The 48403-nt window shown below is 73.0% G+C and carries 51 protein-coding genes, 1 other RNA gene and 1 pseudogene; 24 read left to right on the forward strand and 29 right to left on the reverse strand.

The genetic code is table 11. The annotated features are described in order from the left end of the window. The first annotated feature begins 149 nt into the window (after window positions 1-149). A complete protein-coding gene (locus tag ACTHLI_RS12685) occupies window positions 150-527 on the forward strand; it encodes a L,D-transpeptidase (RefSeq protein WP_440184207.1) in 378 nt (125 codons plus the stop codon). 30 nt (window positions 528-557) lie between these two features. Here ACTHLI_RS12685 and ACTHLI_RS12690 read toward each other — a convergent pair whose 3' ends face one another. From ACTHLI_RS12690 to ACTHLI_RS12705, 4 genes are all read right to left on the reverse strand, one after another. After that, window positions 558-1058 carry an RDD family protein gene (locus ACTHLI_RS12690; RefSeq protein ID WP_440184210.1) on the reverse strand — a complete coding sequence of 167 codons (501 nt, stop codon included), beginning with the start codon at window positions 1056-1058 and terminating at the stop codon, window positions 558-560. Continuing rightward, the gene (locus ACTHLI_RS12695; protein WP_440184213.1) at window positions 1055-1507 is read right to left on the reverse strand and encodes a hypothetical protein; all 453 of its coding nucleotides are present in this window, start codon (window positions 1505-1507) and stop codon (window positions 1055-1057) included. The genes ACTHLI_RS12690 and ACTHLI_RS12695 overlap by 4 nt, the downstream gene beginning before the upstream one ends. 105 nt (window positions 1508-1612) lie before the next feature. Next, window positions 1613-1999: a hypothetical protein gene (locus tag ACTHLI_RS12700; RefSeq protein WP_440184216.1), complete on the reverse strand. Its 387-nt coding sequence runs from the start codon at window positions 1997-1999 to the stop codon at window positions 1613-1615. A gap of 260 nt (window positions 2000-2259) precedes the next feature. Next, the gene (locus tag ACTHLI_RS12705) at window positions 2260-2427 is read right to left on the reverse strand and encodes a hypothetical protein (RefSeq protein WP_440184219.1); all 168 of its coding nucleotides are present in this window, start codon (window positions 2425-2427) and stop codon (window positions 2260-2262) included. 56 nt (window positions 2428-2483) lie between these two features. Between ACTHLI_RS12705 and ACTHLI_RS12710 the strand changes: the two genes are divergently transcribed. Further along, window positions 2484-5282 (forward strand): DNA methyltransferase, encoded by a 2799-nt coding sequence (locus ACTHLI_RS12710; RefSeq protein ID WP_440184221.1) that lies wholly within the window; start codon window positions 2484-2486, stop codon window positions 5280-5282. Here the strand turns inward: ACTHLI_RS12710 and ACTHLI_RS12715 are convergent. The 6 genes from ACTHLI_RS12715 to ACTHLI_RS12740 all read right to left on the reverse strand — a co-directional run bounded on the left by ACTHLI_RS12715 (window position 5269) and on the right by ACTHLI_RS12740 (window position 8753). Next, on the reverse strand, window positions 5269-5505 hold the full coding sequence (locus ACTHLI_RS12715) for a hypothetical protein (protein WP_440184224.1): 237 nt from the start codon (window positions 5503-5505) through the stop codon (window positions 5269-5271). The genes ACTHLI_RS12710 and ACTHLI_RS12715 overlap by 14 nt on opposite strands. 47 nt (window positions 5506-5552) lie before the next feature. Next, the gene (locus ACTHLI_RS12720) at window positions 5553-6647 is read right to left on the reverse strand and encodes a hypothetical protein (protein WP_440184227.1); all 1095 of its coding nucleotides are present in this window, start codon (window positions 6645-6647) and stop codon (window positions 5553-5555) included. Between the two features lie 10 nt (window positions 6648-6657). Continuing rightward, entirely contained in the window at window positions 6658-7047 is a 390-nt protein-coding gene (locus ACTHLI_RS12725) for a hypothetical protein (RefSeq protein WP_440184229.1), read from the reverse strand. Between the two features lie 38 nt (window positions 7048-7085). Beyond that, a complete protein-coding gene (locus tag ACTHLI_RS12730) occupies window positions 7086-7397 on the reverse strand; it encodes a hypothetical protein (protein WP_440184232.1) in 312 nt (103 codons plus the stop codon). A gap of 349 nt (window positions 7398-7746) precedes the next feature. Beyond that, entirely contained in the window at window positions 7747-8118 is a 372-nt protein-coding gene (locus ACTHLI_RS12735) for a P27 family phage terminase small subunit (protein WP_440184234.1), read from the reverse strand. A gap of 248 nt (window positions 8119-8366) precedes the next feature. Then, window positions 8367-8753: a hypothetical protein gene (locus tag ACTHLI_RS12740; protein ID WP_440184237.1), complete on the reverse strand. Its 387-nt coding sequence runs from the start codon at window positions 8751-8753 to the stop codon at window positions 8367-8369. Window positions 8754-8914: 161 nt separating this feature from the next. Here ACTHLI_RS12740 and ACTHLI_RS12745 point away from each other — a divergent pair, with 161 nt between their 5' ends. After that, entirely contained in the window at window positions 8915-9217 is a 303-nt protein-coding gene (locus ACTHLI_RS12745) for a hypothetical protein (RefSeq protein ID WP_440184240.1), read from the forward strand. Between the two features lie 34 nt (window positions 9218-9251). Here the strand turns inward: ACTHLI_RS12745 and ACTHLI_RS12750 are convergent, their stop codons facing one another. The 4 genes from ACTHLI_RS12750 to ACTHLI_RS12765 all read right to left on the reverse strand — a co-directional run bounded on the left by ACTHLI_RS12750 (window position 9252) and on the right by ACTHLI_RS12765 (window position 13441). Further along, the gene (locus ACTHLI_RS12750) at window positions 9252-9485 is read right to left on the reverse strand and encodes a hypothetical protein (RefSeq protein WP_440184243.1); all 234 of its coding nucleotides are present in this window, start codon (window positions 9483-9485) and stop codon (window positions 9252-9254) included. Further along, window positions 9482-10186, reverse strand: coding sequence for a hypothetical protein (locus ACTHLI_RS12755; RefSeq protein ID WP_440184246.1), 705 nt, complete (start codon window positions 10184-10186; stop codon window positions 9482-9484). The genes ACTHLI_RS12750 and ACTHLI_RS12755 overlap by 4 nt, the downstream gene beginning before the upstream one ends. A gap of 60 nt (window positions 10187-10246) precedes the next feature. Then, a complete protein-coding gene (locus ACTHLI_RS12760) occupies window positions 10247-11086 on the reverse strand; it encodes a hypothetical protein (RefSeq protein ID WP_440184248.1) in 840 nt (279 codons plus the stop codon). 912 nt (window positions 11087-11998) lie between these two features. After that, window positions 11999-13441, reverse strand: coding sequence for a recombinase family protein (locus ACTHLI_RS12765; RefSeq protein WP_440184251.1), 1443 nt, complete (start codon window positions 13439-13441; stop codon window positions 11999-12001). Between the two features lie 20 nt (window positions 13442-13461). On the opposite strand from ACTHLI_RS12765, the gene ACTHLI_RS12770 reads away from it, so the two are divergent. Genes ACTHLI_RS12770 through ACTHLI_RS12785 form a run of 4 tightly spaced genes read left to right on the forward strand, consistent with a single transcriptional unit; the run spans window position 13462 to window position 14852 of the window. Beyond that, a complete protein-coding gene (locus ACTHLI_RS12770) occupies window positions 13462-13584 on the forward strand; it encodes a hypothetical protein (protein ID WP_440184254.1) in 123 nt (40 codons plus the stop codon). Then, window positions 13581-13964, forward strand: a complete 384-nt coding sequence (locus ACTHLI_RS12775; RefSeq protein ID WP_440184257.1) for a TadE/TadG family type IV pilus assembly protein — start codon at window positions 13581-13583, stop codon at window positions 13962-13964. Before ACTHLI_RS12770 ends, ACTHLI_RS12775 begins: the two co-directional genes overlap by 4 nt. Then, complete coding sequence (locus ACTHLI_RS12780; RefSeq protein WP_440184259.1) at window positions 13939-14391, forward strand: hypothetical protein; 453 nt, start codon at window positions 13939-13941, stop codon at window positions 14389-14391. The genes ACTHLI_RS12775 and ACTHLI_RS12780 overlap by 26 nt, the downstream gene beginning before the upstream one ends. Further along, window positions 14388-14852, forward strand: a complete 465-nt coding sequence (locus tag ACTHLI_RS12785; RefSeq protein ID WP_440184261.1) for a hypothetical protein — start codon at window positions 14388-14390, stop codon at window positions 14850-14852. The genes ACTHLI_RS12780 and ACTHLI_RS12785 overlap by 4 nt, the downstream gene beginning before the upstream one ends. On the opposite strand, the gene ACTHLI_RS12790 is transcribed toward ACTHLI_RS12785, so the two are convergent. After that, entirely contained in the window at window positions 14827-16098 is a 1272-nt protein-coding gene (locus ACTHLI_RS12790; protein WP_440184262.1) for an MFS transporter, read from the reverse strand. The genes ACTHLI_RS12785 and ACTHLI_RS12790 overlap by 26 nt on opposite strands. 57 nt (window positions 16099-16155) lie before the next feature. Here ACTHLI_RS12790 and prfB point away from each other — a divergent pair, with 57 nt between their 5' ends. The 6 genes from prfB (at window position 16156) to ssrA (ending at window position 20983) form a co-directional block, all read left to right on the forward strand. Further along, window positions 16156-17274: a peptide chain release factor 2 gene (prfB, locus tag ACTHLI_RS12795; RefSeq protein WP_440184264.1), complete on the forward strand. Its 1119-nt coding sequence runs from the start codon at window positions 16156-16158 to the stop codon at window positions 17272-17274. Between the two features lie 84 nt (window positions 17275-17358). Beyond that, complete coding sequence (gene ftsE / locus ACTHLI_RS12800; protein ID WP_440184267.1) at window positions 17359-18603, forward strand: cell division ATP-binding protein FtsE; 1245 nt, start codon at window positions 17359-17361, stop codon at window positions 18601-18603. Then, window positions 18600-19514, forward strand: a complete 915-nt coding sequence (gene ftsX / locus ACTHLI_RS12805; RefSeq protein WP_440184270.1) for a permease-like cell division protein FtsX — start codon at window positions 18600-18602, stop codon at window positions 19512-19514. Before ftsE ends, ftsX begins: the two co-directional genes overlap by 4 nt. Before the next feature lie 58 nt (window positions 19515-19572). Then, complete coding sequence (smpB, locus tag ACTHLI_RS12810; protein WP_440184272.1) at window positions 19573-20049, forward strand: SsrA-binding protein SmpB; 477 nt, start codon at window positions 19573-19575, stop codon at window positions 20047-20049. Continuing rightward, window positions 20046-20504, forward strand: coding sequence for a GNAT family N-acetyltransferase (locus ACTHLI_RS12815; RefSeq protein WP_440184274.1), 459 nt, complete (start codon window positions 20046-20048; stop codon window positions 20502-20504). Before smpB ends, ACTHLI_RS12815 begins: the two co-directional genes overlap by 4 nt. Window positions 20505-20610: 106 nt before the next feature. Then, window positions 20611-20983: a transfer-messenger RNA gene (gene ssrA / locus ACTHLI_RS12820) on the forward strand. Between the two features lie 46 nt (window positions 20984-21029). Here the strand turns inward: ssrA and ACTHLI_RS12825 are convergent. The 6 genes from ACTHLI_RS12825 to aroA all read right to left on the reverse strand — a co-directional run bounded on the left by ACTHLI_RS12825 (window position 21030) and on the right by aroA (window position 26592). Beyond that, window positions 21030-22205: an alcohol dehydrogenase catalytic domain-containing protein gene (locus ACTHLI_RS12825; RefSeq protein WP_440184277.1), complete on the reverse strand. Its 1176-nt coding sequence runs from the start codon at window positions 22203-22205 to the stop codon at window positions 21030-21032. Between the two features lie 80 nt (window positions 22206-22285). Then, the gene (locus tag ACTHLI_RS12830) at window positions 22286-22888 is read right to left on the reverse strand and encodes a methylated-DNA--[protein]-cysteine S-methyltransferase (protein WP_440184279.1); all 603 of its coding nucleotides are present in this window, start codon (window positions 22886-22888) and stop codon (window positions 22286-22288) included. Then, window positions 22885-23349 carry an RNA polymerase sigma factor gene (locus ACTHLI_RS12835; RefSeq protein ID WP_440184282.1) on the reverse strand — a complete coding sequence of 155 codons (465 nt, stop codon included), beginning with the start codon at window positions 23347-23349 and terminating at the stop codon, window positions 22885-22887. The genes ACTHLI_RS12830 and ACTHLI_RS12835 overlap by 4 nt, the downstream gene beginning before the upstream one ends. Window positions 23350-23355: 6 nt before the next feature. Next, window positions 23356-24162 (reverse strand): inositol monophosphatase family protein, encoded by an 807-nt coding sequence (locus tag ACTHLI_RS12840; protein ID WP_440184284.1) that lies wholly within the window; start codon window positions 24160-24162, stop codon window positions 23356-23358. Between the two features lie 46 nt (window positions 24163-24208). After that, window positions 24209-25285 (reverse strand): ribosome small subunit-dependent GTPase A, encoded by a 1077-nt coding sequence (rsgA, locus tag ACTHLI_RS12845; protein WP_440184287.1) that lies wholly within the window; start codon window positions 25283-25285, stop codon window positions 24209-24211. Next, complete coding sequence (gene aroA, locus ACTHLI_RS12850; protein ID WP_440184289.1) at window positions 25282-26592, reverse strand: 3-phosphoshikimate 1-carboxyvinyltransferase; 1311 nt, start codon at window positions 26590-26592, stop codon at window positions 25282-25284. Before aroA ends, rsgA begins: the two co-directional genes overlap by 4 nt. A 170-nt stretch (window positions 26593-26762) precedes the next feature. On the opposite strand from aroA, the gene ACTHLI_RS12855 reads away from it, so the two are divergent. Further along, window positions 26763-27539, forward strand: a complete 777-nt coding sequence (locus ACTHLI_RS12855; protein WP_440184334.1) for a sigma-70 family RNA polymerase sigma factor — start codon at window positions 26763-26765, stop codon at window positions 27537-27539. 5 nt (window positions 27540-27544) lie between these two features. After that, on the forward strand, window positions 27545-27784 hold the full coding sequence (locus ACTHLI_RS12860; protein WP_440184291.1) for a zf-HC2 domain-containing protein: 240 nt from the start codon (window positions 27545-27547) through the stop codon (window positions 27782-27784). Window positions 27785-27857: 73 nt separating this feature from the next. Here the strand turns inward: ACTHLI_RS12860 and ACTHLI_RS12865 are convergent, their stop codons facing one another. Further along, on the reverse strand, window positions 27858-31619 hold the full coding sequence (locus ACTHLI_RS12865) for a multifunctional oxoglutarate decarboxylase/oxoglutarate dehydrogenase thiamine pyrophosphate-binding subunit/dihydrolipoyllysine-residue succinyltransferase subunit (protein WP_440184293.1): 3762 nt from the start codon (window positions 31617-31619) through the stop codon (window positions 27858-27860). A gap of 97 nt (window positions 31620-31716) precedes the next feature. On the opposite strand from ACTHLI_RS12865, the gene ACTHLI_RS12870 reads away from it, so the two are divergent. Further along, window positions 31717-33150, forward strand: a complete 1434-nt coding sequence (locus tag ACTHLI_RS12870) for a GuaB1 family IMP dehydrogenase-related protein (protein ID WP_440184296.1) — start codon at window positions 31717-31719, stop codon at window positions 33148-33150. Window positions 33151-33216: 66 nt separating this feature from the next. Here ACTHLI_RS12870 and ACTHLI_RS12875 read toward each other — a convergent pair whose 3' ends face one another. After that, window positions 33217-34134, reverse strand: coding sequence for a ketopantoate reductase family protein (locus tag ACTHLI_RS12875; protein WP_440184299.1), 918 nt, complete (start codon window positions 34132-34134; stop codon window positions 33217-33219). A 93-nt stretch (window positions 34135-34227) separates the two neighbouring features. Here ACTHLI_RS12875 and ACTHLI_RS12880 point away from each other — a divergent pair, with 93 nt between their 5' ends. Together ACTHLI_RS12880 and ACTHLI_RS12885 are read left to right on the forward strand one after the other, a co-directional pair. Then, window positions 34228-35571 (forward strand): hemolysin family protein, encoded by a 1344-nt coding sequence (locus ACTHLI_RS12880; protein ID WP_440184302.1) that lies wholly within the window; start codon window positions 34228-34230, stop codon window positions 35569-35571. Then, window positions 35568-36605: a hemolysin family protein gene (locus tag ACTHLI_RS12885; protein WP_440184305.1), complete on the forward strand. Its 1038-nt coding sequence runs from the start codon at window positions 35568-35570 to the stop codon at window positions 36603-36605. Before ACTHLI_RS12880 ends, ACTHLI_RS12885 begins: the two co-directional genes overlap by 4 nt. A 9-nt stretch (window positions 36606-36614) precedes the next feature. On the opposite strand, the gene ACTHLI_RS12890 is transcribed toward ACTHLI_RS12885, so the two are convergent. Next, window positions 36615-37229, reverse strand: a complete 615-nt coding sequence (locus ACTHLI_RS12890) for an HAD family hydrolase (RefSeq protein ID WP_440184308.1) — start codon at window positions 37227-37229, stop codon at window positions 36615-36617. A 39-nt stretch (window positions 37230-37268) separates the two neighbouring features. On the opposite strand from ACTHLI_RS12890, the gene ACTHLI_RS12895 reads away from it, so the two are divergent. From ACTHLI_RS12895 to ACTHLI_RS12920, 6 genes are all read left to right on the forward strand, one after another. After that, the gene (locus tag ACTHLI_RS12895) at window positions 37269-38096 is read left to right on the forward strand and encodes an ADP-dependent NAD(P)H-hydrate dehydratase (RefSeq protein WP_440184311.1); all 828 of its coding nucleotides are present in this window, start codon (window positions 37269-37271) and stop codon (window positions 38094-38096) included. Window positions 38097-38189: 93 nt separating this feature from the next. Beyond that, window positions 38190-38615 carry an FMN-binding protein gene (locus ACTHLI_RS12900; RefSeq protein WP_440184313.1) on the forward strand — a complete coding sequence of 142 codons (426 nt, stop codon included), beginning with the start codon at window positions 38190-38192 and terminating at the stop codon, window positions 38613-38615. Further along, window positions 38599-39492: an FAD:protein FMN transferase gene (locus ACTHLI_RS12905; protein WP_440184316.1), complete on the forward strand. Its 894-nt coding sequence runs from the start codon at window positions 38599-38601 to the stop codon at window positions 39490-39492. Before ACTHLI_RS12900 ends, ACTHLI_RS12905 begins: the two co-directional genes overlap by 17 nt. Then, window positions 39489-41030, forward strand: coding sequence for an FAD-dependent oxidoreductase (locus tag ACTHLI_RS12910; RefSeq protein WP_440184319.1), 1542 nt, complete (start codon window positions 39489-39491; stop codon window positions 41028-41030). Before ACTHLI_RS12905 ends, ACTHLI_RS12910 begins: the two co-directional genes overlap by 4 nt. 42 nt (window positions 41031-41072) lie before the next feature. Beyond that, a complete protein-coding gene (locus ACTHLI_RS12915; RefSeq protein WP_440184322.1) occupies window positions 41073-42326 on the forward strand; it encodes a glycosyltransferase 87 family protein in 1254 nt (417 codons plus the stop codon). Window positions 42327-42336: 10 nt separating this feature from the next. After that, window positions 42337-43593, forward strand: coding sequence for an MFS transporter (locus ACTHLI_RS12920; protein ID WP_440184325.1), 1257 nt, complete (start codon window positions 42337-42339; stop codon window positions 43591-43593). 142 nt (window positions 43594-43735) lie between these two features. Here ACTHLI_RS12920 and ACTHLI_RS12925 read toward each other — a convergent pair whose 3' ends face one another. From ACTHLI_RS12925 to ACTHLI_RS12945, 5 genes and pseudogenes are all read right to left on the reverse strand, one after another. Next, the gene (locus tag ACTHLI_RS12925) at window positions 43736-44356 is read right to left on the reverse strand and encodes a response regulator (protein WP_199706488.1); all 621 of its coding nucleotides are present in this window, start codon (window positions 44354-44356) and stop codon (window positions 43736-43738) included. Window positions 44357-44441: 85 nt separating this feature from the next. Beyond that, window positions 44442-45752 carry a hypothetical protein gene (locus ACTHLI_RS12930; RefSeq protein WP_440184328.1) on the reverse strand — a complete coding sequence of 437 codons (1311 nt, stop codon included), beginning with the start codon at window positions 45750-45752 and terminating at the stop codon, window positions 44442-44444. After that, window positions 45749-46942: a sensor histidine kinase gene (locus tag ACTHLI_RS12935; RefSeq protein WP_440184330.1), complete on the reverse strand. Its 1194-nt coding sequence runs from the start codon at window positions 46940-46942 to the stop codon at window positions 45749-45751. The genes ACTHLI_RS12930 and ACTHLI_RS12935 overlap by 4 nt, the downstream gene beginning before the upstream one ends. Window positions 46943-47085: 143 nt before the next feature. Continuing rightward, window positions 47086-47754, reverse strand: a complete 669-nt coding sequence (locus tag ACTHLI_RS12940; protein WP_440184332.1) for a response regulator transcription factor — start codon at window positions 47752-47754, stop codon at window positions 47086-47088. A 53-nt stretch (window positions 47755-47807) separates the two neighbouring features. Then, a pseudogene (locus ACTHLI_RS12945) lies at window positions 47808-48403 on the reverse strand (homoserine O-acetyltransferase MetX); the annotation flags it as partial.

A 48403-nucleotide genomic window follows, 5' to 3' on the forward strand; every position in this document is an offset into this window, starting at 1 on the left:
GCACGCCCTCGGCGGGGAGCGCCACCCCGGCCGCCGCGCACACGAGCGCACCGGTCGCCACGATCACGCCGTCGGCGACGCCGACCCCGAAGCCCACGCCTGTGGCGACGGTCTGCACCCACAGCGCGCCCGGGGTCAAGCACATCTACGTGAGCATCAAGCAGCAGCACCTGTGGGCGTGCTCCGGTCACACGCTCTTCCTTGCGGGCGCGGTGACGACCGGTGCGTCGGCGCTCACGAACGTCAACGACGCGACGCCCGTCGGCACGACCCGCATCACCGCGAAGATGCGGAACACCGTGCTGTCCGGGTCCGATGTCAACGGGTCGTGGAACGACCCCGTGAAGTACTGGATGCCGTTCAACGGCGGCGACGGGTTCCACAACGCTCCGTGGCAGCACTTCCCCCTCGGCAGCCCGCTCTACAAGACCCAGGGCTCGCACGGCTGCGTGCACATGTCGCTGAAGGACGTCGCCGCGCTCTACGGCTGGGCGCCGATCGGCACCCTCGTCACCGTGCAGGCCTGATCGCCCGAGGAGGCCGCGCTGCCGCCCGCATCACGTGTAGACGACCGCGGAGCGGAGCAGGAGATCCTGGACCGACCGGTTCCGCCTGCTCACGAGCACCCACGCGAGACCGAGCGGGAAGGCGGTGCAGAGGACCGCGCGGACGACGCTGCGGCCCCATCGCAGTCGGCGGCCGCGATCGTCGGTGACGGCGAGGCCGAGCACCCGGTCGCCGTAGGTGGCGCCGAGCGCGGCCCACGCCAGGGCGAAGTAGAGCACCTGGGCGGCGAGCAGGACGGCGACCGCGCCCGCGGAGCTCGGGACGGGGAGCGCGAAGGTGATGGGCGAGAGCACGAACCGGACCCCGACGACGGCGAGGTAGCCGGCCACCACCAGGAGCACGACGACCACGCCGTCGATGCCGTTCGCCAGCACCCGGCTGACGATCCCGGCTGAGGCGCCCCGGAGGGCGGCGCGGTGGCCCAAGGCGATGACGGCGGGAGGCGCGGCGTCGTGCCACGGCCGCGCCTCCGGCCGGCGCGTGTCGCTCACCTCGCGGGCCCGTGGGCTCGGTCGCCCGGCTGCCGCTCCGCCCGATGCAGGAAGCGGTCGATCGCCTCGGCGACCACGAGATCGGCCTGCGCGCTCCGGTCGCGCACCCCGTGGGTGAGCTCCGACGACGCGGTCCCGGCGGTCGCCCGGAGGAGGTCGGGCAGGTCGATCTCGGCTGAGATGTAGCGGGCGAGCCCGGCCACGTCGGTCCGGGCGAGCACGCGGTCGATGTCCACCCGGTCCACCAGCGCGTCGACGTCGATCCGCGCGGCGACGGCGTCGAGGTCGAGCCGGGAGAGCACCGCCGACGCCAGCACCGGGACCAGGCGGTCGGCTGCGGCGGAGGCCGCACGGCGAAGGCCGACCGCGGGGAGGGCGACGACCGTCACCGCGGGTACCAGGAGGGCCCTGGCGATGCCGCCGCCGAACGCGCTGCGCCTCCGCGCCATCCGCTGCGCCTCCTCACCGATGTGCTCGCCGGGCTACGCCCACCGCGCCGCACTCGAGAGAGTCCTTCGTCCACCCCGCGGGCTGAGCGCCCCCGAGACCCGCGGTCAGTGCGAGACCGGCGCGAGCAGGATCGCGAGGCCGGCGAGGGTCATGCCGCTGAGGTTCAGCACGATGCCCACCCGGATCGAGACGACCTTCTGCCGGTAGGCCTGCGCGAGCCGGAAGCCGAGCACGGGGCACCCCGCCCACACCAGCAGCGCGAGGCCCGCGGCCGCGACGAGGGCACCGAGCCACCACGCGGCGGCGAACACGATCGGCATCGCGCCCGGCCGCCAGCCGCCGGCGAGCAGCGGGCCCAGCCCGAGCGCCGGCGCGAGCATCGCCGCGGCCGTCCAGACCGTGCCGGTGCGGATGATCCGTGCCGTCTCGACCGGCATCGACTCCATCTCGGCCGCTCCGGCGTCCACCTCCGTCGTCCGCTGCTCGCTCATGGGCATCAGCCTCGCGCGGCTCGGTCGGAAGCGGACTGTGACCCGGGGCGGCCGGATCGTGCGCACCTGTGGAGAACTTCCGACGCGGTGTGCGCCGACTCGGCACACTGGCGCACACCCCGATACCCAGGAGGTCCGGATGGCGAGCGTCCGAACGACGGCCGTGCTCACCCGCGCGCAGACCGCGCCCCTCGACGACGATGCGCCCGATCGCGGCGACGTACCAGGTTGTCGCTAGACCCTGCACACGCGCGACGTGGTCACCCGAGGCGAGCGAGACCGCAGAGGGGGCACCGCCAGTAGGCCGTACCCTCGACGACCGCAACCCCGTCCGTAGCGATCTCGCGGACGTCGCCGCTTGCCTCCATCGGGACGAGGTCGTCGGGGCACGTTGGCGTCGCCAGCGGGTCGAAGGCGACGTCGGTCATGCGGAGACCGTAGCGTCGAGGCGATCATGCGAGGGCGGCCGTGCTACACGTTGGTCATGCCGTCGACGTCGTCGAAGCCCAAGCCGCTGAGCACGACCGAGATGGTTCGCCGCGCTCAGCGGTTCGTCGCGGCCTGGCGGGACGCCGAGCGCGAGAACGCCGACGCCCAGAGTTGGTGGAACGACCTGTTCGACGTGTTCGGCGTCGACCGGAGGAGCGTCGCCGTGTTCGAGCGGCGGGCCCGCCGCGCGAGCACGGGTGAGGTCGGCCGGATCGACGTATTCATGCCGGGCGTCATGATCGCCGAGCACAAGAGCCGTGGGCGCGATCTGAACGCCGCGGGATCTCAGGCGGAGGACTACCTCGCCAGCGGCGACATCTCCGCCGCGGAGATGCCTCGCTACATCGTGAGTACGGACTTCGATCGCGTCGTCGTCACGGATCTGGAGTCGCCAGCGGACGAACCCGTGAGCTTCCGCGTCGTGGACCTCGCCCGCAACGTGCGCCAGTTCGCGTTCCTCTCCGGCTATCGGGCGCCGCGACGCGTGACCGAGGCACAGGAGGCCGTGACGGTCAAGGCGGCGCGCGCCATGGGCGCGCTCTATGACGCGCTGCTCGGCGACCTCGACGCCGCCGCCGAGGGGCACGACTCGCACGACGCCGCGATCTTCATGACGCGGCTCCTGTTCCTGCTCTACGGCGACGACGCTGAGGGGCTCTGGGAGGACGGCGCCTTCGAGCGGTTCGTCCGCGAGTCCACGGCCGAGGACGGCTCCGACGCGGGCGCGCTCATCACCCAGTTGTTCCAGGTCCTCGACACTCCGCTCCCGCGGCGATCCGCGCACCTCGACGACCGCCTCAAGGTGTTCCCCTACGTGAACGGCGGCCTGTTCCGCGAGCGGGTCGATATTCCGACCTTCGACCGCGGGATGCGCGACGCGCTCCTCGCGGCGTGCGCCGAGTCGTGGGACGGGGTCTCCCCGGCGATCTTCGGCGCCCTGTTCCAGGGGCTCTCCAGCCGCCGCGCACGGCACGGGCTCGGCGAGCACTACACGACCGAGGGGAACATCCTCAAGACGCTCCGGCCGCTGCTGCTCGACGAGATGGAGGAGGCGCTGAAGGCCGCGTGGCCGTCCGAGCAAGCCCTCGAACGACTCCACGAGTCGCGCGGCGGGATCCGCTACCTCGACCCGGCCTGCGGATGCGGAAACTTCCTGATCGTCGCCTACCGGGAGATGCGCGACCTTGAGCTTCGACTCCTGGAGCGGCTCCGCGAGCTTCGTGGCGAGACGACGTCCTACATGCTCGACGCGACGTGGACGCTCCGCGTCACGCCCGACCAGTTCGCAGGGATCGAGATCAATTGGTGGCCCGCGAGGATCGCCGAGACCGCCATGTTCCTTGTCGACCACCAGGCGAACCGGCGCATGGCCGAGACCCTTGGGCACGCGCCAGAGCGCCTCCCGATCACGGTCGCCGCGAGCATCGTCCACGCCGACGCGCTCACGCTCGACTGGGCCGCGACGTTCCCGACCGAGGGCGTCACGACGTACGTGTTCGGGAACCCGCCCTTCCTCGGCAAGGCCCAGCGCACGGGCGCCCAAACGGACGAGATGGCCGCCGCGTGGGGTGCCGCCTACTCGGGCGAGATGGACTTCGTCACGGCGTGGTTCATCCTTGCCGCGCGCTACCTCGACGGCGCCGAGGGGCGGTTCGCCTTCGTCGCCACGAATTCGGTTGCGCAGGGCGTCGTCGTGCCCAGCCTCTTCGGGCCCCTGTTCGGCCTCGGGTGGCGCATCCGGTTCGCCCACCGGACCTTCGCCTGGACTACCGAGGCAACCGACTCCGCCGCGGTTCACTGCATCGTCGTCGGCTTCGACCGCGGGGGAGCGGCGCCGCGCCTGTTCGAGTACGCGACCCCGAGCGCCGAGCCCGTCGAGGTGCCCGCGGTCGGGTCGATCAACGGCTACCTCGTGAACGGGCCCGTCGTGTTCGCCAGCGAGCGCCGTACGCCGCTCGCGCCCGCTCTGGCCAGCCGGATCACGTTCGGTTCCATGGCCGCGGACGGCGGGCACCTGTTCCTCGAACTCGACGAGGTCGCCGAGGCGCTCGCCGACGAGGTCGCCCGGCCGTATATCCGGCGGTTCGTCGGCGCGCGAGAACTCATCCGCGTGACCGAGCGGTGGTGCATCTGGATGCCCGAGCCCGACGCCCGCGCGATCTCTGCGAGCCCGCTCCTCAGACGGCACGTCGAGGCCGTCCGGGCGTGGCGGTCCGTCGCGACCGACGACAACGTCCGCCGCGACGCGGGCACGCCCTACCGGTTCCACCGAGTGAACCAGCCCGAGGCGCCGTACCTCTGCATCCCACGTCACTTCAGCGAGGCACGTACCTACGCGACCGTCGCCTACCTCGATCCCGACGTCGTCGCGGGAGACGCGACCTTCGTGACGCCGGACCCGGACGGGCTCCGGTTCGCCGTGATCTCCTCGACGATGTTCCTCACGTGGCAGCTCACGGTCGGCGGTCGGCTGAAGAGCGACTACCGGTTCGGGTCCACCTCGGTCTGGAACACGTTCCCGCTCCCCGCTCTCTCCGACGCCGAGCGCGGGCGCGTCATCGAGGCGGGGCGCCGCGTGCTCGACGCCCGTGCGGCGCACGAGGGCGCGAGCCTCGCGGACCTCTACTCGCCGCTCGCCATGCCGACCGACCTCCTCGCGGCGCACGCCGAACTCGACCGGCTCATCGACCGGGCGTTCGGGTTCGCCAAGCCGCCCGTGCTGGAGGCACGGCAAGAGCGCCTGTTCACGAGGTATGCCGAGGCGACCTCCGCCCCAGAACTCACCGGGGCGTAGAGCCCGCGCGCTCGCGGATCGCCGCCGCGACGGCGGCCTGCGCCTCCGCAAGCCTCGACCGCGCCTCGTCGAGCGACGCCCACGCCGCGTCGGACTCGGGGGAGCCGTGGCCGTATCGGCCCTCGATCCCCTCGGCGCGGTCGAAGTCAGAGACGACCTCGTCACGCCACTCCGCCGCGATCGCTCGAAGGCGGCGGAGATGATCTGCCGTCGAGCCGTCCACGCCGCTCAGGCTAGATCAAGCGCGCATCCTCGACTTGGGCGGGGACGCTACTCGCGTTGTTCGATCCTGTTCATCAGGTCGATCATCGAGACGAAGTTCCAGAAGACCCAGTCGAGGAACGGCTCTCCGACGTCCGTGCGCTGATCCGCGTTGCGGTGTCGGATGGCGTAGTTGTTGGCGATCTCGAACAGGTGCGACTCATCCTTCTTGAGGACCACGGCGGAGATCGCCTTGCGTCGCGGTTCGAGCGCTCCCGCGAGGAGATGGAGCGCCGCGCGCTTCTGCGCGACCGAGGCGCCGCGCTCACGGTACATGCGGACGCCCTCGGCGACCTCGTTCGCGGGCTCTCCTGCGGGCGCGTCGACAAGCGACTCGGCGAGCGAGTCGAGGCCGAGCCCGAAGTGCTGGATCAGGCGACCGCGCTCCTCGCCCTTGCTCCCAAGCCTCAGCGCGATCTCGTGACGCTTCAGGACCTCGTTCATGCGCCAGCGGTACACGACCCCGCCCGCCTGGCGGTTCGGCGCCGAGTAGTGCGGACCGCAGCCCGAGAACGTGTGCATCGAGCGCGTCCTCGGGCGCTGAGCCTGGTCGTGGAAGAACTCGATGATCGAGTAGAGCGCGGCCTCGGGTAGCCACTCGCGCTCGACGCCCTCGATCGGCCACGAGACGCTGATATGCGTTGCGTCCTGGATCGCGCGTGAGGCGAATTCGTAGTCCGTCGGGTCATCCACACATTCCCGAGGTAACACGCTCGGGAAGTACCCGCGATCCTGAAGTTCGTCGATGAGGGCGAGGACGTCGTTGGCGAGGGGCCGCCTCTCGGTGTACTCGCCGAGCTCCGTCTGGTGGTTGCGCTCGGCGTAGTACTTCGGAGGCGTGTAGGGCCGGAGCTTCCTCTCGTCTGCGAGGACGGACGAGAGCCATGCGCGAACCCGGTCGGGGTCGCCGACTCTGATCCACGGAGGTTCCGTGGGGCCGATCTCCTGGACGAGCGCGAGCGAGACCCCCGGGTCGTGGAAGGCCTCCTCCAGGAGGAGAACGGCGGCGCTAGGCACGTCGTCGTCTTCAAGGGCGACGACTCGCCGCGCCTCCCAGTCGAATAGCGGGCGCGGCCATACGAGCGCGTACTCCGGGTCCACCACGGCCGACAGGTTAGACGCCGTGCGCAGGGCCGAGGAGATCCGCGGCCCACCCGTAGCCGTTCGCGCGCAGCCACGGGACGAACACGTGCATCGGCGGGGTATTGGAGCGGTACGGGTTCGAGTCCGCGCCCGTGTAGAGCCCGCCGCCCGGTCCGGTCGACAGGCCACCACCGGGTCCGGTCGAGAGGCCGCCGCCCGGTCCGGTCGACAACCCGCCGCCCGGCCCGGTGTAGAGACCGCCCCCCGGGCCGATGTACATCCCGCCATCGGGCCCGATGTAGAGGCCGCCGCCCGGCCCGATGTAGGCGCCCCCATCGGGGCCGATGTAGAGGCCGCCTCCCGGGCCCGTGTAGAGACCCCCTCCGGGGCCGGTGTAGCGGTTGCGCGGCCATGTCGTCATGCATCCAGTGTGGACACGGGGACCGACAGGGCGCCGTCTCAGGCCAGGAGAGTTCGCGCCGGGTGCTGGGCCGCATGGCGGACCGCAATCACGTCACGGCGCGAGGGCGGCGCCTCGGGTGCATGGAGGAGCCGCGCGGCGTAGCCGCGGATGATCCGCTCCACGCCGAGGGGGCGGCGGCGCGCCCAGACGGCCGCGATCGGGAGCGGCACGAGGCCGAGGATCTCGGCCAGGGCGCGGCGGTACGGGTCCGCCTCGTCGAGCGCGTCGAGCGCCTCCGTGACGACCGCACGGGCGCGCTGGAGGCGCTCCTCCCGTGCCGGGAGCGGGCCGGCAGGGTCGCCGCTCACGAGGCCGTCTCAGCGCGCTCAGGGCGGCCGGGGGAGGCCAGTCGTGACCGGTCCGGGAAGGCGCGGCGCCAGACGTCCGTCCCCGTGAGGCGTTCCCGGGCGTAGAGGCGCGAGAGCCCTGGCGTCGCGCCGATCAGCGCGCGGAACGCGATCGAGGCGAGTCGACGGCGATCGCCGAGATCCGGGCGGTGAGCGAGGCTCTCCGCGTAGGCGATCGCAGCGTCAAGCGCGGCGGTGGTGGTCCAGCCGTCAGGCGGTGGCGGCGGCGCGAAGCTCGGGAGGGTGCGTCCTACGTCATGCGGCGCGATCTCCGGAGCAGACGACCGCGACGCGGCCGAAACGGGGCGCCTCACGTCGTCGTGCCGTGACGGGTGCGCGCCGCACGGCGCGCGCGCTCCGTGAAGCGGGCCGCGCGGGATGGCGCGAGCCGGGCGAGGATCGTCGCGGCCGCCGTCCGGGCTAGGCGCGCCTCGATCTGCGCCGGGTGAACGACGGTCTGACCCGTCGAGCCGGTCGAGACGTATCCCGCCGCGCGTGCGACCGCGGCGAGGGCCTCGGCCGACGAGGCGAGTTCGCAGACCTGCTCCAGCGCGGCGAGGTCGGCGCCGGAGAGGTTGGGGTTCTCGGTGAGCACCTCTGCGAAGAGGTCCCGGGCCGAGTCGGTCCAGTGGTCGGGTATAGCCCAGTCGTCGATGTCGAACGGGGCTTCGGTGTCGGTCATGCGGTTCTCCTACGGGAGGGACGGGGCGTGTAAACGGGGTGATCGGGGGCCTGGAGGGGCGAGAGCGCGGCCGTGAAGACCAGAGCGATCGAGCACGCGGACCCTGAGGTGCTCTGCCGTCTCGGGCTTGCTGCTGAGCCCTTGTGGGTCCCCTCCCAGGGGCTATGGCCCTGGGAGAAGGTGCCGAGGGTGGCGTCGGCGAGTGCAGCGCGGAGCGGTGTCCCACCGATGGGCTGGCGCGTGCGTCGCTAGGCGCGAGATCCGACGGCGTGCTCGGCGGCGCCGATAGAGCACCAACGGACGATCGGCCTCGGACCCGACGTCGGCAGCATCGCGCCGCAACCGTGCGCGCATGAGACCAGCCAGCGGGTCGGCGCGGCGGATGCGTGAGGCGCCGGGCGCCGCGTCGCGGTCTCGTCGTTGGCTCTCGCTTGGCGTTCCGCCTCCGCGACTCGTCGCTCCGCCTTCGCCTCCGCGTTACGCGCCGCGATCGCGCGCTGCTCGGCTCGGAGCCGCTCGCCTTCCTCGAACCTCGCGCGATGTTCCGCGCTCACGTTCTCGGCGATCAGCGCACGGCGCGCGTCCTCGTCCATGGCGAGCCACGCCGAGCGCGAGACCGGCGCGATCAGGCGCACAGGCGCGCGATGGGCCTCCGCCGCGGTTGCGAACCGGGCGAGCGTGCGGATCGCCGAGTCGAGCGCGGCGAGGTAGCGAGCTTCGCGGTCGCGGGCTCGGCGGGAGGGCGTAGAGGTGGGCATCGGGGCTCCAGGTCTGAGGTCGGGGCTATGAGTACGGGGTGGGGTTCGACTGGCGGGGGCGCATGACGGCGACCACGGTGGAGTGGCAGCTGCTCGTCCCAGGGCGACCGGAGCCGGTCGGGGTGATCCGGCGCGTGAGGTGCCGGGACGAGCGCACGCGGTTCCGGCTCGTGACCTGGGCGGAGACCAGCGAGGGGCGCACGCTCGTGGGCCGGTACGAGACCGGCGACAAGGCCGCCGAGGTGGCATGGCGTCGGTACTGCGACGAGATGGCCGGTCGGCACGAGATCGTGTCGAGGATGCACGGAGGGCGCGAGCGGGGTGGACTGCGCGAGGCGTAGCCGAGGGGCGCCCGGTTCGGACGCCCCTCGGGGTCTAGCGGCGGATCCTCTCCGCGATGCGCCGGGCCTCGTCGGCGGTCTCAGCGCTCGCTGCGGCCGCCGAGCGGCTCGCCGCCCAGAAGGTCGCGGGACTCACTCCCGCCGCTTCGGCGCCGCGCTCGACCGCACGGCGGGTCTGGGCGTCGAGGTCCTCGACGCGCTCTGGCGCCGGGGCGGCCTCGACGGCCTCAGCGGCGAGGCGGGCGATCGTCGCGGCGTCGAGGCTCATCGGGTCGCCCGCTGGGCCGAGTACGTGTCCGCGTGCCACTGCATCGCGGCGCCCTTCGCGGCCATCTCAGCCGACACGCCACCGAGATCCGGGTCGCCGTACGTGTGCTCCTCGCCCGCCGCGGCCAGCGCGGTCGCGCGCGTATCGAAGCCGCGGACCACGCCCTCGATCGTCTGCTGCGCGAGCATGAGGGCGCCGCGCGGGTTGTGGCCCGTCTTGCGCTGCCACGAGACCCCCGGCGAGCCCGCGACGGACCAGGCGCGGTCGCGCTCAGCGAGGCGAGCGAACAGGACTCGGGCGGCCTCCTCGACGTCCGTCTGGGCGGCGAGCGCCTCTCGCGCCGCGAGGCGCTTGAGCGAGTCGTCGGCCGTGCGGGCCTCGTGGACGACGTCCAGGAACGCCCGGAGCGCGGCGCCGGAGACGCCGGTCTGGCGCCGGATGCGCGCCTCCAGGTCGCGGGCCTCCGCCTCGACGGCCTCGACCTCCGCGGCCGGTGCGTGCTCCCGCCGCATGTCGCGGAGCCGGAGGCCCAGCGCGCGGCTCTCAGCGGTCAAGCGAACTCCCTCGGCGTTCGCGTCCTGCCACGCGGCCCGCGCCTCGACGGCGCCGGGCACGGCCTGGACGATGAACTCCGCGGGCTCGTCGAACGCAGAGACGAGGCGGGTGGTGCCCTCGCCGGACGAGATCTTCGGATAACTCATGGGGTGTTCCTCTCTGGTGGGGTGCGCCCGGAGGCGCGGGGACGGCGCAACGGCGCCGGGCTAGGAGGCCGCCGCGGTCGCGGGGCGGTGCAAGAAGTGGCCGCGGGTCTTCACGGCCGGACCCCAGCGGTCCTCCGCGAGCGTGCGAAGGCGCGCGGGCGGAACGGCGCCAGGGCGGCCTGCCTCCGCGTAGAGCGCCGAGATCTCTGAGCGGCGGATGACCGGGCGGCCGTCGAAGCTGGCGAGCCAGGCGATCGTCGCGGCGTCGTCCTCGACGGCCTCGGCGTGCTGCTCGGCCAGGTGGGGGCGGATCGCGTCCATGAGACGGCGCCGCGCTGCCGCCGACGTGCGGAGGTCCTGGGCCGTGAACCGGAGCGCGGATGCGTCGGCGCGGTTCCTGGCGTCGTTCGCGCGGTGCTCGGGGAGGAGGCGCATCTGGCGCTCGTCCTCGGCGCGCATCCAGTCGCCGAGGACCATGTCGTGGACGCCCTCGATATAGCCGTCCGGGAGCCCGTCGAGGCCGCTCGCCTCCGCGGCCCAGTCCGCGAAGCCGTCCTCGATCTGGGGGAGGACCTCGCCGAGGAACCGCTCCCAGTCGGCCGCGCTCGTCGTCGGGAGGGTGTCCGCGACGTCGTCGAGGAGGTCGGGAAGCATCCGGGCGATCTGGTCCGGCTCGCGATAGGCGCCGTGCTGGGCGTACCCGACCCCGCGGCGGAACGTGACGCCCCGAGCCAGGAGGTCCTCCGCGAGCGCCGCGGCCGGGAGCAGATCGACGGGCCATGAGGTCGCGGACGTGACGCCGTAGTCGCGGGAGGCGCGGCGCGCGTGCTGGCCCGGGAGCGGGGACGGCGGTGCCGGGATCCGGTGCGCGTTGGCGGCGTAGTCGAGGAGCGAGGACATGGGATCTCCAGACGGGGAGGCGGCGGAGCCGCGCGTATACGGCAAGCCGAGAGCGGCTTGAGGGGCGAAGATCGGCCTCTGGCCGAGGACATGGGGCAGAGCCCCCTCGGCGTCGTGCCAGCGCGCTTGAAGTAGGGGGCACGGGGGGCGAGTCGGGGGCACGTACGGGGCGTAGGTCGTCGACCGCGGAGATGGTCTTGATCAGCCCTTCCTCACCAGAAGGGGCAAGGGGACACGGCCTCTCTACGAGAGAGCGCCGTTGAAGATCAACTAGAAGTGACGAACTAAACGCCATCTCGTCATCCGCGGAGGACCGCCGAGAGGCCGAGCGCGAGTGCAGAGGCGTCCCCGTTGAGCCCCGCGCTGATAGCGGCACGTGCAGCCGCCTCTCGCTCGCGCTTGCGGCGGCGGTACTCCGATGCTCGGCACGCGTTCGAGCACGTGGCCGCAGGCCGGGTGGCGCTTGACGTTTCGCCGCAAGCGCGGCACGTGAACGTATGCAGGACGATCGGCATCGGGACTCCTATGCGAGACGTAACGGCAACAGGCGCCGCGGATGGCGAGAAACGCTCCGCCTCGGAGGCGCGTGAAGTCGAGGTGAGGCTCTGCTCGACGCGCGACCAGAACTCCGAGGCGGAGCGAACCGCGGCGAGAGGGGGCGCCGCGGGAGATCCACTAACGGGATCTGAAGGGAGAGAGGGCCAGGGCGTCCCTGCTGCTCACGACACGCCGGAGAAATATCGACGAGCCGGCCTCAAGGGCGAGCGGGATGACGGAATGGCGGAATGAACGTCACTTCTAGTTACTGCTCAAGAGAGAGCGCTTCTTGAGGGAGAAGTGAGAATGACGTTTCTTCCCCTAGTCCGACACGACTGGCGAACGGAGCCTCGATCGCCCTCTCGTCGGCGATGCCTAGGAGTTCCAGAACACGCGCACCCGTGCCGGATCGATCCCGTGCCGTCCAGGGCGCCCAGGCCCGATCTCGATCCGCCCGATCGCCTCGCCGAGGAGTGCACGCCGTTCGTCGAGTGACGACGAGCCCCAGGCGTCGCGGAGCGTGCGCCCGGTGCGGCGCCGCTCGGTCGTCATCACGCGAGGCGTCGCCTCGATCTCGTCGCGCTGGGCCACGAGCGCCTCGATCCGACCGAGTAGCGCCGGGCGGTCCGCCCCCTTCTCGATCATGGCCGCCGTCGCCTCGCGGAGCGCGCCAGCAACCTCCGCGAGGTCGGCATCGCGGGTGTCGTCGAGGGCCGTCACGACCTCCCACTCGGGAGCGTCGCCAACGATGCCGAGGTAGAGCCCCTCGACATACGCGTCGAGGGCGTCGGCCGCTACCTGGGGCGCCGGACCTCGCTCGGCGCTCTTGCCATGGGCGCACCCGTAGTGGACCTGGCGCGCGGCGTTCACGTACATGGTTCGGCCGCACGCTCGACACGCCAAGAAGCCGGACAGGAGGCGCGCCGCTCGGCGCCGCTGGGGACGTTGCGACTGGGGCGCGAGGCGCGCTTCCAGAGCGTCGAACGTGCGCCGGTCGACTAGCGCCTCCCACGGCTTGCGGGGGAGATGGTCGTCGCCGAGGAGGACACGGCCCTTGTGCGTCGCCTGGCCGAGTAGATGCGGCGAGCGCCAGGTAGTCGAGACCGTCGAGACCCACCACGTGCCGCGGTCGAGACCGGTCGGGTCCTCGCCGATCTGCACCGCCCGCCGGTACGCCGAGCGGGCGGTTGGAATCCCGCGATCACCCAGATCGCGGGCGATCGCCGTGAGGGACTCATCCGCCAGGATGCGCGCGGCGACCTCCTCCACGATGGCGACCTCATCCGGAGCAGGCACCAGGACTTGACCAGGGGCTCCCTCCGTCGCGCGCACCGAGCGGAAGCCGAAGGGGACGGTCGAACCCGCGAAACGACCTACGGTGCGCCGATAGGCGTGCGCCGAGCGAGCACGCGCCGCGGTGTTCTCGGCCTCGGTACGCGCGATCTCGGCAAGGATCACGGTCCTGAGCCTGAAGGTCGGATCACCGGAGTCGCCCTCCTTCAGGGAGACGAACCGCGCTTCAGGCCGAGCCTCCAGCACGTCGAGGAGCGCACCGAGCTTCGTTGCTCCTTGCCGAGAGAAGCGGTCGAGCGCGGCGACGGCAAGCACGTCCGCCTCGTCTTCCGCGAGCATGCGAACCGCCGCGTCGGCGTTCTCCCTCGCCTTGCGACCCGAGACTCCGTCGTCCACGAACTCGCCGACTTGGACGAGGCCCTCCCGGCTGGCGTAGGCGGCAAGGTCGGCGCGCTGGCGAGCGATGGAGGAGGAGGCGTCCGTCGCGTTCGAGAGCCGAAGGTACGTGACGAGGCGCCGGGACATGGGAATGACGATAGAGCGACGTGCCCGGCTGGGTGCTCGTCACGATGATGACCGCCGGCCTGGTCGTGCTGCTCTGGGGCGTCGCGGGGCCGGCGCTCATCGCGCTGTTCAACCAGGCGATCGCCAGCGTCTCCGGGCTGTGAAGCACGCGGCGGAGCGCGGCAGCGCCCCCGCCGAGTTCGTGCTCACCGCCGTGCTCCTCCTCGCCCTCGTGCTCGGGGTGCTGCAGGTCGGTGCCGTGCTGCTCGTGCGGAACACCGCGCTGGCCGCGGTGGCGGAGGGCGCGAGGTGGTCCGCGATCGTCGGGAACACCGACGAGGACGGCGCGGTCCGCGCTCGGCGGCTCCTCACCGACAGCCTGGGGCCCACGTACGCCGCGGCGATCACGGCCTCCAGGACCGAGCGACGCGCCATCGGGACGACCGAGGTGCGCGCGCGCATCCCGCTGCCCGTCATCGGCCTCTTCGGGCCCCCCGGCGTGATCGAGGTGACCGGGCATGCCGCGCTCGAGCCCGAGCCGTGAGCAGGGGTCGGCGGCGGTCGAGGTGCTCGTGCTCGGCGTGCTGCTGCTCGTGCCCCTCGTCTACCTGGTGCTGACGGTCGGCGCACTGCAGGGTGCGGCCTTCGCCGCGGAGGGAGCCGCGCGGCAGGCGGCCCGCAGCCTCGCGCTCGCCTTGAGCGACGAGGAAGGGCGGAGGTCGGCAGGGAACGCGGTCGCGGTCGCGCTCGCCGACTGGCGCATCGACCCGGCGGCCGTGCAGCTCACCGTGCGCTGCGCACCGGATCCGCAGCACTGCACCGCACCCCGCGGCAGCGTCGAGGTGCGGGTCCGCGTCGCGGCCGCGCTGCCGCTCCTGCCACCCGCGCTCGTGCCGGACGGGCCGGGCACCGTGCCCGTCGAGGCCCGAGCGGTGCAGCGGGTCTCGATGTTCGCGGCGAGCCGGCGGTGAGGGAGCAGGAGGACGGCGCGGCCGTGCCGCTCGTCGTCGGCCTGTTCGCGGTCGCCGCCGCGTTCGTCGTCGTCGCGGCCGCGGCGACGAGCCTGCATCTCGAACGGCTCCGGCTCCTCACCGTCGCCGACGGCGCCGCACTCGCCGGCGCGGAGTCGTTCCGGGTCGCGGACGTCGCGGTGCGGGGGGACGAGGTGGTGCCGGCGCTGACGCCCTCCGCGGTCCGAACGGCGGTCGACGGCTACGTGGACGACGCGGCCGACGGGGGCCTCGCGGGGGTGACCGTGGTCCGCGCGACGACCGTCGACGGGCGGAGCGCGACGGTCGAACTGCGCGCGACCTGGCGGCCGCCGATCGTGAGCCCGCTCCTCCCGGACGGCCTGCCGGTGACGGTCGGCTCGACGGCCGCCGCCCGCTTCCGCTCGGCGGCGGCGATCAGCGGGGGCGGACGCGCGGGATGAAGCGCGGGACCCATCGGGCGATCAGGCCCGCGCCGACGAGCCCGACGACCCCGATGGTCGCGGCGGCGACCGGGAGGGACGCGACCGCCGTCATCCCGGACAGCGCGAGCGGGGCGGCCGCGTTGCCCGCGTCGCCGGTGAAGCGGTAGGCGCCGAGGAACGGCGCCGGATCGTGCCGCGGCGCGAGATCCGCGCCGAAGGTCATGAGGATGCCGCTGCCCACCCCGTTCGCGAGCGACATCCCGATCGCGATCACCACGAACCAGGCCACGGACGTCGCCGAAGCGGCCGCGAGGGAGAGGCCGACGACGACCGCGAGCGCGATGTGCCCCAACCCGAGCCCGATCATCGACGGCATCGCGCTCCAGAGCCGTCCGAAGCGGTCCATGATCTGCCCGCTGGTGAAGAACAGTGCGAGGTCGACCGCTCCCGCGATCCCGACGACGAGCGCGATGCTGCTCTCGGGCATCCCGAGGCTCACCCCGGCGAGCGGCAGGATCACCTGCCGGCTCGACCGCAGGCCGCCGATCAGCGCGGCGGTCAGCCCCATCCGCGCGAGCACCGTCCGATGCCGCGAGATGGTGCGGAACAGGCCCTCCCGGACGGCGCCGGCCTCGGCGACCCGGATCGCCCCCGTCGCGGTGAGCAGCGCCTGCCGCCGCTCGGCCAGCACCGCCGAGGGGTCCGGCAGCACGAGCAGCACGATCGCGACCACGACGCACGCCACGGCGTCGATGACGAACACCCCGCGGGTCGTCCCGGTCAGGCCGATCACCAGCGCGGCGAGGAACGGGCCGACGAAGTACCCGGCGCGGAACATGCCGCCGAGGAGGGAGAGGGCGCGCGCCCGATGGGTGAGCGGCACGAAGGTGGTCATGAACGCCTGACGGGCGAGGGCGAACGACGCCGTCGCGATGCCGACGAGGAGCACACCGACCGCGAGCAGCGCGGGCGTCGTGGCGAGGACGCAGAGCACGAGGCCGATCACCGCGGCCACGGCGGAGCCGAGCATCGCGTTGCGCTCGCCGACCTTCGCGACGATCCAGCCGCTCGGCACGTCCCCGATGAGCGTGCCCACCATGATCAGCGCGGACACGAAGCCGGCGAGCGCGAGCGAGGCGCCGAGCGCCGACGCGTACACGGGGATGATCGGGATGATCGCGCCCTCGCCGATCGCGAACAGCAGGCTGGGCAGGTAGACCGGGAGCGCCGCCGACCCGAGTCGGAAGGGTGCGGCGGTCGTCATGTCCCGGCAACGCTACGCCCGACGCGGCTGCGGATCGGCCGACTACGCTTTCGGCCCGTGCAGCTCGACCTCGGCCCTCGCATCGCGGCGCTCCGCTCCACCCTCGGCGACGTCATCGCGGTGGTGGACGTCGACACCCTCCGCGCGCGCATCGCGGACCTCGAGCAGCGGGCGTCCGCGCCCGATCTCTGGGACGACCCGGACGCCGCGCAGAAGGTGACGAGCGAGCTCAGCCACGCGCAGGCCCAGCTCTCCAGGGTGACGGGCGTCGAGTCGCGGCTCGACGACCTCGAGGTGCTGATCGAGCTGGTGAACGCCGAGTCGGACGAGGCGCAGGCGGCGGAGTCGGCGGCGGAGGCGGAGGCGGAGCTCGCCGCCGTCGAGGCGACCGTCGGCGAGCTCGAGGTGCAGACGCTGCTGAACGGCGAGTACGACCCGCGGCCCGCGGTCGTGACGATCCGCGCGGGTGCCGGCGGCGTGGACGCGGCGGACTTCGCCGAGATGCTGCTGCGGATGTACCTGCGCTGGGCCGAGCAGCACAAGTACACGGCGACGGTCATGGACACCTCCTACGCGGAGGAGGCGGGCATCAAGTCCGCGACGTTCGAGGTCGACGCGCCGTACGCGTTCGGCACGCTCTCCGTCGAGGCCGGCACGCACCGCCTGGTCAGGATGAGCCCGTTCAACTCCGCGGGCAAGCGGCAGACGAGCTTCGCGGCCGTCGAGGTCATCCCGCTGCTCGAGGAGTCCGGCGAGATCGAGGTGCCCGAGTCCGACATCCGGGTCGACGTCTTCCGGTCGTCGGGACCCGGCGGCCAGAGCGTCAACACGACCGACTCGGCGGTGCGCATCACCCACATCCCGACCGGGATCGTCGTCTCGATGCAGAACGAGAAGAGCCAGATCCAGAACCGCGCCGCGGCGATGCGGGTCCTCCAGTCCCGGCTGCTGATCCAGCGCCGGGAGGAGGAGGCGGCGAAGAAGAAGGAGCTCGCCGGCACCATCACCGCCAGCTGGGGCGACCAGATCCGCTCCTACGTGCTCGCCCCGTACCAGATGGTGAAGGACCTCAGGAGCGAGTACGAGGTCAACAACCCGTCGAGCGTGTTCGACGGCGACCTCGACGGCTTCCTGTCGGCCGGCATCCGGTGGCGCAAGCGCGATCCGGAGGCGTAGCCGCAGGCCGAGGTGAACGACAGTGATGGAGTTCGCCTGTCGGACCCGCCGGTCGGCGCATCGGCACCTATGGTGGCTGCCGACATGATCCGCTTCGACTCCGTGACCAAGCGCTACCGCGGCGCCCCGCGCCCGGCGCTGGACGACGTGACGCTCGAGATCGGCGCCGGCGAGTTCATCTTCCTGGTGGGCGCGTCCGGCAGCGGCAAGTCCAGCCTGCTCCGCCTGATGCTGCGCGAGGAGAAGCCCACCTCGGGCGAGATCCACGTGCTCGGGCAGCGGCTGACCTCGATCTCGACGCGCAAGGTGCCCTACTTCCGCCGCAGCCTCGGGGTGGTGTTCCAGGACTTCCGGCTCCTGCCGAACAAGACCGTCTACGACAACGTCGCGTTCACGCTGCAGGTCATCGGCAAGTCCCGCGGCTTCATCCAGACGACCGTGCCGGACGTGCTCGAGACCGTCGGGCTCGCGGAGAAGGCGCAGAACTTCCCGAACGAGCTCTCCGGCGGCGAGCAGCAGCGCGTCGCGATCGCGCGAGCGGTCGTGAACAAGCCCTCCGTGCTCCTCGCCGACGAGCCCACCGGCAACCTCGACCCGCGCACCAGCGAGGGCATCATGCAGGTGCTCGACCGGATCAACCAGCAGGGCACGACCGTCGTCATGGCCACCCACGACGTCACGATCGTCGACCGGATGCAGAAGCGCGTCGTGGAGCTGGTGCAGGGCAAGATCATCCGCGACGAGCTCGAGGCCACCTACGTGACGAGCTCGATCAAGCTGCCGAAGCCCCCGGTGACGGAGTCGACTCCGGTGCAGAACGCTGCAGGCGGCGTGCCGCTCTGGGCGCGCCGCGGCCAGCAGCAGGTGCAGCCCTCCACGGGCGCCCAGCCGATCGTGCGGCCGGCCACCGGCCCGCAGCCGGTGCAGCAGACCGAGACCGTGGCCGAGCCCACCGCGCCGCCGGCCACCGGCTCGCAGACGCCGATCTGGGTGCGGTCCGAGACCGGACCCGTCCTCCTCCCCGGTGAGCACGCGCCGTGGCGTGCGCAGCCGGTCGCGCCGCCGAAGGAGGAGGAGCATCCGGACGGCCGGTCGCTCTTCTTCGCCGCACCCGTGCCGGCGCCGCGGACGGAGTCCGGGCCCGTGCCCGTCGCGCAGACCGACCCCGGACTCGACGGGATGCCTGACGTCTCCGACACGGGCGACTCGGACCTCCGTGGCGTCGCCCGGCACCGTGACCAGCTGCCCGACCACCTCGACTTCATCACGGGCCTCGGCCTGCGCGGTCGGAAGGGCGACGACGACGACGAGGTGGGACCGTCCTCATGAGATTCGGACTCGTGCTCGGAGAGGCCGCGAGCGGCCTCCGCCGCAACTTCTCGATGGTCGTCTCGATCGTGCTCGTCACCTTCGTGTCGCTCACGTTCGTGGGCACCGCGGCGCTCATGCAGCTGCAGATCGGCCAGATGAAGAACTTCTGGTACGACAAGGCCCAGGTCGCGATCTACCTCTGCAACGACGCCGTGAAGAGCGCGAACTGCGCGGACGGCGGCGTCACCAAGGACCAGATCGCGGCGGTGCGGACCGCGCTGTCGACCGCGCCCGTGAAGAGCTTCGTGCAGAAGTTCTACTTCGAGGACCACCAGCAGGCCTTCGCGAACTTCCAGAAGCAGTTCAAGGGCAACCCGGTCGCCGACTACGTCACGCCCGACCTGCTCAACGAGGCGTTCTGGGTCAACCTCAAGGACCCGAACCAGTCCGCGGTCATCGGCGAGGCGATCAGCGGCATGCCGGGCGTCGACGCGGTCACGGACCAGCGCAAGCTGCTCGACCAGATCTTCGCCGTGCTGAACACCGCCTCCATCACCGCAGCGGGCATCGCCGCGCTGATGCTCGTCGCGGCGGCCCTCCTGATCTCGACGACGATCCGGCTCTCCGCGTTCTCCCGACGCCGGGAGCTCGGCATCATGCGGCTCGTCGGCGCCTCGAACCGCTTCATCCAGACGCCGTTCATCCTGGAGGGGGTGCTCGCGTCCCTCATCGGATCGGTGCTCGCCGCGGCGACGACCGTCGGGATCGTGCAGTTCTTCATCCAGGGCTACCTGGCGAAGGCGCAGCGGGACATCGCGTTCGTGACCGTCCCGGACGCCCTGGTCGTCGTCCCGATCCTGATCGGTGCCGGTGTGGTGCTGGCCGCGGTCAGCGCGAACGTCGCGATCTCCCGGTACCTCCGCGTCTGACCGCCGGTAGGATGGCGGGCTGCGTTCCGCAGCACGGTCGTCCAGGAGGAGGTGTCGCATGCCCAGGGAGCAGGGCCGCAAGGTCGTGGCCACGAACCGCCGAGCGCGGCACGACTACACGATCGAGGACACGGTCGAGGCCGGTCTCGTCCTCACCGGCACGGAGGTGAAGTCCCTCCGGCAGGGCCGCGCGTCGCTCGTCGACGGCTACGCGTACATCGACGGCGGGCAGGCGTACCTCGACGCCGTGCACATCCCGGAGTACAACCAGGGCACCTGGACGAACCACCCGCCGCGGCGCACCCGCAAGCTGCTCCTCCACAAGCAGCAGATCCTCAAGCTGTACGCGCAGGTGCGGGAGGGCGGGTACACCCTCGTTCCGCTGTCCCTCTACTTCTCGGACGGCCGGGCGAAGGTCGAGCTCGCGGTCGCGAAGGGCAAGCGCGAGTACGACAAGCGGCAGGCGCTCCGCGAGCGCCAGGACAACCGCGAGGCGCAGCGCGCCATGGCGACGCGCCGGCACCTCGGCGAGTGAGGATCGCGGAGGACGACCCGCTCGCGCCGGACGTCCGGGCGCTCCTCGAGGAGCACCTCGCCGACATGCGGCGGACCTCGCCGCCGGAGAGCGTCCACGCGCTCGACCCCGGCGCCCTCGCCGTGCCGGGCGTCCTGTTCCTCACCGCGCGCGACGACGAGGGCGCGCTGCTCGGCTGCGGCGCGCTGACGTCGCAGGGGGAGGCGGAGGGGGAGCTGAAGTCGATGCGGACGGCGACCGTCGCCCGAGGGCGCGGCGTCGCGACCGCCGTGCTCGGTGCGGTCCTCGATGCGGCACGGCGGCGGGGCATGACCCGGGTGAGCCTCGAGACCGGCACGGAGCCCTTCTTCGACGCCCCTGTGCGGCTGTACCTCCGGAACGGCTTCGCGCCGTGCGGTCCGTTCGGGTCCTACACGGACGACCCCCACAGCCGGTACTTGAGCCGCACGCTCTGAGGTGCGGCACCGGAGGGGAACACGGCGGGCGACGCAGTGGTTACACTCGTCGAGCCCCGCGAGGGGTGACAACTCCACAGTGCGACAGTGGCTCGCGCTTCCGCCAGGGGATGATCGGTTTCGACATTGCCTGTTCAACGACGGGAAGCGGGCCGAGGAGGCGTGCTTATCTCGATAACGATGCACGCAAACAATAGGTGCCAGTAAGTCTCGCACCGCGTTCGCTCTCGCTGCTTAAGCCAGAGTGACGCCGTCGGCCCGGGTGTCGTCCTCGACCCGGTAGCCGGCGTCAGCGAGAGGACTCGCTACGGACGTTCCGCCTTGGGGCGCCGTAGGACATCAACCAGGGCTGGGCTCGTCGATCGCAATCCGTCTGCGGTAAGGATCGGGGCCGAGTAGAACGACACTCGCAGACTGCGCCCGGAGAAGACGTGGTTCCTCAGCAGTGGACGGGGGTTCGATTCCCCCCATCTCCACCTCCGCGCGGGTCGCTGTCGCACTGCTGGACCCCAGGTCCGTCTGCACTCAGGGGTGCAGCACCACCTTGATGCACCCGTCCTCCTTGTCCCGGAAGGTGCGGTAGAGCTCGGGCGCCCGGTCGAGTCCCGCCTCGTGGGTCACGAGGTCCATCGTGCCGAGCGGATCCGACTCGTCCTCGACCAGCGGCAGCAGCTCGTCGCGCCAGCGCTGCACGTTGCACTGCCCCATCCGGATCGTCACCTGCTTGTCGAACAGGGTCATGAACGGGGTCGGGTCGGCGGTGCCCACGTACACGCCCGACAGCGACACGGTGCCGCCGCGCCGGACGGCGTCGAACGCGGTGTGCATGCCCGTCAACCGGTCGATGCCCGCCGTCGTCATGGCCTTCTGGGCGAGCGGGTCCGGGAGGAGACCGACCGCCTTCTGCGCGAGGCCGATGCCGCCCTGCCCGTGGGCCTCCATCCCGACCGCGTCGACGACGCCGTCCGGGCCGCGCCCGTCCGTCGCCGACCGGAGCCGCTCGACGACGTCGCCGTCGAGATCGAACGTCTCGACACCCCAGCGCTCCGCGAGCGCACGCCGCTCCGGCACCGGGTCGACCGCGACGACGCGGTGGCCGAGGTGCTTGCCGATGCGGGCCGCGAACTGTCCCACCGGACCGAGCCCGAGCACGCCGAGCACCCCGTCATCGGGCAGATCGGCGTACGCGACGCCCTGCCACGCCGTGGGCAGGATGTCGGAGAGGAACAGATAGCGCAGATCGGGCAGGTCGGTGCCGATCACGGTCGCGTTGAAGTCGGCGAGCGGCACGCGCATGCGCTCCGCCTGGCCGCCCGGCACCTCGCCGTAGAGCTCCGTGTAGCCGTAGAGGGCCGCCCCGGTGCCGTGCTCGCGCTGCTGGGTCGTCTCGCACTGCGTGTGGAGTCCCCGTTTGCACATGAAGCACGCGCCGCAGGCGATCACGAACGGGATGACGACGCGGTCGCCCACGCGGACGCGGGTGACGCCCGCGCCGACCTCCTCGACCACACCCATCGTCTCGTGCCCGAGCACGTCGCCCTTGGCGAGGAACGGGCCGAGGAGGTCGTAGAGGTGCAGGTCGGAGCCGCAGATCGCCGCCGACGTCACCCTGATGACGGCGTCGGTCGGCTCCTGGATCACGGGGTCGGACACCTCCTCGACCGAGACGTGCTCCGTGCCCTGCCAGGTGAGTGCTCGCATGCCTCGATCCCACCCGGTGCGCCTGACCGTCCTCGTCGCGTCCGGTGGCATGCGGCTGTGCACCGCCTGGCTGCTCGCCGTCAGTCGGGCAGCGTGCCGGTCGCCTCGAGGGCGAGCAGCCGGACCTTCGTCTCCGGGCCGCCGAGATACGCCCCCACCGTGCCGTCCGAGCGCGTGACCCGATGGCACGGGATCACGAGGGGCAGCGGGTTGGTCGCGCACGCGGTCCCGACCGCGCGCACCGCCTTCGGTGACGACGTCTCCGCCGCGAGCGCCGCGTAGCTGATCCGGTGCCCGTACGGCACCGTCCGGAGGTGCCCGAGCACCTCGAGACGGAAGCCGCGGGCCAGCCGGGTGTCGATCGGCTCCGGGAAGGGATCGCGCGCACCCGCGAAGTAAGCGTCGAACCAGCGTGCGGCGGGATCGAGGCGCTTCGGGCTGCGCAGGATCCGCGGCCCGATCCGGTCCGCGAGCGACCGCAGCACGGCGTCCTCGCCCTCCCGCTCGAACGCGACGCGGGCGACCCCCGCCTCCGAGGCCACGACGAGGAGGCGGCCGACGGGGGTGTCGAGCGTCCGGTAGTGGAGGTCGGGGGCGCGCTCACCCGTGGCACGCGCCTCGAGGTCCTCGTGCAGGCGCTCCAGCAGCGCCGGGTCGACGGGCGGGGTGAACGCGGTGGTCATGCTTCCTCCAGGACGAGCATCGTGCGGAGCCGGCGGACGCCGTCCGACGCGGCCTTGCGGGCAGCGGCGGGGCTCGTGCCGGTGACGAGGGCGACCTCGTCGAAGGGCAGGCCGGCGAGGTGGTGGTGGACGACGGCGGCGCGCTGGCCGTCCGGCAGCCGTGCGAGCGCCGCCCAGAGGTCGAGGTCCCGGCCCCGGTCGGCGACGGGGGAGTCGGGCACGCCCTCCTCCGGGGTCACGACGCGGGCGGCCGCTCGAAGCACGTCGAGCGCCTTGCGGTGCGCGATCGTGACCAGCCACCCGCGCACGCGATCGCCCTCGAACCGGTCCCAGGCGCCGAGGGCGGCGAGGAAGGTCTCGCTCCACGCGTCCTCGGCGTCGTGCTCGGGCAGCAGCCCGCGGCACACGCGCCAGACGACCGCGCCGTGCTCGGCGACGATGTGCTCGAAGGGCTCCCTCACATCAGGTCAACGGGCGGAGGTGCCCGGATGTGAGCCGAGGATGGCCAGCACCTCGTCGTGCACGAGCCCGTTCGTCGCGAGCGCGGTGCCGTCCCAGGGGCCGTCCCCTCCGGTCAGCGACGTGAAGCGACCCCCCGCCTCCTGCACGATGGGCACCAGCGCGGCGAGGTCGTAGACCCGCACGTCGTGCTCCCCGGCCATGTCGAGCTGCCCCTCCGCGACCAGCATGTACGCCCAGAAGTCGCCGAGCGCCCGGTCGCGCCAGGAGGCGCGGACGAGGGCGAGCAGCGGCTCGAGCCATCCGGCCTCGTCCCAGAACTTCAGCGCGTTGAAGCTGATGAACGCGTCCTCGACCCGCCGGACACCCGAGACCTGCAGCCGCTCATGAGCACCGGAGGGGAGCGCCGCCGCCCACGCGCCCTCCCCGGTCGCGCCCCACCAGCGGCGCCCGAGCGCCGGCGCGGACGCCACGCCGACGACCGGGACGCCGTCCACCGCCAGCGCGATGAGCGACCCCCACACGGACTGGCCGCGGAGGAAGTTCGTGGTCCCGTCGATCGGGTCGATGATCCACTGCCGTCCCGCGGTGCGCTCGCCGCCGTACTCCTCCCCGAGGATCGCGTCGTCGGGCCGCTCGGCGCCGAGGATCTCGCGGATCGCCCGCTCGACGGCCCGGTCGCCGTCGGTCACCGGGGTGCGGTCGGGCTTGGTGTCGATGCGGAGGTCGGCCGCGCGGAAGCGCGTGACCGACACCGCGTCGGCGGCGTCCGCGAGGCGGAGGGCGAGGGCGAGGTCGTCGGCGTACTCCGGCACGCGTCACACCGTACGGGCAGGACGGCCCGCGCGTAGACGGCGGGCGTCAGTCGTCGGCGCCGATGACGCGGCCGCCCTGCGCGTCGAGCAGCCGTTGGAGCGACTCGAGGCGTCGCCGGCCCGCGTCGCCGAGCTCGCCACCGGCGACCCGGTCCACGATCTCCCAGTCGTGCGCGTCCGCGAGCGCGATGCCGTCTGGCGGCTCGGCGACCGGCCGGGCCCGGGCGGCGAACGAGCGGAGGATGTTCGCCGGGTCGACGTGCCCGAGGCCGAAGGACCGGATGCCGGGGGTGTCGATCACCCAGCCGGCGGCGGGGAGCCCGGCCGCGCGCTCCTCCTCGGTCGCGTGCAGCCGGAGGGCCACCGATGACGACGACGTGTGACGCCCCCGCCCGGTGACGGCGTTCACCACGCCGGTCGCGCGCTGCGCGTCAGGCACGAGCGCGTTCACGAGGGTCGACTTCCCGACGCCCGAGTGCCCGACGGCGACGGTGGTGCGGCCGAGCAGCAGCGCGCGGAGCGGCGCGAGGTCGTCGCCCCGGCGCGTGGTGAGGATCGGCAGGTCGATCGGCGCGAACTCCGCGACGAGCGGGGCCGGGTCGGCGAGGTCCGTCTTCGTGACGAGCACCAGCGGGTCGATGCCGGCGTCGAACGCGGCCACGAGGTAGCGGTCGATGAGCGCCGGCCGCGGCTCCGGGTCGGCGGCGGCCACCACGCAGAGGAGCTGGTCCGCGTTCGCGACGACGACCCGCTCGACCTCGTCGGTGTCGTCCGCGCTGCGCCGGAGCACGGTCCTGCGGGGCTGGATCCGCACGATGCGGGCGAGCGAGCCCTCCTCGCCGGTCAGGTCGCCGACGACGTCGACGAGGTCGCCGGTGACGACGCCCTCCTTGCCGAGCTCGCGGGCGCGGGTCGCAAGGATCGTCCGCTCGTCGTCGGCGCCCTCCTCGACGAGCACCTGCATGCGGCCGCGGTCCACGGTGACGACACGGCCCGGCACGGCCGTCTCGTGCGCGGGGCGCTGCTTCGTGCGGGGGCGGGTGCCCTTCCGGTTCGGCCGGATCCGGACGTCGGACTCGTCGTACTCCTCGTACGGCTCGTCCGCGTCGGTCAGCCAGCTCACGGCAGCATCCGGGTCCAGAGGTCGACGAACCCGGGCAGCGTCTTCGCGGTCGACGCGACGTCCTCCACCACGAGCCCCGGCGTGACGAGGCCGAGCAGCGCGCCCGTCGTCGCCATGCGGTGGTCGGCGTAGCTGCGCCACGGCCGCTCCCCGGCGACCGGGCGGCCGCCGTGCACGACGAGCCCGTCCTCGAGCTCGTCGACCGCGATGCCGACCGCGCCGAGCTCGGCGGCGAGCGCTGCGAGGCGGTCCGTCTCGTGCCCGCGCAGGTGCCCGATGCCGGAGAAGACGGACGGGCCGTCGGCGAAGGCCGCGAGCCCGACGAGCGTCGGCGCGAGCTCGCCGCCGGCGCCGAGGTCCAGCTCGACCGGCTGCAGCGGGGCGGATGCGACCCCGGGCCCCGAGACGACGAGCGCGCCGTCTCGCAGCTCCACCTCGGCGCCGAACGCGGCCAGCCACTCCCGCAGCCGGTCGCCCACCTGCGTCGTCGCGCCCGGCCAGCCCGGTACGGCGACCCGCCCGCCGGCGAGGACCGCGGCGGCGAGGAAGGGCCCTGCGTTGGAGAGGTCCGGCTCGATCGCCACGTCGCGTCCGGCGATGCGGTGCGGTGGCACGCTCCAGCGGGCGGAGCGCTCGTCGACCTGCTCCTCGGCACGCACCCCGCGGGCCCGGAGGGCGTCGAGCGTCATCTCGATGTGGGGGAGGGAGGGGAGCCGCGCGCCGCGGTGCTCCACCTCGAGCCCCGACGCGAACCGGGCGCCGGAGAGCAGCAGGCCGGAGACGAACTGGCTCGACTCGGAGGCGTCGATGAGCACCAGGCCGCCCTCCACGCGGCCCGCGCCGCGCACGGTGAACGGCATCGTGCCCCGGCCGCCGTCGTCCACCTCCACGCCGAGGGCCCGGAGGGAGAGGATCGTCGTCGCCATCGGGCGGAGCCGCGCCCGCTCGTCCCCGTCGAACCGCACGTCGCCGTTGGCGAGCGCCGCGAGGGGCGGCAGGAACCGCATGAGCGTCCCCGCGAGGCCGACGTCGATCGAGGCGCCGCCGGTGAGCGGGCCCGGCTCGACGACGAGGTCGTCGCCGTCCCGCTCGATCCGCGCACCGAGCGAGGCCAGCGCGGACGTCATCAGCTCGGTGTCGCGGGCGATCAGCGCGTCCCGGAGCCGCGAGGGGCCGTCGGCCAGCGCGGACAGCACGAGCTCACGGTTCGTGAGGCTCTTCGAGCCCGGCAGGCGCACGGTCGCGTCGAGCGGCCCGGGCGCGGTCGGCGCGGGCCACACCTCGGCGGAATAGGTCGCGTGCACCATCGGTTCCAGCCTAGGACCGGCCCGCGAGCGACGAAGGAGGACGCATGGTGATCGCACTGCTCACCGCCCCTCCGGAGACCGTCCTGACGCCCCAACTACACTTCCTCGGCATGTCCTCCCCGTCCGGGCCAGACCGCTCCGCCGCCGACGCCGCGGAGCTCGAAGCGCTCATCGCATCGCAGGACGACGCGGACGAGCAGCTCGACGAGGACCCGGACGAGGACTCGATCGACGACGAGGCCGACCAGGCGGAAGGCCCGGACGCCGCCGAGGAGGAGACGCTCGACGAGACGGTCGAGGAGGCCCTCGACGACGAGGAGTCCGAGGACGCCGCGCCGGACGCGCTGCAGCTCCGGGCGCTGTTCGAGGAGCAGGCGCTGCCGTTCCTCGACCAGCTCTACGGCGCCGCGATGCGCATGACCAGGAACCCGGCCGACGCGCAGGACCTCGTGCAGGAGACCTTCGTGAAGGCGTTCGGCGCCTTCCGGTCGTTCCAGCAGGGCACGAACCTGAAGGCCTGGCTGTACCGCATCCTCACGAACACGTACATCAACAGCTACCGGAAGAAGCAGCGCGACCCCTACAAGTCGTCGACGGACGACCTCGAGGAGTGGCAGCTGGGCGAGGCGCAGTCGACCACTTCCGCCTCCCGCACCTCGCGCTCCGCGGAGGCGGAGGCGATCGACCACCTCCCGGACTCGACGGTCAAGGACGCGCTGCAGTCGATCTCCGAGGACTTCCGGCTGGCCGTGTACCTCGCCGACGTCGAGGGCTTCTCCTACCAGGAGATCGCCGACATCATGCACACCCCCGTCGGGACGGTGATGAGCCGCCTCCACCGCGGCCGTCGCCTGCTGCGGGAACGACTGACCGAGTACGCGCAGGAGCGCGGGATCGCGATGGGCGCAGTGTCGCGCCGCGCCGCGCCCGCCAGGAAGGGAGCCTGAAGGCCATGACGGACTGCGGCTGCGAGAAGGCGAAGGCCGATCTCGAGGAGTACCTGCACCAGGAGCTGGAGCGTCGCGAGTACGCGGACATCTCCGAGCACCTGGCGCACTGCAGCGACTGCGCCGACGAGGTGCACCTCGGCCGCGTGCTCACCGAAGCCGTCAAGCGGGCCTGCCGCGACGCCGCTCCGGAGGAGCTGCGCACGCAGGTGATCTCGAGCCTGCGGCTGACGATCTCCCACTGACCTCCGTCGTTCAGGAGAAACGGCGTCTGCCGGGCAGATTCTCCTGAACGACGAAGGTCGGCGGGGGCGCCGCTCAGCGGGCGAAGACCCGCTGGATGAGGTCGAGCTGCTCCGCCTGGTGCCGCTTCGCCGATCCTGCTGCAGGGGAGGCGGAGGCGGGGCGTGAGACGACCCGGATCTCGCGCTCGTCGGCGAACCGGCCGCGCAGCATCTCGAGCTGCACGAAGGGCGCCGCGCCCTGGTTCAGCGGCTCGTCCTGCGCCCACACGATCTCCGCCGACGGGTAGCGCTGGAGCACCTCCGCGAGCTCGGCCCTGGGCACCGGGTAGTACTGCTCGACCCGGACGAGCGCGGTGCTGAGATCCTGACGCTTCTCCGCCTCCGCGAGCAGGTCGTAGTGGATCTTGCCCGCGTGCAGCACGACGCGCGTGACGGCGGCCGGGTCCTGGATCCTGGCGTCGTCGATGACCGGCGCAAACGAGCCGTTCGTCAGGTCCTCCACCGAGCTCGTCGCGCCGCGGAGGCGCAGCATCGACTTCGGCGTGAAGACCACGAGCGGGCGGCGCGGGCGCGCGGTGGCCTGCCGCCGGAGGAGGTGGAAGTACGACGCCGGGGTGGAGGGCTGCGCGATCGTCATGTTGTCCTGCGCCGCGAGCTGGAGGAAGCGCTCGATCCTCGCCGACGAGTGGTCGGGGCCCTGCCCCTCGAAGCCGTGCGGCAGCAGCAGCACGACGCTCGAGCGCTGGCCCCACTTCTGCTCGGAGGCGGAGATGTACTCGTCGATCACGATCTGGGCCCCGTTGACGAAGTCGCCGAACTGGGCCTCCCAGCAGACGAGCGCGTCGGGGCGCTCCACCGAGTAGCCGTACTCGAAGCCGAGGGCGGCGTACTCGCTGAGCAGCGAGTCGTAGATCCAGAACTTGCCCTGATCGTCCGCCAGGTGGGCCAGCGGGGTCCATTCGGCGCCGGTCTCCCGGTCGTGGAGCACCGCGTGCCGCTGGGTGAACGTGCCGCGACCGGAGTCCTGGCCCGCGAACCGCACCGGGGTGCCCTCGAGCAGCAGGGTGCCGATCGCGAGCAGCTCGCCCCACGCCCAGTCGATGCCGCCGCTGCGGGTCTGCTCGGCGCGCTTGGTCATCAGCCCCTGCAGCTTCGGGTGCACGGTGAAGCCGTCCGGCGCGTTCGCGAACGTGTCGCCGATCCGCTGCAGCACGGCCGCGTCGACCGGCGACGGCGCCGGCTCGCCCTCGTCGCGCTGCGCTGACGGCATCTCCAGGTCCGCGACCCGGTCCGCGTTCGCGTCCGGCTCGGGCGCGATCACGGGGATGCTCGCCGTCTGCGCCTCGTGGGTCTCCAGGAACGCCTGCTCGAGCCGCGACTGGAAGTCGCGGTGCGCGTCGTCGTACATCTCCTGGGTGATGTCACCGCGACCGACGAGGGCCTCGGTGTACAGCTTCCGGACGCTCCGCTTCGCCTCGATGAGGTTGTACATGACCGGCTGGGTCATCGACGGCTCGTCGCCCTCGTTGTGCCCGCGGCGCCGGTAGGTGACGAGGTCGACCACCACGTCGCGGTGGAACTCCTGCCGGTACTGGAACGCGAGCTCCGCGACGCGGGCGACCGCCTCCGGGTCGTCCCCGTTCACGTGGAAGATCGGCGCCTGGATCGTCTTCGCGACGTCCGTCGCGTAGATCGAGGTGCGGCCGTCGGTCGGCGGCGTCGTGAACCCGATCTGGTTGTTCACGACGATGTGGACGGTGCCGCCCGTGCGGTAGGCGCGCAGCTGCGACATCTGGAGCGTCTCGACCACGACGCCCTGGCCGGCCATCGCGGCGTCGCCGTGGATGAGGATCGGCAGCACCCGGAAGGTCGCGACCGGGTCGCGGTCCTGCTTCGCCCGGACGCTGCCCTCGAGCACGCCGCCGACCGTCTCGCGGTGCGACGGGTTCGCCGCGAGGGTCACGGGGAGGGTCTCGCCGGTCGCGGAGACGTACTCGCCCTCCGTGCCGAGGTGGTACTTCACGTCGCCGGAGCCCTGCACGGTCTTCGGGTCCTGCGTGCCCTCGAACTCGCGGAAGATCTGCCCGTAGGTCTTGCCGCAGATGTTCGTCAGCACGTTGAGGCGCCCGCGGTGGGCCATGCCGATGGCGGCCGAGTCGAGCGCGTCCTCCTCCGTCGCCCGCTGGAGCACCGTGTCGAGGAGGGAGATGAGGCTCTCCGAGCCCTCCAGGCTGAACCGCTTCTGCCCGACGTACTTCGTCTGGAGGAACGTCTCGAACGCCTCGGCCTGGTTGAGCTTGCCGAGGATCCGCATCTGCTCGGAGTGGGTCGGCTTCTCGAAGGGGCGCTCGAGGTTCGCCTGGAACCACGCGCGCTGCGCGGGGTCCTGGATGTGCATGTACTCGATGCCGACGGTGCGGCAGTAGCTGTCGCGGAGCTGCCCGAGCACGTCGCGCAGCCGCATGCTGCGCTTGCCCGCGAAGCCGCCGACCACGAACTCGCGGTCGAGGTCCCAGAAGGTCAGGCCGTGCGTGCGGACGTCGAGGTCCGGGTGCATCCGCTGCTGGTAGACCAGCGGGTCCGTGTCGGCGAGCAGGTGACCCCGGACGCGGTAGGCGTTGATCAGCTCCTGCACCCGCGCCGTCTTCGACACGTGGTCGGCGAGGTCGACGTTGATGTCCTGCGCCCAGTGGATCGGGTCGGACGGCACGCGGAGCGCGGCGAAGATGTCCTCGTAGAAGTGCTGCTCGCCGATCAGCAGGTGGTGCACGATCCGGAGGAACTCCCCGGAGCCCGCGCCCTGGATGACCCGGTGGTCGTAGGTCGAGGTCAGCGTGATCGTCTTCGAGACGCCGAGGTCGATCAGCGTCTTCTCGCTCGCGCCCTGGAACTCCGCGGGGTACTCGAGGGCGCCGGCGCCGATGATCGCGCCCTGGCCGACCGTGAGCCGCGGCACCGAGTGGACCGTGCCGATGCCGCCGGGGTTGGTCAGCGAGATCGTCGTGCCGGTGAAGTCCTCGACCGTCAGCTTGTTCGTGCGCGCCTTGCGCACGAGCTCGTCGTACGCGGCCACGAACTCGGCGAAGTGCATCGTCTCGGCGCGCTTGATCGACGGGACCAGCAGCGCACGGGTGCCGTCGGGCTTCGGGATGTCGATCGCGAGGCCCAGGTTGATGTGGCCCGGCTGCACCACCGACGGCTTGCCGTCGATCTCGGCGTAGTGCACGTTCTGGCTCGGGAACTCCATCAGCGCCTTGACGAGCGCCCAGCCGATGATGTGGGTGAAGCTCACCTTGCCGCCGCGGGCCCTGCGGAGGTGGTTGTTGATGACGATCCGGTTGTCGATCATCAGCTTCGCCGGGATCGTCCGCACGCTCGTCGCGGTCGGGATCGACAGGGAGGCGTCCATGTTCGACGCCAGCGTCTTGGCCATGCCGCGCAGCGGGGTGACGACGTCGTCGTTCGCCGCACCGGACTGCACCCGCTGGGCAGGGGCGTCCGCCGGGATGGGCTTCTTCGCGGCCTGCTGCGGAGGCGCGGCCTGCTGCGGAGGCGCCGCGGGCGCCTTCGGCTGGGGGGCGGGCGCGTCGCGCGGCTCCGCCGCGGCCGTCGGGGGGTTCGGCGCGTCGCTCGTGATCGTCCGCGCGGAGTCCTCATGGGGGAGGAGCACCGCATCCGGGTCGACCGGGTGGTACGCCTCGAGCACCGGCCACCACGACCGGTCCACCGAGTCCCGGTCCGCGATGAACCGCTCGTAGAGCTCGTCCACGAGCCACTCGTTGGCGCCGAACTCGCTCCCGGCACCCTCCTCGGTACTCGTCAACTGATCCGACACCGACTCTTCGCCCACGTCTGTTCACTCCCTGGAATCGCCGCACCCGAGGGTACGCCGGTCGGGGGTGGGTTCGGGCTGGACGGATACCGTTTCGGACATGCGTTTCCTCAGCGCGCCGCCCCCGTACGACCTGACGTACTCCGACGTCTTCCTCGCGCCCGTCCACTCGGGCGTGTCGAGCCGGCTCGACGTGTCCCTCGCGCCCGACGACGGCACCGGTGCGACCCTCCCGATCGTCGCCGCGAACATGAACTCCGTGACCGGTCCGCGGCTCGCGGCGACGCTCGCGCGACGCGGTGGTCTCGGCGTCCTGCCGCAGGACCTGCCTCGGGCCGACCTCGAGGCGGCGATCGCGTGGGTCAAGGCGCAGTCGACCCGCTGGGACTCCGCGATCGAGCTCGCGCCGAAGGCCACGGTGTGGGACGCGCAGCGCCTGGTGACGGGCGGCGCCGACCGCGGCGTCGTCGTCGTGGACAAGGACGGGACCGTGCAGGGGACGGTGACGGCCGCCGCGCTCGCGGACGCCGATCCGGGGACCCGGCTGCGCGACCTCCTCGCGCAGGCGCCCGCCGTGATCGACGCCTCCGCGCCCGGTCCGGAGGAGCTCTTCCACCGCTGGGAGGACCTCGCCGGCGCGGGGTTCGCGGTCGTCGTGGACGGCGGCCGCGTGGTCGGCACCGCGAGCAGGCGCAGCCTCGTGCGGCAGGCGATCTACACGCCGGCGCTCGACGCGCAGGGTCGGCTCCGCGTGGCCGCGGCGATCGGCATCACCGGCGACGTCGCCTCCCGCGCCAGGGACCTCGCGGCGCTGGGCGCCGACGTCCTCGTGCTCGACACCGCGCACGGGCACCAGGAGGGGATGCTGCGGGCGCTCGAGACGGTCGCGGCGCTCGGGCTGGGCCTCCCGCTCGTGGCGGGCAACGTCGTGACCCCGGAGGCGACGCGCGACCTCGTGCGCGCCGGCGCGTCGATCGTGAAGGTCGGCGTCGGCCCCGGCGCGATGTGCACGACCCGCATGATGACGGCGGTCGGGCGGCCGCAGTTCTCCGCGGTGCTCGAGACCGCCGACGCCGCGCACCAGCTCGGCGCGCACGTGTGGGCGGACGGCGGTGTGCGCTACCCGAGGGACGTCGCGCTCGCCGCGGGGGCGTCCTCCGTGATGATCGGCTCGTGGTTCGCCGGCACGGTCGAGGCGCCCGGCGTCATCGAGCGCGGCGCGGACGGCGCCCTGTTCAAGCAGAGCTGGGGCATGGCCTCCACCAAGGCGGTCAGCTCCCGCTTCGGCGACCGGGACCCGTGGGAGCTGGCGCGGAAGGAGCTCTTCGCGGAGGGGATCTCGAGCTCGCGGATCCTCATCGACCCGCTCCGTCCCGGCGTCGAGGACCTGCTCGACATGATCACGACGGGGGTCCGGTCGTCGTTCACCTACGCGGGCGCCGCCGACCCGGTCGCGTTCCGCGAGCGCGCGACCGTGGGTGTGCAGTCGGCCGCCGGCTACGAGGAGGGCAAGCCGCTCCCCGTCGGCTGGTGATGCTGGTTCGACGCTCCGTCTCTGGATCGACGGCGCGCTCGGTCGGATCAGGGACGGGGCGTCGGATCAGGCGAACTCGGCGAGAAGCGCGTCGACGGGAGTCGCGACGCCGTGGAGGCGACCGAGCCGCGCGATCTCCCCGTTCAACCAGTCCGTCTCGACCGTGCCCTGTCCGCGCCTGACGCTCTGCCAGGTCGACCCGCCCGACCGGTCGTGGCCGCCCACCGGCTGCGCCCCGTACCCGCTGACCTCGCGCGCGTACGTCGCGTCGTCGACGACCGGCAGCCCGGCCGCCGCGAAGGCCGCGGACGCCTCCTCACGGGCGAGCCGGGCGAGCCGGTCCGCGCCCTCCTCGTCGGCGCGCCCGCACAGCGCCTCGACCGCGTTGCCGACGTTGCGGAGCAGCTTCGCCCGCTTCCACGACATGACGTCCTCGACGGCCCGGCTGCGGAACCCGGCCTCGGTCAGATCTTCCACGACGCGACGGTCCACGTCGTCCGTGCCGCCGGAAGCGCGTCCGATCGTCAGCACCCCGGCGACCGGCGCGCCCTCGCCGATCACGACGCCGGGTTCGAGGTGCGTCGCGGGCAGGTTCACGCAGATTCCGTGCACGTCGGGGCCGAGCCGCAGCGCCGCGTCCTCGTTCGCGATCCCGTTCTGCGCCATGAGCAAGGGGAGGGCCTCGGCCGCCCGGAGGTCGTCGACCTCCTCCACCGCGAGGTCCGCGAGCACGCTGGCGGTCTGCTGCGACTTCACCGCGATGACCACGACGTCGTCCGATCGGAGGCCGAGCCGCGCGACGGTCGGCGCGACGGGCGGTCGCACGCGGAGATCGCGGTCCGGCCGCCGCACGAGCAGGCCGTCGGCGGCGATCGCGTCGCCGTGCGGGCCCCGGGCGACGAGCGCGACCTCCCGCCCGGCGTCGGCGAGCAGCCCGCCGATCACCCCGCCGACGCCGCCCGCTCCCACGATCACGTACCGCACGCGTCCATCCTCCGGCCCCCCTGATCCACGAACGCGGCCGGTACACTCGTGCGCCTGATGGACGATCATTCGCCCTGCCCGCCGGTCGCCTAGATGCTCTGGTTCGATCTGGTCCTGCTCGGCGTCGGCGTGGTCCTCACGTTCGGCACCGGGCTCTTCGTCGCGGCCGAGTTCGCGCTCGTCAACCTCGACCGCTCGGACCTGGAGGCGCGCAGGCGGGACGGCGAGAAGGGGCTCGACCGCACGATCGCGGCGCTCAGGATCACCTCCACCCACCTCTCGAGCGCCCAGCTCGGCATCACGGTCACCACGCTGCTCGCCGGCTACACGTTCGAGCCGGCGCTGTCCGCCTTCATCGGGGTGCCCCTCGTCGCGCTCGGGCTGCCGGAGGCGGCGGTCGCGCCGATCGCGGTGGTGCTCGGCCTGCTCATCGCGACGGTGATCAGCATGATCCTCGGCGAGCTGCTGCCGAAGAACCTCGCGCTCGCCGGGCCGATCCGGGTCGCGCGGTTCGTGATGCCGTTCCAGACGGGCTTCACGGTGGTGTTCCGGCCCGCGGTGCGCGTGCTGAACGGGGCCGCGAACGGCGTCATGCGGGTGCTCGGGATCGAGCCGAAGGAGGAGCTGTCCGGCGCCCGCACGGCGCAGGAGCTCTCCTCCCTCGTCCGCCGCAGCGCCACCGAGGGGCTCCTCGACAGCGACACCGCGACGCTCCTCGAGCGCACGCTGACGTTCTCCGGGCACACGGCCGCGGACGTGATGACCCCGAGACCCCGCCTCAGCACCATCGCCAGGTCCTCCTCCGCCGCCGACGTGCTGGCGCTCGCGCGGCGCACGGGCTTCTCGCGGTTCCCGGTGACGGGCGACGGCGGGGTGGACGACGTCGTCGCGCTCGTGCACGTCAAGCAGGCGATGGCGGTGCCTCGCGAGCGCCGAGCGGACGTGCCGGTCGGCGCGATCGAGACGGAGGCGCTGCGCGTGCCGGAGACGATGACCCTCGACGCGCTGCTCGGCGAGCTGCGCGGTCGCGGGTACCAGATGGCCGTGGTGCTCGACGAGTACGGCGGGACGGCCGGGGTCGCGACCCTGGAGGATTGCGTCGAGGAGCTCGTCGGCGACCTCGTCGATGAGCACGACCGCACCCGGGCCGGCGTCGTCCGCGGCACCGACTCGATCACCTTCCCCGGCATGCTCCGCCCGGACGAGCTCCGCGCCCAGGTGGGCGTGCGGGTGCCCGAGTCGGGGCTCTACGAGACCGTCGCCGGGTACGTGGTCAGCGAGCTGGGGCGGCTGCCCGCGGTCGGGGACACGGTCAGCGCCGAGCAGGGCACGCTCGAGGTGCTCCGCATGGAGGGGCGGCGGATCGACCGCCTCCGGTTCCGGGCGGACCCGGAGGCGCCTGCCGACCGGGTCGAGGGTGCGGCGGCGGCGTCATGAGCGACTGGGCCGGGATCGGGTGGCTCGTGGTGCTGCTCGCGGTGAACGCGTTCTTCGTCGCGAGCGAGTTCGCGGTGATCTCCGCGCGGCGCTCGCAGATCGAGCCGCTCGCGGAGGAGGGGCGACGATCCGCCCGGGTCGCGCTCGGGGCGATGGAGCACGCGACCCTCATGCTCTCGACGACGCAGCTCGGGATCACGGTCGCGTCGCTGCTGATCCTGAACGTCAGCGAGCCGGCGATCCACCACCTGCTCGAGGGGCCGCTGCACGCCACCGGGCTCGGGGTGGACGCGGTCGACGTCATCGGCTTCGTGATCACCCTGCTGCTCGTGACGTTCCTGCACGTCGTGTTCGGCGAGATGGTGCCGAAGAACGTCGCGTTCTCCGTGCCGGATCGAGCGGTGCTGCTGCTCGCGACCCCGCTCGTGTTCGTGGAGCGCGTCTTCCGGCCTCTGATCCACGCGCTCAACGGGACCACGAACGCGCTCGTGCGCCTCGTGGGCGTCGAGCCGAAGGACGAGGCGAACAGCGCGTTCACGCTCGACGAGGTCGAGACGATCGTGGAGACGTCCCGTCGTGAGGGCACCCTCGACGACCTCTCCGGCACCCTCACGGCGGCGTTCGACTTCACCGAGAAGCGGGTCGCCGACGTGACGGTGCCGCTGTCGGAGATCGTCGCGCTGCCGGAGGACGCCTCGCCCGCGGATCTCGAGCGGGCCGTGGCGCAGAGCGGCTTCTCGCGCTACCTGCTCGTCGACGCGGAGGGGAACCCGACCGGGTACCTGCACCTGAAGGACGTGCTGGAGCTCGACGAGGACGACGAGGTCGACCGCCCGGTACCGGCGAAGTTCGTTCGCCGCCTCATCACGGTCTTCGCCGGCACCGAGCTGGAGGACGCGCTCGCGGTGCTGCGCCGCAGCCGCCAGCACCTCGCCCGGGTCGTCGAGCAGGACGGCACGGTGCGCGGCATCCTCTTCCTCGAGGACGTGATCGAGGAGCTGGTGGGCGAGGTCCAGGACGCCACCCGTCGCTGAGGGCGGCCGTCAGGCGAGCGCCTCGAGGAAGGCGCGGAGCGACACCGGGTCGGTGTAGACGTGCCCGGTCACGCCGATGGACTCGGCACCGCGGACGTTCGCCTCCCGGTTGTCGACGAAGACGAGGTCGCGCGGCGCGACGCCGAGCGCGTCCGCCGCGTGGCGGTAGATCGCGGGGTCCGGCTTCAGCAGGCGCAGCTCGCCGGACACGAACACCTGCTCGAAGAGCGCGCCCATGGGCGAGTACCGGAACGGGGAGCCGTAGTCCTCCGCGGCGTTCGAGAGCAGCGCCACCCGCGTGCCGCCCGCCTTCAGGTCCGCGACGACGCGGACCACCTCCGGGTCGGCCGTGGTCCACGCACGGAAGTCGAGCGACCACATCCGCTGCGCCTGCGGCACGTCCCACGCGAAGCCGAGCGCCCGCCCGATGCCGAGCCAGTACTCGGTCGTGGTGATGAGCCCCTGATCGAGACGGTCCCGGTCCGCGTCGTACGCGCGCCGGAAGTCGTCGGCGGTGCCGCCGGACGCGGCGACGAGCCGTGCCCGGTCCTCCGCGGACTGGGAGTAGGAGATCACCTCGCCGTAGTCGAAGACGACCGTGCGATGCGGGAGGGAGATGCTCACCCGAGCACGGTATCCAGCCGACGCTGGCACCCTCTCGGCATGACCAGGACCTTCTCGGCGGTGGAGGCGGCTCGCGCGATAGCCGTGCCGACCGCGGACAGCGACAAGTACTCCCGCGGCGTGCTCGGGATCGTGACGGGTTCGCAGAAGTACCCGGGAGCCGCGGTGCTCGGCGTGGAGGCCGCGTCCCGCACCGGCGTCGGCATGATCCGCTACCTCGGCCCCGAGCGGCCGGCCGCGCTCGTGCTCGCGCGGCGCCCCGAGGTGGTGACCGCCGACGGGCGGGTGCAGGCGTGGCTCTTCGGCTCCGGCACCGAGCCGGCCAGGGACGAGGCCGAGCGCGCGGCCCTCCTGGAGCGCCTCGGGCAGCGCCTGCCGACCGTGCTCGACGCGGGCGCGCTGGACCTCGTGGGCCAGGCGCAGGGCCCGACCGTGATCACGCCCCACTTCGGCGAGCTCGTCCCCGTGCTCGCCGCCGCCGGCATCGAGACCGGGAAGGACGAGGTGGCCGCCGACCCGGCGCGCTGGGCGGTCCGGGCGGCGGCGGAGACCGGCGTCACCGTGCTGCTGAAGGGGGCCGCCACGATGGTCGCGGACCCCTCCGGTCTGCGGCACGTCGTCCGCTCTGGGCAGCCATGGCTCGCGACCGCGGGCTCCGGCGACGTGCTCGGCGGCGTGCTCGGCGCGCTGCTCGCGACGCACGGCCCTGCGCTCCAGGAGGACCCGTCCGGCCTCGCGGATCTCGCGGCCGCCGCGGCGTGGATCCACGGCGAGGCGGGCAGCGTGGCAGCAGGCGGAGCGCCCATCCAGGCGCTCGACATCGCCGACGCGATCCCGTCGGTCCTGCGAGCGCTCCTCGGCGCATAGGAGATGCAGAGGTGACACGGGCCGGGTCGCCGCCGGCCTCCCGATAGCGTCGTGGAGCGACGGCGACCGCCGGAGACGAAGGGAGCCGCCCGAGTGACCATCCGCGCCCAGCACGCCGCCCGCGCCGCCTCCGCCGCGGCCCTCGCCGCCGTCGCGATGGGTTCCCTCGCCTCCTGCACGAGCCCGAGCGCGAGCGGGGCGACGCCGGTCGCGACCGGCGCGGGCGCCGACGCGAGCGGCACCAGGACCGCGACCGGCGGCTACCAGACGCCGGGCGGCCCGGAGTCCGTCCGGGTCACGCTGACCGCGAAGGCCGGCACGGTCACCGCGGTGCGCGTCGTCGGCTCGGGCGGTTCGCCGAACGCGCAGCAGTACCAGGCGGCGTTCATCTCGGGCATCGGCGCCCAGGTCGTCGGCAAGCCGCTGGCGAGCCTCGAGGTCGGCGCGGTGAGCGGCTCGTCGCTGACGGCGAACGGGTTCAACGCCGCGCTCGAGAAGATCCGTGCGGACGCCGGCTGACGTGCTGCCGCCCGGCGCCACGACCAGCGTCGGCTTCGAGGCCATCGGCACCGGGTGGACCCTGACCACCGTCGACCCGCTGGCGCCCTCGCTCGTCGACCGCGTGCGCGAACTGGTCGACGGGTACGACGCGACCTGGTCGCGATTCCGGGGCGACTCGGGCGTCGCCCGCGTCGCGCGGGGCGAGACCGTCGACCTCGGGCCGACCGCACCCGCGCTGCTGGACCTGCTGGGCGACCTCGCGCGGCGCACCGGCGGGGCCGTCGACCCGTGCGTGGCCGCGTCCCTCGAGCACCTCGGCTACGGACCGGGCGGCGGGCTCCGGGCGGCCGACGGGCACCTGCCCGCGCCCGCGGCGCGGATCGTGCGCACCGGCACGCTCGTCACGGTCGACCCGCCCGCGATGCTCGACGTCGGCAGCGCGGGCAAGGGCCAGCTGGTCGATCTCGTCCACGCGGAGCTCGCCGCGGCCGGCCACGCGGGCGCGCTCGTCGACGCAGGCGGGGACATCCGCGTCTCCGGCAACCCCCTCCGGGTCGCCCTCGAGCACCCCTTCGACCCCACGGCGGCGGTCGGCGTGGTCGAGGTGGTCGACGGGGCGATCGCGGGATCCGCCGTGAACCGCCGCGCCTGGAACGTCGAGGGCGGCAGGCGCCTGCACCACGTGCTCGACGCGCGGACCGGTGAGCCGGTCGCGTCGGTGGCGGCGACCTGGGTGCTCGCGGACACCGCGCTGCTCGCCGACGCGCTCGCCACGGCCCTGTTCTTCGTCGACCCGGAGGCGCTCGCCGGCGTGGCAGGGTTCCGGTACGTGCGGATGCGCACCGACGGGATCGCCGACTGGTCGCCCGACCTGCCGGGGGAGGTGTTCACATGAGGTCGGCCGTCGCCACGATCGACGGGGCGCTCGGTCGGATCGCGATGCTCCGGCTCGTGCTGCTCGCCCTCCTCGTGCTCGTCGCGTCCTCGCTGGTCCTGTCGCTGGTCGGAGCGCTGCAGCTGCCGTTCACCGCGCTGCTCGCGACGCTGATCGCGACGGTCCTCGGCTCCGTCGTCGGGGACCGGGTGATGGCCTGGCTCGCGGGTGCGCATCCCGTCGGCGACTCGGCGCTCGTGACCGGCGCGATACTCTTCCTGGTCGTCTACCCGTCGACCGACCCGGCTGTGGTCCTCCTCGCCGCCGCCGCGGCGCTCGTGGCGAACGCGTCGAAGTACCTGATCCGGCTCGGGGGCCGGCACGTGCTGAACCCCGCCGCGACCGGCCTGTTCGTCGTCGGGCTCACCGGCATCGCGGGCTCCGCGTGGTGGGTCGCGACCCCGGTCCTGCTGCCCGTGCTGCTGCTCGCGGTGGCGGCCGTCGCGGTGCGGACCCGGGTCGTCGGTCCGGTGGTGGTGCTCGTCGTCGTGGGCGCGGCCCTGCAGGTGGCGATCGTCGTCGCCCACGGCACGGCGCCCCTCGACGCGCTCGCGGTCCTGCCGTCCACCCCGCTGCTGTTCCTGGCCGGGATCATGTTCACCGAACCGATCACCCTGCCGCCGCGTCGCGGGCAGCGGTTCGCGGAGGCCGTGCTCGTCGCCGTGCTGCTCGCGGTGCCGTACCTCGCGCCGCTGCAGCTGCTGACGCTCCGTCCCACCCCGGAGCTGGCCCTGCTGATCGGCAACGTGTTCGCGGTGCTCGCGGCCAGGCCGACCGCGGCGGACCTCCTGCTCGTGTCGAAGCGGGCGCTGACACCCACCGCCGTCGAGTACGCGTTCCGCCCGTCGCGGCCCCTGCCGCACCGCGCGGGCCAGTACCTCGAGCTGCAGCTGCCGCACCGGGAGGCTGACGGCCGCGGCATCCGGCGCAGCCTCACCATCGCGTCCGCGCCCGACGAGGCGGACGGGACGGTGCGGGTGGCGGTCCGCAGGCGCGCGCCCGGCAGCACCTTCAAGCGGGCGCTCGACGCGCTGCCGGAAGGGGGCCGCGCGCGGGCCGTCACCGTGTCCGGCGGGTTCACCCTGCCCGAGGACCGGAGGACGCCGCTGCTCCTCGCGGCGAGCGGCATCGGGATCACACCGTTCGTCAGCCAGCTCCGGGACGACGCGGCGGAGGTCTCGGCCGGGGCGCCCCCGCGCGACGTGCTCCTCGTCGACCTCGTCCCCGCGGCGGACGAGGTGGTGTACCTGCCCGAGCTCGCGGCGACCGGCGTGCGGGTCCTGCTCGTCTGCAGCGACGCCGCCGCGCTGCCGCCGCTGCCCGAGCACTGGCACGTCGCGACCGCGTTCGACGCGGCGGCGCTCGCCGCCGTGCTGCCCGATCCTGCCGAGCGCACCGCCTTCGTGTCCGGGTCGCCGCGGTTCCTCCGCACCGCTCGCGCCGTGCTGACCCAGGCGGGGGTCCGGCGGATCCGCACCGACGCCTTCGCCGGCTACTGAGCGGCGGGGGAGGTGTCCGCTCCGGCCGATAGGTTCTCCGTCGTGAGCGACGCGCGGCGCCCCGCCTCCTCGGTGCTCGACTGGGCGGCGCTCGCGGTGGGCTTCCTGGCCGTGCACGTCGTGCTCGGCGTGCTCTGCTTCGTGATCGCGCCGAACCAGCCCGCGGGGGACGTGACCGGCGTCTACCGCTTCTGGATCGACTACTGGCACACGGCCGGCGTCCTCGTCGGCATCGACACCGCCTGGGTGTACCCCATCGGCGCGCTGCCGCCGATGATCCTCGCGGGCGTCCTCGGCGACGGTCCCTACCTGCTGCTCTGGCTCGTGCTGGTCGCGGTGCTCGACGCGGTGGCGCTCGTGCTCGTCGCGCGCCGCGGCCGCGGCCTCGCCTGGTGGTGGCTGCTCTGCACCGCGCTCATCGGGCCGGTCGCGGTCGCGAGGATCGACGGCGTCGCGCTGCCGTTCGCCGTCGTCGGGGTGCTGCTGCTCGCGGAGCGGCCCGGGGTCGCCGCGGTGCTGCTCACCGTCGCCGCCTGGGTGAAGGTCTGGCCGGCGGCGATCGTCGCCGCCGTGCTCATCGTGCGCCGCAGGATCGCCTCCACGATCTCGGCTGCGGCGCTGACCTCCGCGGTGATCATCGGCCTCGCGCTGCTCGCCGGGGCCCGCGGCACGGTGTTCTCCTTCGTCTCCGAGCAGGCGAGCCGCGGCATCCAGGTGGAGTCGCCCGTCGCGCTGCCGTGGCTGTGGTCCGCGGCGCTCGGCGACCAGGGCGTCGGCGTGTACTACGACACGGACATCCTGACCTTCCAGATCCGCGGCACCGGGGTGCAGGCGGTCGCGGCCGTGATGACGCCCGTGCTCGTGATCGGTGTGCTCGTACTCGTGCTCCTCGCCCTCCTCGCCCGTCTGCGCCGCGCGGCGGACGAGGAGGTGCTCGCGGTCACGGCGCTCGGGTTCGTGAGCGCGCTGATCGCGCTGAACAAGGTCGGATCGCCCCAGTACCTCACCTGGTACGTCGCCCCCGTGCTCCTGGGACTGCTCGTGGCGCCGCGCCGCTTCCGGCTGCCCGCGGTGCTCGTCCTCGTCGCAGCGGGCCTCACCCAGCTGATCTACCCCTGGTACTACGGCGGGGTGACCGCGCCGGATCCGGTGGTGATCGGCGTGCTCACCGCCAGGAACGCGATCGAGGTCGCCCTGTTCGTGTGGTGCCTGGTGGTGCTGCGCACGGTGCCGCCTGAGCCGCGGCTGCGCACCGCGACACCGCGGTCGGCCGAGGACGCCCGGGAGCCCGCGTAGGCTGACGGTGATGGGTCCCGACGTCCGCGACCGGGCGTCCGCCGACCCGGTGCAGCACTCCCGCGGCGCCGTGGTGCTCGCGCTCCTCGCCCTCGCGCTCGGCGGCTTCGCGATCGGCTCGACCGAGTTCGTGGCCTCCGGTCTCCTGCCGGACATCGCCCGCGAGCTGCTGCCCGCCGCCTGGGCGCGCTCGAGCGAGGACGCGATCGCGCAGGCGGGGATCCTGGTCTCCGCGTACGCGGCGGGCGTCGTGGTCGGCGCACCGGTGCTCGCCGCGGTCGGCGCGAAGCTGCCGCGCAAGACCGTGCTGCTCGCGCTGCTGGTCGTCTTCGTCGTCGCGACGGTCGCGACCTCCCTCCTGCCGACGTTCGGACTCGTCGTCGCCGCGCGCTTCGTGGCGGGGCTCCCGCACGGCGCCTACTTCGGGGTCGCGACGGTCGCCGCCTCCGAGCTGCTCGGGCCGGGCAACCGCGGGAAGGCCGCGACCTCCGTGCTCGCCGGCCTCACGATCGCGAACGTCGTCGGGGTGCCCGCCATCACGGCGATCGGGCAGGCGGCGGGGTGGCGGATCGCCTACCTGGTCGTCGCGGTCGCGTTCGCCCTCACCTTCGTGGCGGTGCTGGTGGCGGTCCCGAAGGGGCCGGGGGACCCGACCGCGACGATCGGCAGCGAGCTCCGCGCCTTCGGCCGGGTGCAGGTGTGGCTGGCCGTCGCGCTCGGCGCGATCGGGTTCGGCGGCCTGTTCGCGGCGTACACCTACGTCGCGCCGATCACGACCGAGGTGACCCGGCTTCCGGCGGGTGCCGTGCCCGTCGTGCTCATCGTGTTCGGGCTCGGGATGACCGTCGGCAACTTCGCCGGCGGCCGGTTCGTGGATCGCGGCATCCGGCGCGCCGTGATCGCGGGCTTCGTGGGTACCCTCGTCTCGCTCGTGCTCCTGCTGCTGACCGCACGCACGCCGGTCGGGCTGTTCGCCGGGGTGTTCCTGATCGGCGTGTTCGCGTCGGTCCTGGGGCCCGCGATCCAGGTCCGGCTCATGGACGTGGCGCACGGGTCGACGACGATCGCCGCGGCGTCGACCCACTCCGCGCTGAACATCGGCAACTCGCTGGGCGCGGCCCTCGGCGCGGTGGTCATCGCGGCCGGGCTCGGCTACCTGTCCCCGATCGCGGTCGGCATCGCCGTCACCGTGCTGGGCCTCGGCATCGCCGCCGTCGCGTTCGGGCTGGAGCAGCGCACCCTTCGCCGCTCCGCGCCCAGCACCTGAGCAGGCTCATGCCTCTTCAGCAGGCTGCGCAGGGCGCTTCCGGCCTGCCGGAGTGCGAACAGCCTGCTGACGTGCTCGGGCATGCCGTGGACGACGAAGCGGCCGGCCTCCGTGTGGAGACCGGCCGCTTCGTGACGGGCGCTCAGTCCGTCTGCAGGAGGATGCCGTCCTGGATGGCGCGCTTGCGCAGGGCGACCTTGGTGCCGACGTCGAAGCCCGCGACGCGGTACTTCTCGCGGATCCGCTTGAGGTACGACTTGGCCGTCTCCTCGGAGATGCCGAGCTCGTAGGCCACCGTCTTCACCGGCTCGCCGCCGCCGTACAGCGCCATCACGCGCCGCTCCTGCGCGGAGAGCTTCGGGGAGCCGCCGACGTCGCCCGAGTTGATGGCGAGATCGAGCTCCGCGGAGATGTACGACTCGCCCCGGCCGGCGGCGCGGATCGCCTTGACGATCATCGAGATGTCCTCGGACTTCGGCACGTAGCCGAGCGCGCCGGAGGCGAGGGCCTCCCGCACGATCTGCGGCTCCGAGTAGCTCGACATGAGCACGGTCGCGACCCCGGTCTGCTTCAGCTGCGCGAGCCGGAGCGAGACGGGGGAGTTGTCCTTGAGGTCGACGTCCATGAGGACGACGTCGACCGGGAACTTCGGGTGCGTGAGCAGCTCGGTGAAGGTGGTCACCGCGGCGACGAGCTCGATGTCCTCGTAGCCGCGGATCCACTCGGTGAGGCCGCCCAGCAGCATCCGGTGGTCGTCGACCATCGCGAGGCGGATGGTCCGGGTGTCAATGGTCACTCGCGTGCTCCGGTTCTGGGGGAAGGACAGGGGAGGAAGACGTTCAGGTGCGTCAGCGGTCGGCCGGTCGATCGACCACGCAGTCGATCTCCACGCAGAGGCTGCCGCCGCGCTGCGAGTCGGTGTGCCGCCCGACTTTCCGCATAGCGTCCCACGTGGCCGGGTCGACCCGGCTGCGCGCCACGCCGGTGGTCTGGACCACGATCGGGACGTGCATCGTGCGGGCCCTGCCCTCGGTCGCGCGCGCGGGCCCGACCGTGATCTCCACGGTGACCCTGGCCGCGGAGCGGCGCGATCGCTGCGGCGAGTCGCCGAGCGTCAGCCACACGGCCTGCAGGAGTCCGTCGCGCTGCACGGGGTCGAGGAGGCCGGCGAGCGAATCCGGGTCGGACAGGGTCACGGCCCGGCCGAGCAGCTCCGACTCGCTGATCGCGTGGTACAGCCAGGTCTGGCGGCGCCCCTCGATGAGGTGCAGGCGCAGCTCGGTCGCGAGCTCGGCCGCCGCCTGCGCGGTCGCGGGGTTCAGCGGGAGGCGGGTGCGTCCGGAGGCGATGCCCTCCATCAGCTGCTCGGCCGCGAGGTCGAGCCGAGCGAGCTCCTCCGAGGCCATCATGCCGACGGAGAACCGCGGCGCGGTCGTGGTGGAGGCCACGAGCACGCGCTCGAGCTCGTTCGAGACGATGCGGCGGAAGACGTGGACGATCCACGCGGCGACGATCGGCGGCGCGATCGCCTTCGCGATCATTGCGGCGCCGTCGATGAGCCCCGCAGGCGGGGTCGGGGTCTGCAGCGCGGACACGCCGAGCAGGACGACGAGTGCGATGCCGAGCACCGCGGCCGCTGCCGTGATGCTGCGGCTGGACCGCACGCCGACCATCGCGAGGAGCACGTAGCCCGCAGCCGGAGCGGCGGTGAGGTCGTGTCCGAGGTCGCCGTTCGCCCACACGGCCGCGGCGTCGAGCGCGACGACGACCCCGAGGCCACCGACGATGCCGAGGCTGACGAGCGAGTCGAGCACGTCGCCTGCCGTGCGGGCGGCGATCGCGAGCACCACGAGCAGGCCGGCGAGGAGCAGCCAGGCGAGCGCGGCGAGCCCGGGCTCCGCGTACGCGTCCCACTCGCCGGCGAACCGAGCCACATCGAAGCAGAGCAGGAGCACGGCGATGAGCGTCGCGGCGATGCCGATGAACCCGGTGCCGAGGCTCGTGCGGGACGAGCGCAGCCGCTCCGACGGGAGGTGCGGGAGGTGCGGGAGCCGGAGCGCCGGCAGGCGGCGGTGCGGCTCGTCGACGACGGGCCGCACGCGGAGATCGCGGCGGTGCGGCATCGCGGGCGCTGCGTCCCGCTCCGGGGCGACGGTCATCGGGGCATCTCCAGGACGACGGTGGTGCCGGAGCCCTGCGCCGAGAACACCCGGGCGGTGCCGCCGGCCTCCTCGATGCGGCCGACGATGGACTCCCGGTACCCGAGCTTGCCCGCGGGCACCGCGGCGGGCTCGAAGCCCACGCCGTTGTCGGTGACCAGCGCGCGGACGCTCGCCTCGTCGTCGGTGATCGTGACGTGCGCCTCCTCGACGCCCGAGTGGCGCCGGACGTTCTCGAGGCACTCGGAGAGCGCGAGCAGGAAGGCGTCGAGCCGGTCGGGACGCAGCGACACCGTGCCGGCGCCGTGCCAGCTGACGTCGAGGCCGAGGCGCTCGAACCGGGCCCGGATGGCCTGGAGGCTGTCGCTCTTCAGCCCGTCGCCGCTCGTGTCGGCGTGGCTGGTGCCGCTCACCGAGATCGGCCCGGGGGAGAGGCGCAGCTGCCGGAGCAGCCGGGCGTCGTCGCCCGCCTGGCGGCGCAGCGCCTCCCTGCTGACGCCGACGCCCGAGTGGGCGAGCAGGGTCAGGGTGGCGAGCACCGTGTCGTGGAGCAGGCGGGCGCCCTGGCGGCGCTGCGCCTCCGTCTCGCTCGCCTGCCGCTCGCTGCGGTGCGCGCGGCCGATGGAGGACACGCGGCGCGCGGCGCGGAGCAGCGCCGCGGACAGCACGGAGCCGGCCACGGTGAGGCCGAGCCAGGACGCGAGCACCGAGGCGCCGACGAGCCCGAGCGCCGCGTCGCCCGAGAAGAGCACGATGGTCGTGATCAGGGTCACCCCGAAGGCGCCGACCAGAACGATCATCCTGCCGAGGCTGATGGTCAGCACGATCGAGACCGCGGCGACGGAGCCGGCGACGAGCAGGCGGACCGCGTCGACCGCGCCGGCGCTGACCGGGAACGGGGTCGGCTCGCCGAAGAGGCCGTCGAACACCCCGATGGTGCCGAGCCGCACGAGGACCGCGGTGAGGAGACCGCCCCCGACCGCGAGTGCGGGCCAGAGCATCGCCCTGGTCATGCCGATGCGGATGAGCGCGACGACGAGCAGCGCGTAGCCGGGCGCGACCAGGAGGAGCAGCCCGGGGCGCGGGTCGCTCAGCACGACGAGGACCAGTGAGGCGCCGGTGCAGACGAGACCCACGAGGCGCGCGCTGATGCCGAGGAGGCGGTCGCGCTGTTTGAGGATCCGTTCCATGACTTCCCGTGTCCGTGGTGCCGTCGCGCACCCGGTCGGGCGGCGCCGGGTCATGGAATCACGGTGCTCGGAGCGCGCAAGGTTGCCACACCGGTTGAAGGTTTTGCGTGACCTGCGAACCTTCCGCGAGTGGTATCACCGCCTCACTCGGGCGGGATCCAGCCCTCCCGGATCGCGTGGCGCCGGAGGAGGACCTTCGTGCCGAGGTCGACCCCGGCGAGCAGGTACTTGCGGCGGCCGCGCTTGATGTAGCTCTTCGCCGTCTGGTCGGTCGTGGCCATGTGCACGGCCACCTCGTGGACGCTCCGGCCCTGGGCGTACAGCTGCAGCGCCGTGAGCTCCTGGCGGCCGAGGCTCGGGTCGGCCCGGTTCGCCCAGGCCTCGAGGGCGTCGCGGACGGCGGGCGAATGGTGCGCGCGGCCGTCGGCGGCGGCGTGCACCGCGGCGACCAGGTGCTCAGCGGGCTCGTTCTTCGGCACGAGCGTCACGGCACCGGCGGTGAGGGCCGCGTGCACCGTGGCGGCGTCCTGCGTGCGGGACAGCGCGACGACGGCGATCCCGCGCTCGTGCAGCTGCTGGACCTTGGCCTCGAACGGCACGTCGTCCTCGAGGCCGAACTCGACGACCACGACGTCGACCGGGAACGCGGGGTGCTCGAGCAGCGGGCGCCAGTCCGTGAGCGCCACCGCGACCTCGATCCTGGCCCTCGGGGCCGAGAGCCGGGCCGCCAGCCCCTCGACGAGCAGGAGGTGGTCGTCGATGAGCGCCACACGGACCCGGTGGCGGCGCGTCTCCGCTCCCGCTGTCGTCATCGCGCCTCCCGGGCACCGATGCTAGGGGCGCCGGAGGCGACGGGCGCGCGGCGTCAGGCCTCGAGGAGGCGGCGGAGGGCCGCGCCGACGGCCTCCCGCTCGATCAGGAACGCGTCGTGGCCGAAGGGCGAGCGCACCAGCGTCGGCTCCCCGCCGTCGAGCGCGCCCGTCAGGTGGCGCGCGATGCGGGCCTGGTCGGCCACCGGGTAGAGGCGGTCCGTGTCGATGCCGAGCACGAGCGCCGGCCCGGCGAAGCGGGCGAGCGCCGCCTCGACGCCGCCGCGGCCGCGGCCGACGTCGTGCGAGCTCATCGCGTCCGCAAGACGGATGTAGCTGTTCGCGTCGAACCGCCGCGTGAACCGGTTGCCGTGGAAGTCGAGGTAGGACTCGACGGCGAACCGTCCGTGATGGCCGAGGGGCGAGACCCCCGACTGCCAGGAGCGGCCGAACCGCTCGTTCAGCTCGCTCCCGCTGCGGTAGCTGAGCAGCGCCATCCTGCGCGCGAGCGCGAGCCCGCGGTGCGGGCCGTCGCCCTCGACCGCGGCGTAGGAGTCGCCCCCCCGGGAGCGCGGATCGGCCCGCACCCCCTCCGTCTGCACGAAGGTCAGGGCGATCTGGTCCGCGCTGGCGGCGGCGGGCGCGGCGAGCA

The organism is Amnibacterium sp. (assembly GCF_051956055.1).
GTDB lineage: Bacteria > Actinomycetota > Actinomycetes > Actinomycetales > Microbacteriaceae > Amnibacterium.

Bases quoted from the DNA above. Each gene is read 5' to 3' on its own strand.
- ACTHLI_RS12910 (WP_440184319.1), top strand. From the start codon at position 39,489: ATGAGGTCGGCCGTCGCCACGATCGACGGGGCGCTCGGTCGGATCGCG.
- ACTHLI_RS12935 (WP_440184330.1), bottom strand. From the start codon at position 46,942: ATGGAACGGATCCTCAAACAGCGCGACCGCCTCCTCGGCATCAGCGCG.
- ACTHLI_RS12940 (WP_440184332.1), bottom strand. From the start codon at position 47,754: ATGACGACAGCGGGAGCGGAGACGCGCCGCCACCGGGTCCGTGTGGCG.
- ACTHLI_RS12870 (WP_440184296.1), top strand. From the start codon at position 31,717: ATGCGTTTCCTCAGCGCGCCGCCCCCGTACGACCTGACGTACTCCGAC.
- ACTHLI_RS12925 (WP_199706488.1), bottom strand. From the start codon at position 44,356: ATGGTCGACGACCACCGGATGCTGCTGGGCGGCCTCACCGAGTGGATC.
- ACTHLI_RS12930 (WP_440184328.1), bottom strand. From the start codon at position 45,752: ATGACCGTCGCCCCGGAGCGGGACGCAGCGCCCGCGATGCCGCACCGC.
- ACTHLI_RS12760 (WP_440184248.1), bottom strand. From the start codon at position 11,086: ATGTCCTCGCTCCTCGACTACGCCGCCAACGCGCACCGGATCCCGGCA.
- ftsX (WP_440184270.1), top strand. From the start codon at position 18,600: ATGAGATTCGGACTCGTGCTCGGAGAGGCCGCGAGCGGCCTCCGCCGC.
- ACTHLI_RS12790 (WP_440184262.1), bottom strand. From the start codon at position 16,098: ATGACGACCGCCGCACCCTTCCGACTCGGGTCGGCGGCGCTCCCGGTC.
- ACTHLI_RS12710 (WP_440184221.1), top strand. From the start codon at position 2,484: ATGCCGTCGACGTCGTCGAAGCCCAAGCCGCTGAGCACGACCGAGATG.
- ACTHLI_RS12755 (WP_440184246.1), bottom strand. From the start codon at position 10,186: ATGAGTTATCCGAAGATCTCGTCCGGCGAGGGCACCACCCGCCTCGTC.
- ACTHLI_RS12750 (WP_440184243.1), bottom strand. From the start codon at position 9,485: ATGAGCCTCGACGCCGCGACGATCGCCCGCCTCGCCGCTGAGGCCGTC.
- ACTHLI_RS12780 (WP_440184259.1), top strand. From the start codon at position 13,939: ATGCCGCGCTCGAGCCCGAGCCGTGAGCAGGGGTCGGCGGCGGTCGAG.
- ACTHLI_RS12735 (WP_440184234.1), bottom strand. From the start codon at position 8,118: ATGACCGACACCGAAGCCCCGTTCGACATCGACGACTGGGCTATACCC.
- ACTHLI_RS12695 (WP_440184213.1), bottom strand. From the start codon at position 1,507: ATGGCGCGGAGGCGCAGCGCGTTCGGCGGCGGCATCGCCAGGGCCCTC.
- aroA (WP_440184289.1), bottom strand. From the start codon at position 26,592: ATGGTGCACGCGACCTATTCCGCCGAGGTGTGGCCCGCGCCGACCGCG.
- ACTHLI_RS12765 (WP_440184251.1), bottom strand. From the start codon at position 13,441: ATGTCCCGGCGCCTCGTCACGTACCTTCGGCTCTCGAACGCGACGGAC.
- ACTHLI_RS12830 (WP_440184279.1), bottom strand. From the start codon at position 22,888: ATGACCACCGCGTTCACCCCGCCCGTCGACCCGGCGCTGCTGGAGCGC.
- ACTHLI_RS12895 (WP_440184311.1), top strand. From the start codon at position 37,269: ATGACCAGGACCTTCTCGGCGGTGGAGGCGGCTCGCGCGATAGCCGTG.
- ACTHLI_RS12700 (WP_440184216.1), bottom strand. From the start codon at position 1,999: ATGAGCGAGCAGCGGACGACGGAGGTGGACGCCGGAGCGGCCGAGATG.
- ACTHLI_RS12725 (WP_440184229.1), bottom strand. From the start codon at position 7,047: ATGACGACATGGCCGCGCAACCGCTACACCGGCCCCGGAGGGGGTCTC.
- ACTHLI_RS12920 (WP_440184325.1), top strand. From the start codon at position 42,337: ATGGGTCCCGACGTCCGCGACCGGGCGTCCGCCGACCCGGTGCAGCAC.
- ACTHLI_RS12885 (WP_440184305.1), top strand. From the start codon at position 35,568: ATGAGCGACTGGGCCGGGATCGGGTGGCTCGTGGTGCTGCTCGCGGTG.
- ACTHLI_RS12860 (WP_440184291.1), top strand. From the start codon at position 27,545: ATGACGGACTGCGGCTGCGAGAAGGCGAAGGCCGATCTCGAGGAGTAC.
- ACTHLI_RS12880 (WP_440184302.1), top strand. From the start codon at position 34,228: ATGCTCTGGTTCGATCTGGTCCTGCTCGGCGTCGGCGTGGTCCTCACG.
- ACTHLI_RS12705 (WP_440184219.1), bottom strand. From the start codon at position 2,427: ATGACCGACGTCGCCTTCGACCCGCTGGCGACGCCAACGTGCCCCGAC.
- ACTHLI_RS12825 (WP_440184277.1), bottom strand. From the start codon at position 22,205: ATGCGAGCACTCACCTGGCAGGGCACGGAGCACGTCTCGGTCGAGGAG.
- smpB (WP_440184272.1), top strand. From the start codon at position 19,573: ATGCCCAGGGAGCAGGGCCGCAAGGTCGTGGCCACGAACCGCCGAGCG.
- ftsE (WP_440184267.1), top strand. From the start codon at position 17,359: ATGATCCGCTTCGACTCCGTGACCAAGCGCTACCGCGGCGCCCCGCGC.